This is a genomic window from Consotaella aegiceratis (genome assembly GCF_036541425.1).
In the GTDB taxonomy this organism is placed as follows: domain Bacteria; phylum Pseudomonadota; class Alphaproteobacteria; order Rhizobiales; family Rhizobiaceae; genus Consotaella; species Consotaella aegiceratis.
Genome location: NZ_JAZHFT010000016.1, coordinates 1 through 55,795, shown reverse-complemented (window position 1 = coordinate 55,795; position 55,795 = coordinate 1). Strand labels below are relative to the sequence as shown.

At 63.5% G+C, this 55,795-nt stretch carries 54 protein-coding genes, 2 tRNA genes and 1 pseudogene (1 of these 57 cut by a window edge); 18 read left to right on the top strand and 39 right to left on the bottom strand.

Annotation, left to right across the window (positions count from 1 at the left end; all coding sequences use genetic code 11):
* Positions 1 to 1,007 carry the 5' portion of a SulP family inorganic anion transporter gene (locus SMD10_RS12695; protein ID WP_331686067.1) on the bottom strand. Its footprint begins 478 nt before the window's first position, so the window shows 1,007 of its 1,485 coding nt (coding positions 1-1,007); the start codon lies at positions 1,005 to 1,007; its stop codon lies off the left edge, out of view.
* 308 nt (positions 1,008 to 1,315) lie between these two features.
* Between SMD10_RS12695 and SMD10_RS12690 the strand changes: the two genes are divergently transcribed.
* The 5 genes from SMD10_RS12690 to SMD10_RS12670 all read left to right on the top strand — a co-directional run bounded on the left by SMD10_RS12690 (position 1,316) and on the right by SMD10_RS12670 (position 7,796).
* The gene (locus tag SMD10_RS12690; RefSeq protein ID WP_331686066.1) at positions 1,316 to 2,386 is read left to right on the top strand and encodes a DUF475 domain-containing protein; all 1,071 of its coding nucleotides are present in this window, start codon (positions 1,316 to 1,318) and stop codon (positions 2,384 to 2,386) included.
* 331 nt (positions 2,387 to 2,717) lie between these two features.
* Positions 2,718 to 5,165, top strand: coding sequence for a putative bifunctional diguanylate cyclase/phosphodiesterase (locus tag SMD10_RS12685; protein ID WP_331686065.1), 2,448 nt, complete (start codon positions 2,718 to 2,720; stop codon positions 5,163 to 5,165).
* 102 nt (positions 5,166 to 5,267) lie between these two features.
* Positions 5,268 to 5,837, top strand: coding sequence for a DNA-3-methyladenine glycosylase (locus SMD10_RS12680; RefSeq protein ID WP_331686064.1), 570 nt, complete (start codon positions 5,268 to 5,270; stop codon positions 5,835 to 5,837).
* Positions 5,838 to 6,047: 210 nt separating this feature from the next.
* Positions 6,048 to 6,320 carry a DUF1289 domain-containing protein gene (locus SMD10_RS12675; protein ID WP_331686063.1) on the top strand — a complete coding sequence of 91 codons (273 nt, stop codon included), beginning with the start codon at positions 6,048 to 6,050 and terminating at the stop codon, positions 6,318 to 6,320.
* A 276-nt stretch (positions 6,321 to 6,596) separates the two neighbouring features.
* Complete coding sequence (locus SMD10_RS12670; protein ID WP_331686062.1) at positions 6,597 to 7,796, top strand: MFS transporter; 1,200 nt, start codon at positions 6,597 to 6,599, stop codon at positions 7,794 to 7,796.
* 197 nt (positions 7,797 to 7,993) lie between these two features.
* Here SMD10_RS12670 and SMD10_RS12665 read toward each other — a convergent pair whose 3' ends face one another.
* The 3 genes from SMD10_RS12665 to SMD10_RS12655 form a co-directional block, all read right to left on the bottom strand.
* Positions 7,994 to 8,464: a Dps family protein gene (locus SMD10_RS12665; protein ID WP_331686061.1), complete on the bottom strand. Its 471-nt coding sequence runs from the start codon at positions 8,462 to 8,464 to the stop codon at positions 7,994 to 7,996.
* Between the two features lie 94 nt (positions 8,465 to 8,558).
* Positions 8,559 to 9,128, bottom strand: coding sequence for a hypothetical protein (locus tag SMD10_RS12660; RefSeq protein ID WP_331686060.1), 570 nt, complete (start codon positions 9,126 to 9,128; stop codon positions 8,559 to 8,561).
* Between the two features lie 118 nt (positions 9,129 to 9,246).
* Positions 9,247 to 10,110 (bottom strand): DMT family transporter, encoded by an 864-nt coding sequence (locus tag SMD10_RS12655; RefSeq protein ID WP_331686059.1) that lies wholly within the window; start codon positions 10,108 to 10,110, stop codon positions 9,247 to 9,249.
* 234 nt (positions 10,111 to 10,344) lie between these two features.
* On the opposite strand from SMD10_RS12655, the gene SMD10_RS12650 reads away from it, so the two are divergent.
* A complete protein-coding gene (locus tag SMD10_RS12650; protein WP_331686058.1) occupies positions 10,345 to 11,268 on the top strand; it encodes a sugar kinase in 924 nt (307 codons plus the stop codon).
* 131 nt (positions 11,269 to 11,399) lie between these two features.
* On the opposite strand, the gene rirA is transcribed toward SMD10_RS12650, so the two are convergent.
* From rirA to SMD10_RS12625, 5 genes are all read right to left on the bottom strand, one after another.
* On the bottom strand, positions 11,400 to 11,894 hold the full coding sequence (gene rirA, locus SMD10_RS12645; RefSeq protein WP_331686057.1) for an iron-responsive transcriptional regulator RirA: 495 nt from the start codon (positions 11,892 to 11,894) through the stop codon (positions 11,400 to 11,402).
* A gap of 254 nt (positions 11,895 to 12,148) precedes the next feature.
* Positions 12,149 to 13,234 carry an ABC transporter ATP-binding protein gene (locus SMD10_RS12640; RefSeq protein WP_331686056.1) on the bottom strand — a complete coding sequence of 362 codons (1,086 nt, stop codon included), beginning with the start codon at positions 13,232 to 13,234 and terminating at the stop codon, positions 12,149 to 12,151.
* Entirely contained in the window at positions 13,231 to 14,055 is an 825-nt protein-coding gene (locus SMD10_RS12635) for an ABC transporter permease (RefSeq protein ID WP_331686055.1), read from the bottom strand. Before SMD10_RS12635 ends, SMD10_RS12640 begins: the two co-directional genes overlap by 4 nt.
* Positions 14,052 to 14,963: an ABC transporter permease gene (locus tag SMD10_RS12630; protein WP_331686054.1), complete on the bottom strand. Its 912-nt coding sequence runs from the start codon at positions 14,961 to 14,963 to the stop codon at positions 14,052 to 14,054. Before SMD10_RS12630 ends, SMD10_RS12635 begins: the two co-directional genes overlap by 4 nt.
* Positions 14,964 to 15,049: 86 nt before the next feature.
* Positions 15,050 to 16,165 (bottom strand): ABC transporter substrate-binding protein, encoded by a 1,116-nt coding sequence (locus SMD10_RS12625; protein ID WP_331686053.1) that lies wholly within the window; start codon positions 16,163 to 16,165, stop codon positions 15,050 to 15,052.
* A gap of 215 nt (positions 16,166 to 16,380) precedes the next feature.
* Here SMD10_RS12625 and SMD10_RS12620 point away from each other — a divergent pair, with 215 nt between their 5' ends.
* Complete coding sequence (locus SMD10_RS12620; protein ID WP_331686052.1) at positions 16,381 to 17,280, top strand: CehA/McbA family metallohydrolase; 900 nt, start codon at positions 16,381 to 16,383, stop codon at positions 17,278 to 17,280.
* A 50-nt stretch (positions 17,281 to 17,330) separates the two neighbouring features.
* Here the strand turns inward: SMD10_RS12620 and SMD10_RS12615 are convergent, their stop codons facing one another.
* The 4 genes from SMD10_RS12615 to minC form a co-directional block, all read right to left on the bottom strand.
* The gene (locus tag SMD10_RS12615; RefSeq protein ID WP_331686051.1) at positions 17,331 to 17,786 is read right to left on the bottom strand and encodes a cell wall hydrolase; all 456 of its coding nucleotides are present in this window, start codon (positions 17,784 to 17,786) and stop codon (positions 17,331 to 17,333) included.
* A 128-nt stretch (positions 17,787 to 17,914) separates the two neighbouring features.
* Positions 17,915 to 18,178, bottom strand: coding sequence for a cell division topological specificity factor MinE (minE, locus tag SMD10_RS12610; RefSeq protein ID WP_331686050.1), 264 nt, complete (start codon positions 18,176 to 18,178; stop codon positions 17,915 to 17,917).
* A complete protein-coding gene (minD, locus tag SMD10_RS12605) occupies positions 18,175 to 18,990 on the bottom strand; it encodes a septum site-determining protein MinD (RefSeq protein WP_331686049.1) in 816 nt (271 codons plus the stop codon). Before minD ends, minE begins: the two co-directional genes overlap by 4 nt.
* Positions 18,991 to 19,032: 42 nt before the next feature.
* Complete coding sequence (gene minC, locus SMD10_RS12600) at positions 19,033 to 19,788, bottom strand: septum site-determining protein MinC (protein ID WP_331686048.1); 756 nt, start codon at positions 19,786 to 19,788, stop codon at positions 19,033 to 19,035.
* A 275-nt stretch (positions 19,789 to 20,063) separates the two neighbouring features.
* Here minC and SMD10_RS12595 point away from each other — a divergent pair, with 275 nt between their 5' ends.
* Together SMD10_RS12595 and SMD10_RS12590 are read left to right on the top strand one after the other, a co-directional pair.
* Positions 20,064 to 20,543, top strand: coding sequence for an Hsp20 family protein (locus tag SMD10_RS12595; protein ID WP_331686047.1), 480 nt, complete (start codon positions 20,064 to 20,066; stop codon positions 20,541 to 20,543).
* Between the two features lie 92 nt (positions 20,544 to 20,635).
* Positions 20,636 to 21,160, top strand: a complete 525-nt coding sequence (locus tag SMD10_RS12590; RefSeq protein ID WP_331686046.1) for an Hsp20/alpha crystallin family protein — start codon at positions 20,636 to 20,638, stop codon at positions 21,158 to 21,160.
* A 125-nt stretch (positions 21,161 to 21,285) separates the two neighbouring features.
* Here SMD10_RS12590 and SMD10_RS12585 read toward each other — a convergent pair whose 3' ends face one another.
* The 3 genes from SMD10_RS12585 to SMD10_RS12575 form a co-directional block, all read right to left on the bottom strand.
* Positions 21,286 to 21,546: a hypothetical protein gene (locus SMD10_RS12585; protein ID WP_331686045.1), complete on the bottom strand. Its 261-nt coding sequence runs from the start codon at positions 21,544 to 21,546 to the stop codon at positions 21,286 to 21,288.
* 333 nt (positions 21,547 to 21,879) lie between these two features.
* Positions 21,880 to 23,412, bottom strand: coding sequence for a bifunctional aminoglycoside phosphotransferase/ATP-binding protein (locus tag SMD10_RS12580; RefSeq protein WP_331686044.1), 1,533 nt, complete (start codon positions 23,410 to 23,412; stop codon positions 21,880 to 21,882).
* Positions 23,413 to 23,503: 91 nt separating this feature from the next.
* Complete coding sequence (locus SMD10_RS12575) at positions 23,504 to 24,082, bottom strand: NAD(P)H-dependent oxidoreductase (RefSeq protein ID WP_331686043.1); 579 nt, start codon at positions 24,080 to 24,082, stop codon at positions 23,504 to 23,506.
* A gap of 396 nt (positions 24,083 to 24,478) precedes the next feature.
* On the opposite strand from SMD10_RS12575, the gene SMD10_RS12570 reads away from it, so the two are divergent.
* Entirely contained in the window at positions 24,479 to 25,315 is an 837-nt protein-coding gene (locus SMD10_RS12570; protein WP_331686042.1) for a universal stress protein, read from the top strand.
* An 82-nt stretch (positions 25,316 to 25,397) separates the two neighbouring features.
* On the opposite strand, the gene SMD10_RS12565 is transcribed toward SMD10_RS12570, so the two are convergent.
* Both SMD10_RS12565 and SMD10_RS12560 read right to left on the bottom strand, forming a co-directional pair.
* Positions 25,398 to 27,518 carry a catalase gene (locus SMD10_RS12565; RefSeq protein WP_331686041.1) on the bottom strand — a complete coding sequence of 707 codons (2,121 nt, stop codon included), beginning with the start codon at positions 27,516 to 27,518 and terminating at the stop codon, positions 25,398 to 25,400.
* Between the two features lie 306 nt (positions 27,519 to 27,824).
* The gene (locus tag SMD10_RS12560; protein WP_331686040.1) at positions 27,825 to 27,956 is read right to left on the bottom strand and encodes a hypothetical protein; all 132 of its coding nucleotides are present in this window, start codon (positions 27,954 to 27,956) and stop codon (positions 27,825 to 27,827) included.
* Positions 27,957 to 28,204: 248 nt separating this feature from the next.
* Between SMD10_RS12560 and SMD10_RS12555 the strand changes: the two genes are divergently transcribed.
* The 5 genes from SMD10_RS12555 (at position 28,205) to SMD10_RS12535 (ending at position 33,944) form a co-directional block, all read left to right on the top strand.
* Positions 28,205 to 29,785: a peptide ABC transporter substrate-binding protein gene (locus SMD10_RS12555; protein WP_331686039.1), complete on the top strand. Its 1,581-nt coding sequence runs from the start codon at positions 28,205 to 28,207 to the stop codon at positions 29,783 to 29,785.
* Between the two features lie 269 nt (positions 29,786 to 30,054).
* Positions 30,055 to 30,978, top strand: coding sequence for an ABC transporter permease subunit (locus tag SMD10_RS12550; protein WP_331686038.1), 924 nt, complete (start codon positions 30,055 to 30,057; stop codon positions 30,976 to 30,978).
* The gene (locus tag SMD10_RS12545; protein WP_432757234.1) at positions 30,975 to 31,898 is read left to right on the top strand and encodes an ABC transporter permease; all 924 of its coding nucleotides are present in this window, start codon (positions 30,975 to 30,977) and stop codon (positions 31,896 to 31,898) included. The genes SMD10_RS12550 and SMD10_RS12545 overlap by 4 nt, the downstream gene beginning before the upstream one ends.
* Positions 31,895 to 32,932: an ABC transporter ATP-binding protein gene (locus SMD10_RS12540; protein WP_432757233.1), complete on the top strand. Its 1,038-nt coding sequence runs from the start codon at positions 31,895 to 31,897 to the stop codon at positions 32,930 to 32,932. Before SMD10_RS12545 ends, SMD10_RS12540 begins: the two co-directional genes overlap by 4 nt.
* Positions 32,925 to 33,944 carry an ABC transporter ATP-binding protein gene (locus SMD10_RS12535; RefSeq protein WP_331686036.1) on the top strand — a complete coding sequence of 340 codons (1,020 nt, stop codon included), beginning with the start codon at positions 32,925 to 32,927 and terminating at the stop codon, positions 33,942 to 33,944. Before SMD10_RS12540 ends, SMD10_RS12535 begins: the two co-directional genes overlap by 8 nt.
* Before the next feature lie 633 nt (positions 33,945 to 34,577).
* On the opposite strand, the gene SMD10_RS12530 is transcribed toward SMD10_RS12535, so the two are convergent.
* From SMD10_RS12530 to SMD10_RS12470, 13 genes are all read right to left on the bottom strand, one after another.
* Positions 34,578 to 34,654 (bottom strand) — tRNA-Pro (locus SMD10_RS12530).
* 175 nt (positions 34,655 to 34,829) lie between these two features.
* Positions 34,830 to 35,831 (bottom strand): ABC transporter permease, encoded by a 1,002-nt coding sequence (locus SMD10_RS12525; RefSeq protein ID WP_331686035.1) that lies wholly within the window; start codon positions 35,829 to 35,831, stop codon positions 34,830 to 34,832.
* Positions 35,828 to 36,826, bottom strand: coding sequence for an ABC transporter permease (locus SMD10_RS12520; protein ID WP_331686034.1), 999 nt, complete (start codon positions 36,824 to 36,826; stop codon positions 35,828 to 35,830). Before SMD10_RS12520 ends, SMD10_RS12525 begins: the two co-directional genes overlap by 4 nt.
* Complete coding sequence (locus tag SMD10_RS12515) at positions 36,801 to 38,363, bottom strand: sugar ABC transporter ATP-binding protein (protein WP_331686033.1); 1,563 nt, start codon at positions 38,361 to 38,363, stop codon at positions 36,801 to 36,803. The genes SMD10_RS12520 and SMD10_RS12515 overlap by 26 nt, the downstream gene beginning before the upstream one ends.
* 166 nt (positions 38,364 to 38,529) lie before the next feature.
* On the bottom strand, positions 38,530 to 39,528 hold the full coding sequence (rhaS, locus tag SMD10_RS12510) for a rhamnose ABC transporter substrate-binding protein (RefSeq protein ID WP_331686032.1): 999 nt from the start codon (positions 39,526 to 39,528) through the stop codon (positions 38,530 to 38,532).
* Positions 39,529 to 39,629: 101 nt separating this feature from the next.
* Positions 39,630 to 39,944: an L-rhamnose mutarotase gene (gene rhaM, locus SMD10_RS12505; RefSeq protein ID WP_331686031.1), complete on the bottom strand. Its 315-nt coding sequence runs from the start codon at positions 39,942 to 39,944 to the stop codon at positions 39,630 to 39,632.
* Positions 39,941 to 40,807 carry a rhamnulose-1-phosphate aldolase gene (gene rhaD, locus SMD10_RS12500; RefSeq protein WP_331686030.1) on the bottom strand — a complete coding sequence of 289 codons (867 nt, stop codon included), beginning with the start codon at positions 40,805 to 40,807 and terminating at the stop codon, positions 39,941 to 39,943. The genes rhaM and rhaD overlap by 4 nt, the downstream gene beginning before the upstream one ends.
* Positions 40,808 to 40,809: 2 nt before the next feature.
* Positions 40,810 to 42,081 (bottom strand): L-rhamnose isomerase, encoded by a 1,272-nt coding sequence (locus tag SMD10_RS12495; RefSeq protein ID WP_331686029.1) that lies wholly within the window; start codon positions 42,079 to 42,081, stop codon positions 40,810 to 40,812.
* Between the two features lie 14 nt (positions 42,082 to 42,095).
* Positions 42,096 to 43,544 (bottom strand): rhamnulokinase, encoded by a 1,449-nt coding sequence (rhaB, locus tag SMD10_RS12490; protein WP_331686028.1) that lies wholly within the window; start codon positions 43,542 to 43,544, stop codon positions 42,096 to 42,098.
* Between the two features lie 223 nt (positions 43,545 to 43,767).
* Entirely contained in the window at positions 43,768 to 43,956 is a 189-nt protein-coding gene (locus SMD10_RS12485; protein ID WP_331686027.1) for a Trm112 family protein, read from the bottom strand.
* A 56-nt stretch (positions 43,957 to 44,012) separates the two neighbouring features.
* A complete protein-coding gene (locus SMD10_RS12480; protein WP_331686026.1) occupies positions 44,013 to 44,693 on the bottom strand; it encodes an LON peptidase substrate-binding domain-containing protein in 681 nt (226 codons plus the stop codon).
* A gap of 125 nt (positions 44,694 to 44,818) precedes the next feature.
* Positions 44,819 to 45,832, bottom strand: coding sequence for a thioredoxin (trxA, locus tag SMD10_RS12475; protein ID WP_331686025.1), 1,014 nt, complete (start codon positions 45,830 to 45,832; stop codon positions 44,819 to 44,821).
* Positions 45,832 to 46,356, bottom strand: coding sequence for a prolyl-tRNA synthetase associated domain-containing protein (locus SMD10_RS12470; protein ID WP_331686024.1), 525 nt, complete (start codon positions 46,354 to 46,356; stop codon positions 45,832 to 45,834). The genes trxA and SMD10_RS12470 overlap by 1 nt, the downstream gene beginning before the upstream one ends.
* 210 nt (positions 46,357 to 46,566) lie before the next feature.
* Between SMD10_RS12470 and SMD10_RS12465 the strand changes: the two genes are divergently transcribed.
* Positions 46,567 to 46,641, top strand: a tRNA-Gly gene (locus SMD10_RS12465).
* Positions 46,642 to 47,210: 569 nt separating this feature from the next.
* Here SMD10_RS12465 and SMD10_RS12460 read toward each other — a convergent pair.
* Positions 47,211 to 47,492 carry a hypothetical protein gene (locus SMD10_RS12460; protein ID WP_331686103.1) on the bottom strand — a complete coding sequence of 94 codons (282 nt, stop codon included), beginning with the start codon at positions 47,490 to 47,492 and terminating at the stop codon, positions 47,211 to 47,213.
* Between SMD10_RS12460 and SMD10_RS12455 the strand changes: the two are divergent.
* A pseudogene (locus tag SMD10_RS12455) lies at positions 47,458 to 47,598 on the top strand (IS5/IS1182 family transposase); the annotation flags it as partial. The gene SMD10_RS12460 and the pseudogene SMD10_RS12455 overlap by 35 nt on opposite strands.
* 278 nt (positions 47,599 to 47,876) lie before the next feature.
* Here the strand turns inward: SMD10_RS12455 and SMD10_RS12450 are convergent.
* Positions 47,877 to 48,671 carry an SDR family NAD(P)-dependent oxidoreductase gene (locus tag SMD10_RS12450; RefSeq protein WP_331686023.1) on the bottom strand — a complete coding sequence of 265 codons (795 nt, stop codon included), beginning with the start codon at positions 48,669 to 48,671 and terminating at the stop codon, positions 47,877 to 47,879.
* Positions 48,672 to 48,971: 300 nt separating this feature from the next.
* On the opposite strand from SMD10_RS12450, the gene SMD10_RS12445 reads away from it, so the two are divergent.
* Positions 48,972 to 49,733 (top strand): DeoR/GlpR family DNA-binding transcription regulator, encoded by a 762-nt coding sequence (locus SMD10_RS12445; protein ID WP_331686022.1) that lies wholly within the window; start codon positions 48,972 to 48,974, stop codon positions 49,731 to 49,733.
* Between the two features lie 217 nt (positions 49,734 to 49,950).
* Here the strand turns inward: SMD10_RS12445 and SMD10_RS12440 are convergent, their stop codons facing one another.
* The 6 genes from SMD10_RS12440 to SMD10_RS12415 form a co-directional block, all read right to left on the bottom strand.
* Entirely contained in the window at positions 49,951 to 50,748 is a 798-nt protein-coding gene (locus tag SMD10_RS12440; RefSeq protein ID WP_331686021.1) for a PfkB family carbohydrate kinase, read from the bottom strand.
* A 155-nt stretch (positions 50,749 to 50,903) separates the two neighbouring features.
* Positions 50,904 to 52,340, bottom strand: a complete 1,437-nt coding sequence (locus tag SMD10_RS12435; RefSeq protein WP_331686020.1) for an MmgE/PrpD family protein — start codon at positions 52,338 to 52,340, stop codon at positions 50,904 to 50,906.
* A 188-nt stretch (positions 52,341 to 52,528) separates the two neighbouring features.
* The gene (locus tag SMD10_RS12430; RefSeq protein ID WP_331686019.1) at positions 52,529 to 53,542 is read right to left on the bottom strand and encodes an SIS domain-containing protein; all 1,014 of its coding nucleotides are present in this window, start codon (positions 53,540 to 53,542) and stop codon (positions 52,529 to 52,531) included.
* A gap of 31 nt (positions 53,543 to 53,573) precedes the next feature.
* Positions 53,574 to 54,209 carry a lyase family protein gene (locus tag SMD10_RS12425; RefSeq protein ID WP_331686018.1) on the bottom strand — a complete coding sequence of 212 codons (636 nt, stop codon included), beginning with the start codon at positions 54,207 to 54,209 and terminating at the stop codon, positions 53,574 to 53,576.
* A gap of 347 nt (positions 54,210 to 54,556) precedes the next feature.
* Positions 54,557 to 54,865 (bottom strand): hypothetical protein, encoded by a 309-nt coding sequence (locus SMD10_RS12420; protein WP_331686017.1) that lies wholly within the window; start codon positions 54,863 to 54,865, stop codon positions 54,557 to 54,559.
* Entirely contained in the window at positions 54,865 to 55,548 is a 684-nt protein-coding gene (locus SMD10_RS12415) for an RHS repeat-associated core domain-containing protein (RefSeq protein WP_331686016.1), read from the bottom strand. The genes SMD10_RS12420 and SMD10_RS12415 overlap by 1 nt, the downstream gene beginning before the upstream one ends.
* Positions 55,549 to 55,795: the final 247 nt, after the last annotated feature.

The window sequence follows — 55,795 nt, the reverse complement described above, 5'->3', positions numbered from 1 at the left end:
CACGAAAAGGTTCCGATCGAGACCATGATCATCACCGCGACCAGCGCTGGCATCGGAATGATCGCCACCCAGTCGCCGAGGACGACGATTAAAAAGAGCAGGAAAATGCCCGCGCAGAAGGTCGACAGGCGGCCGCGGCCGCCCGACTTCACGTTGATCATCGACTGGCCGATCATCGCGCACCCCGCCATGCCGCCGAGAAAGCCGGTGGCGAAATTGGCGATGCCCTGCCCGACGCACTCGCGGTTCTTGTTGCTGCCGGTATCGGTCAGATCATCGATCAAGGAGGCCGTCATCAGCGATTCCAGAAGGCCGACGACGGCGATGCCGGCGGAATAGGGCAGGATGATCATGAAGGTCGTCACATTCAGCGGCACGTCGGGCAGCAGGAACACCGGCAGGCTGTCCGGCAACTCGCCCATGTCCCCGACCGTGCGCAAATCGACGGGAAAGACGAGCGAAAGCGCCGTCAGCACCAGAATGGCGATCAGCGGCGACGGCACGGCGGTGGTCAGCCGCGGCACGAGATAGATGATCGCCAGTCCCATCGCCACGAAGACGTAAGTCATCCAGGGCACGCCGATCAGTTCCGGCAGCTGGGCGAGGAAGATCAGGATCGCCAGCGCATTGACGAAGCCGGTCATCACCGAACGCGAAACGAAGCGCATCGCTTCACCGAGCCGCAGCATACCGGCCAGGACCTGGATCAGGCCGGCCAGGATGGTGGCGGCAAAGAGGTATTGCAGCCCATGATCGCGCACCAGCGTCACCATCAGAACGGCGGTCGCGGCGGTCGCGGCCGAGATCATTCCGGGCCGGCCGCCGAAGAAGGCTGTCAGCACGGCGATCGAAAACGAGGCATAGAGACCGATCTTGGGATCGACGCCCGCGATGATCGAGAAGGCGATCGCTTCCGGGATCAAGGCCAGGGCCACCACCAACCCCGCCAGGATATCGTTGCGGACGGTGCCGAACCACTCTTCCCTCAGATGCGACGTCAAATTCATGCAGTATCCATTCGATAGCAACGTGATGAGATCCCGACAGGAGCGCCGGGACGGCGACGGACAAACGACAAGGATTGGCCGGAACGAAAACGTCTGAGGCGCCGCTCGCGGCGACGATTCCGGACCCTTGACCTTATTTCCGGTCGTCTATTCGAAATCAACCTCTGCGGAGCGCATCCGGCGCGGAGCCGGATCGTCGCATTCGCCGGCATTTCGTGGCAGCGGGGATTGCACTGGGCGCTGCCGATCATCACATGCCAGTGAAGGCTCCGTCCATCGACGCTTTTTCTCGCAAAAGACGTTCTCGTATGCGCAATTTCCGCTACTTCTACTGGGCAGCCTTTTTTACCGTCGTCGGCTTGGCCATGGCGGCCTGGCTGGGCTTCGAGACCACCGGAACCTGGCGCGGGGCGGCATCCGTCTTCGTCATCTGCGGGGTTCTGGCCATCCTGGAAATCTCGCTGTCCTTCGACAACGCGATCATCAACGCCACTGTGCTGGAAGAGATGACGCCGAAATGGCAGCGCCGGTTTCTGACCTGGGGCATCCTGATCGCCGTCTTCGGCATGCGGATCATTTTCCCGCTCGTCATCGTGGCCGTGGCGGCCCACATCAATCCCTTCGCCGCCCTCCAGTTGGCCATCTACCACCCGGACCAGTACGCCCATATCATGCATGGCTCGCGGATCGCGATCGATGCCTTCGGCGGCACGTTCCTGATGATGGTCGGTCTCGAATACTTCTTCGACGCCAACAAGGAGGTCCACTGGATCGCCGCGCTCGAACGGCGCTTGGTGCGTTGCGCCTCGCTGAAGGGCATCGAGGTCGGTGTCGTGCTGGCACTGGTTCTCCTCTTCTGCCACTTCCTTCCGGAAGGACGGGCTTCAACCTTTGCCTTTTCGGCCATCTATGGACTGCTGACCTTTCTGGCCGTGGAGGCCATCGGGCGGTTGCTCGATGCTTCCCAGAGCCGGATGGACGCCGTCCATCGGGGCGGGCTCGGCGCCTTCCTCTATCTGGAAATGCTCGATGCGAGCTTTTCCTTCGACGGCGTGATCGGCGCTTTTGCGCTGTCGACCAATCTCTTCGTCATCGCGATCGGCCTTGGCATCGGCGCCTTCTACGTGCGCTCGCTGACCATCATGCTCGTGGAAAAGAAGACTCTCGGCGAATACCGCTTTCTCGAGCATGGCGCCTTCTACGCCATCCTGGTCCTGGCGGTAATCATGTACGCCCAGACGATGCTCGAGATTCCCGAGGTCATGACCGGCCTCGTAGGCGCCGTGCTGATCGTTTTGGCACTCTTCTCCTCGATCCGCTACAACCGCCAATGCGCCGCCTGCGGCGACGACCAGCCGGCGAAAATCTCCAACGGCTAGCGCTCGCGCTCGACCGCTCCAGCGGCCGCGTTGCCGGTTGCCAAGTCATGTTCTCTCATTGCTCGCCGGAGCCTGACGAATGCCGATCAAAATAAGCGGTCGGCACTCGGCCTAGTAAGCTGAACGGCATTTTAAAGATTCGGTGCAATCCTCCGCATCGGTTGGCCATGGGTCGCGTGGATCAACCGCCGACAAGGAGTGATGAGCCGACCCGCCGAACTGACCAAAGAGAAGATCTCGCCGACGCTGGCGCGATATTTGGCGGACGATCGCGCAGCAAGGTCTCTGTCATCCGTGAGCGAACAAGAAAACCAGAGAGAGAAGCCCGCTCATGTCCATCCGAATGAAGCTTCTGGCCGGTGGTCTCACCTTGACGCTGGTGGCCGTTGCTCTCGGCGGATTCGCCCATATTCTCAACAGCCGGATCGCCTCCGGTGGATATGCGGCCTATGACGAGACCCTTACGGCGGTCGGCGAGATCAGCACCGCCCAGAATTCTTTGAGAGCGGCGATCGCCCGCTACGACCGCGCGACAGCGCAGGGACAGTCCTCCGAGGTACGACGCCAGGCGGTCGACGAATTGGCGACCAGTCTGCGCGGAACCGTCGAAGCGTTCGCCACAGCAGCGAGAAGCGCACATTCGACGGTGGCGGCCGAACGCATTCAGCGGATCGAGGATTGGCTCCAGCGGCTGCGGAGAGGTCGTGCCGCGCTGAACGGGACGGCGATCGAGAGCGAGCTGGAAGCGATCGACGGCGAGATTTCCACGAGCCTGTCCGTGCTGACGGAAGAGGGCGCACAGCTTCGTCGCCGGCTGGAACTACAGACGGACACGCTGATGGAGCGGGTCCGCATCGGCATCGCCATTGCCGTGCTCATCGGTCTCGGTACCACGCTGGTGCTGTTCCGTGCGGTCGTCCCGCCCCTGCGCCGCGCCATCGACCTCGCCTCGTCGATCGCCAATGGCAATCTGCAGAACGCTGTCGAGCCGAGTGGCGGCGGCGAAGCCGCCGAGCTGATGCGCGCCCTCGACGCCATGCAGAAGAAGATCGCCTCGGACATCGGTCGCATCGAAACGTACATGGCCGAGCAGGAAACCAACTACACTTGCCAGCTTTCGGTCCAGAACGCCCGCTTCGACGCCGCGCTCAACAACATGACGCAAGGGTTGTGCATGTTCGACACGGCGGGTCGGCTGGCGATCGTCAACCGTCGTTTCGCCCAGATGTTCGGCATGCCGCGCCTGGGCGTTCCGCTGCGCGACATCCAGCTGGACGACACCATAAAACAGCTGCTCGAGCCGAGCCCCGAGCCGGTCTTTTCGCACGAGCTGTCCGACGGCCGCATCATTGAGGTCGTCCGCCAGGAGATCGAAGGCGGTGGTTGGGTCGCCACGCTGGAGGACATCACGGAACGTCATCAGGCCGAGGCGCGGCTGGCGCATATGGCGCGCCACGACGTCCTCACCGAATTGCCGAACCGTTTCCGCTATCGAGAGCAGCTCGAAGAGGCCCTGGCGCCCCTCGAGCAGCGCTCCAAGATCGCCGTCCTCAGTCTCGACCTCGACCGCTTCAAGGCGGTCAACGATACGATGGGCCATCCCGCCGGCGACGCGCTTCTTCTGCAGGTCGCGCAACGCATCCGGCGCTGCCTCCGCAAGACCGATCTGCTGGCCCGGATCGGCGGCGACGAGTTCGCCATCATCCAGCGCGCCCAACGCCAGCCCGACACCGCCCGGCAACTCGCCGGGCGTCTCGTCGACGCGCTCGCGCAGCCGTTCGAACTCGACGGCCACGAAGTGACGATCGGCATCAGCATCGGCATCGGCACCGGGCGCGGCATCACCCAGCCCGATCCCTCGCGTGCGGCCGACGTGCTGACCAAGAACTGCGACGTCGCGCTCTACCAGGCCAAAAAGGAGGGCGGCAACGCCTGCCGCTTCTTCGAGGCGGAACTCGACGAAAAGGTGCAGGAGCGCCGGCGCATGGAACTCGACCTGCGCAACGCCCTCAATCGCGGCGAGTTCGAGCTGTTCTACCAGCCCTTCATCGACGTGGCGCGCGGAGATATCTCCGGATTCGAGGCGTTGCTGCGCTGGCGCCATCCGGAAAAGGGCTACGTCTCGCCCGCCGATTTCGTGCCGATCGCCGAGGAGGTGGGGCTGATCGATACCATCGGCGCATGGGTCATCAAGACCGCAACCACGCAGGCGGCCACCTGGCCGAACGACATCAAGGTCGCGATCAACCTGTCCCCCCTGCAATTCCGCAAGAAGACGCTAGTCGACAACGTAGCGGCGGCCCTCGAAGCGGCCGGCCTGGCACCCGAACGGCTGGAGATCGAGGTGACCGAGTCGCTGTTCCTGCAGGACACCAATGCGGTGCGCACGGCACTGGAGGGCTTCCGGGCCCTGGGCATCCAGATCGCCATGGACGATTTCGGCACCGGCTATTCGTCGCTCAGCTATCTTCGCCGCTTCCCCCTGGACAAGATCAAGATCGACCAGGCCTTCGTTCGCGACCTGGAGGATCCCGGCAACCTCGCCATCGTGCGGGCGGTCATGGGCTTGAGCTGCGCCATGAACATGGCGGTCATCGCCGAAGGCGTGGAGACCGCGGAGCAGCTGGAAATCCTGCGCAGCGAAGGCTGCACCGAGGTCCAAGGCTACTATTTCAGCCCACCCCGCCCGGCCTCTGAACTTCCGAATGTTCTGTTTGAGGTCGCGGCGCGGCTTCAGGACACCGCGACGGAGAGTCGGCCGGCATCGCTGCGCGCCTAGGTCGCCGCGACCGAGGATGGGTTGGCGGGATCGGGTCGCCGTGCTGCTCGATCGATGCTATCGGGCAGGACTTCGTACAATTTCCGGTCCCGGGCTCCCTACGTGCAACCCCTTTCCATCGGCTTTTTCGATCGTCCCGCTGCCGAGGTCGCGCATGACCTGATCGGCACGATCCTGACCGTCGATGGTGTCGGCGGCCGGATTACCGAAACGGAGGCCTACGATCAGGACGACCCGGCCTCGCACAGCTTCATCGGGCCGACGGCCCGCAACGGGGTCATGTTCGGCCCCGCCGGCCGGGCCTACGTCTATCGCTCCTATGGCATCCATTGGTGCCTCAACGCCGTCTGCGAGCCCGAGGGGGTCGGCAGCGCCGTTCTGATCCGGGCGCTGGAGCCTCTGTACGGGCTCGACCGAATGCAGCAGCGCCGCGGGCTCGATGACGCGCGCAAGCTCTGCACCGGCCCGGGCCGGCTATGCCAGGCATTGGGCATCGATCTCGGCTTCAACGGGCTGCCGCTCGACGAGCCGCCCTTCCAACTGGCCGGCGACGGTCATCTCGGGGAGGTCGTCATCGGCCAACGCATCGGCATCACGCGCGGCGTGGAGACCACCTGGCGCTACGGCCTTGCCGGATCGCGCTATCTCAGCCGGCCCTTTGCCCGGCCCTGACGCTTACAGCAGAGTCATCACAGGAGTGCCGACTCGATCGCCGCCCGGTCAGGCACGTTGGCGAACGGCCGTTACACATCGGCACATTCGCCGGATTGCCGCGTTGCGGCTTGAAACTTGCTCGAGCGATCCGAAATGGTTGGATTGGCGACCGGCTCCCTACTCGGCGGCGGTTGCCGACGACCGTAACCGTGTGTTTGGAGACCCGCCTTGGTAAAGACATGGGCCAATGCCCCCTCGCCTTGCATCGATGTGTGCAAATACAAGCGCAAGGGGCGCTGCGTCGGTTGCGGCATGACCAAGGATGAGAAGAGGGCCTTCAGCCATCTCTCCGACAAAGCCGACAAGAAGGCCTTCTTCCAGATGCTGCTGGAGCGGTGGAGCGAACAAGGCGGCTACGCTTTCTTCGCGACCGCCTATCGGCGCAAATGCGAGAAAAAGGGCGTTCCCTGCCCCCTGGATAAGCTGGAAGAGCCCGCCTAGGACCGCACATCCGAGTTCGGATGCGGGCCAAGCGCGAGCGCATAAAATCCAGCGGACACGCGGATCGGAACATGCCAGCGGATGCGCGGCGCCAAACCCGCCCAAGCCGGCCGGATGGCATTGCGCGCCATACGGTTGCCGACAGCGCGTTGGCCCCGCGCCGGACGCTCGAAACGAGCTTGCCGACCTCGCATTAAGTTGATATCAACTTATCTGGTTGGTGGCCGACGCTGAGCGGAGATGGCCTGCCGTGACTATTTGGCTGGAGGGACCATCGTGGCAGACCGATCTTATCGTTGGGTCATCGTAGCGGCCGGCGCCTTCATGAGCTGCGTGGCAATGGGCGCGCTCTTCTCCCTGCCGGTGCTTCTCACTCCGATGGCGGAAGCCACCGGCTGGTCGCGCACCGGAATCTCCGGCGCCATGACCATCGGCTTCCTGGCCATGGCGGTGACGTCGATGCTGTGGGGAGCGCTATCGGATCGTTTTGGCGCGCGGCCCGTCGTGCTCAGCGGCGCCTGCCTTTTCGCATCGAGCCTCTGGCTTGCTGGCCATGCGCCGACGCTTCTTTCGTTTCAGCTGCTCTTCGGGCTTCTGGCCGGTGGCGCCGTCGCCGCCTTCTTCGCCCCGATGATGGCAACGGTGATGGGGTGGTTCACGACCCGGCGAAGCCTGGCCGTCTCTCTGGTTTCAGCCGGCATTGGCCTAGCGCCCGTGACGATGTCGCCTCTCGCTGCACGACTGGTGGAAACCTACGATTGGCGCTCGACGCTGTCGATCCTGGCCGCGATCGTGGCAGCGACCACCGTTCCCTGTTCGCTTCTGCTGCGCTCTCCACCACAGCACGCGGCCACACCCGCCGCCGGCCAAACCTTGCCATCCGACGGCATGACGGTTCGCGAAGCTCTGGCCTCGCTTCCCTTCGTCGTCCTGATCCTGGCCAATTTCTTCTGCTGCGCCACCCATTCCGGACCGATCTTCCACACGGTCAGCTACGCCGAAATCTGCGGCATCCCACCCCTGATGGCGGTATCCATCTATTCGGTCGAGGGACTGGCGGGCATGGGCGGGCGTATCGGCTTCGGCCTTATGGGCGACCGGTTCGGCGCCAAGCGCATTCTCGTGCTGGGGCTTCTCGCCCAGGCTTTCGGCGCGCTCGGCTATTTCTTCGCCCGCGACCTCTCCCAGTTCTATGCGGCGGCAGCCGTCTTCGGATTTATCTACGCCGGCATCATGCCGCTCTACGCGGTGCTGATACGCGAAACCTTTCCGATGCGGATCATGGGCACGATGATGGGAGGCACGGCCATGGCCGGAAGTCTCGGCATGGCCACCGGCCCGGTCCTCGGCGGTTGGCTCTTCGACACCACCGGAGGCTACGGCGCCCTCTACCTGGCGAGCTTCGGTCTCGGCCTCGGCTCCGTCCTGATCGCGATGGCCTTCGGGCCGCTGCCGCGGCGGCAGGTCACAATCTGAGGAACGGGTCCTGAAGGCTTCGAGCTTTCCGGATCCGCATCAGTGCGGCAAAAGAGAGAAAAGCGCTACAGGCGGCCGAGCCGGAACGCATGTCGCCCTGAACTCAATACCACATATACGCCGACGGCAGAGATCATCGATCCCTGCCGTCGGTCAAATCAAGCTGGCTGCGCCGGCACCGGCCGGCCCGAGAGTGATCAGGCCAGATGGCTGCGCAGAATCCAGGCGAACTTGTCGTGGTCCTGGATGCGGCCCGTTGCCATGTCGTTGGTGCCCCAGTCGCCATGACGGTCCGAGACCTCGGCCAACGCCGTGAAAGTCGCCGACAGCGTCTCCTGATCGGCGATCAGCATCTCGAGCATCTCGCGATCGGTTGCATGACCGTCGTGCTCCTCGATCGAGCTGCGCTCGAGGAACTTGGAATAGCGGCCTTCGGCATGCGCATCGAGCGCCTTGATACGCTCGGCAACCGTATCCTGCGCCTCGAAATGATCCTCGTAGATCTTCTGGAACAGCTCATGCAGCGGCCCGAAGGCCATGCCGGTGACGTTCCAGTGGAAACTCTGAGCCTTGGTCGTCGCCACGGCGACATCCGCCAACGCCTGAGTCAGCCCTTCGACCAGTTCTTCCTTGGCCGTCGGATCAATCTTCGCTGCAATCAGTCCCATATGGCTCTCCTATCCTACCGAACGCTCGATCTTTGAGCTTAGAATAATTCCAAACTAGTACGTGCGACGGCCGGCTTCAATAGCCGTGGAACGGTTAACTGCCCAAACCGCGCACCAGCCCGGCCGAGAGAAATCGCATCCACCGCCGGCCTTCTGATTTTACGCGCCAGCCGATCAACGCTCCAGCACCGACTTCGTCGTTCGAGCGCCACGCGGCCAGCAGTCGCAACAGCCAGGATTCGTCGTCGGAAACCGTCTCGGCACCCGGTCGATAGAAATTCATCCGGCGGCGGGCATGGCATTCCAGTCCACGAAAGAACGCAACGGCGAAACGATCGAGCGAAGCTTCCGGTTCGCCAGCCAGAAGAAAGCAGGCGCGCTCAAGATCCGGCTTCGGCGCCAGACGGCTCTTCATGACCATCCAGCGCAGTCGGTTGAGTTCGTCACGTTCCTCGTCCGTCAGCGAATGAACGTCGGTCCGCCGGGACACCTGACCCAGCGCAGCCGCGGTCTGACACGGGAAAGCGACGACCGTGCCGTCGGCCTGCCAAGCTTCCACTCGCTGAACCTGTGTCGCCATATCAAGTCCTGCCCGCATTCCCGTCCGGCATTTAAACCGGATCATCATGGTCAACATTGTTAGCAGTTTGGCTGCGATCTGCAAGTCCGCCACCGGTAGACCGGTGCGACAATTTGTCATTACCGCAGCCGCGCAGCGCTGCCGTTGATTCAGATCATGCGGGCGTCGACACGGTCTTCCCCGGTCGCTGGAACGCCGGAGCTCAGCCGAGCCGCCGCTCCCGCCACCAGATGTAGAGACCACTGGCGACCAGCAGCCCGGTTCCCGCGATCAGCGAGGGGCGCAGCGGATCGCCGAACAGCACGACCGTATAAAGCGTGGCGAACAGCACCTGGCTGTAGAGGAAGGGCGACAGCACCGAGGCCGGTGCCTGGGCGAAGCCCCGCACCAGGCAGGCATGCCCGAGCGCGCCGAAGGTGCCGAGCGCGACCATCTGGCCCAGCATGGGCAGCGACGGCGTCTCCCACACCAGGGGCACCACGAGCGTCAACACGACGGCGCCGGCGGCCGTCGTGTTGAACAGCGTCGAATCGGCTTCTTCCGTCCCGGAAAGCTTGCGCGTCATCATGAAGTAGCCGGCCAACGCCAAGGCCGCCACGAGAGGCAGCAGCAGATAAGGATTGGTCTCGCCGAAGCCCGGCTGAACGATCATCAGAACGCCGACGAAACCGGCGATCACCGCGACGATACGATGCAGTCCGATCCGTTCGCCGAGAAAGAACACCGACAGAACTGTCACCAGCACCGGCGCGAAAAACTGGATCGCCGTGGCGTCGGCCAGCGAGATATGCGGCATGGCCGTATAGATCAGCACGGTGACCACGATGAGCAGGCCGCCACGCGTTAGCTGCAGCACCGGGCGCCGGGTCCGCAGGAAATTCGTGCCGCTCGTTCGCAGCAGAATGGCCGTCATCACCACGGTGTGGAAGAAATAGCGCGCCCAGACGACCTGCAGGACGGGAAGTTCGCCCGTCAACGCCTTGCCAAATCCGTCCATCGACGCGATCAGGAGCCCTGCCGCCAGAATGAAGGCGATCCCTTTGATGACGCTCGAATTTGAAATCACGGCAAGACAGTCCGGCTCTGCCGGCAGGCCGCCGCGAGCAGTGGTCAGAAGGTTACGACGACGCCATGGACCGTACATCGCATCCGGCGACGAGATGTCTCTGCTCCAAGGTCACCCCAACTCGTATACTAGAAGACCTCGACCGTCACGCCCCGATTATGATAAGGGCCGCGCCATGTGTCGCGGTCGCGTGCTGAAAGGGCGGGCGCAGCCGCGATCAACCGGAGAAACTGAATGAGCGACCAGAACCGCACCGCAAGTGCCGAGCACCGCATCGTAGCGATCGGCGAGTGCATGGTGGAGCTTTCGTCGGCGCCAGGCGGGCTTCTGCGCAAGGGCTTTGCCGGCGACACTTTCAACACCGCCTGGTATCTCGGTCGCGCGCTTCCCGCCGACTGGCGCATGTCCTATTTCACCGCCGTGGGCGACGACCCGACCTCGGACGAGATGCTGCGCTTCATGGACGCAGCCGGAATCGAGACCCAATTCGTCCGGCGCATTCCAGGGCGCATGCCGGGGCTCTATCTGATCACCCTCGACAACGGCGAGCGCAGCTTCTCCTATTGGCGCGATACCAGCGCCGCCAAGACCCTGGCCGACGACGAGCAGGCGCTCGACGCGGTGCTGGCCGCCGGCGACGCCTTCTATTTCTCCGGCATCACGCTCGCCATTCTGGCCGAGGATGCCCGCCAGCGCCTGGTCTCGCGGCTCGACGAAGTTCGCCGCTCCGGCAAGATGGTGGCCTTCGATCCCAATCTCAGGCCACGTCTGTGGCCGGACACCGCGACGATGTGCCGGGCCGTCGAAATCGCGGCCGCGGCTAGTAGCCTGTGTCTGCCCAGCTTTTCGGACGAGGCGGTGGCCTTCGGCGATGCCTCGCCGGACGCCACGGCCGACCGCTATCGCGCGCTCGGCGTTGCCGAAGTGGTGGTCAAGGACGGCGCCGAACCGGCCTGCATCGTCACCGACGACGGACGTCAGAGCGTCCCCGCCCAAAAGGTGGCCGATCTGGTCGACACTACGGCCGCCGGCGATTCCTTCAACGCCGCCTATATCGCCGCCCGGTTGGCCGGCAAGACGCCCGCCGAGGCGGCGGCGGCCGGTCACACCCTGGCCGGTAAGGTCGTCGGCCATTACGGCGCGCTCGTCGAACTGTAAGCGAACGCTCGCCGTCCCTCGGCTCGACCTGACCGATTCCGGTTTGGGGATGAAATAAAAGGGCGCCCGCAATCGCAGCAGGCGCCCTTTTTTCGTTTCCGTCGATCCGAGCCGGCGCTTGCCGGCATCGATTATCCGGCGGCCAGCATGGCGCCGCGAACCGCAGCGGCCGCGCCGGGAACGTCCGGACCTTCCAGCCCCAAACGGGCGCGCACCGATCCGCGCTCTTTCACCAGATTCTGGATGGTGTAGCTGTCGAGCGCAGACAGGAAGGCGTTGAGCGCGTGGCGCAGCGCGGAGTTGAGCGCGCAACTGTCGATCAGCGGGCAATCGATCGCACCGGTCTCGAAGCACTCGGCGAGCGCGAAATTCTCTTCCGTAACCTCGACCACCTCCTTCAAGGTGATGTCGGTCGCAGCGCGTCCCAGGCGAATGCCGCCATTGCGGCCGCGAACGGTTTCCACGAATCCCGCCTCAACCAAAGGCTGCAAAATCTTGAACAGGAAAAGCTCGGAAACGGAATAGGCGCTGGCGATCTCGCCCACCCGGCTGAGCCTCCCCTCGCCGTTGGCCGCGCAGTACATCAGGATGCGAATCGCATAATTCGTTTGGCGGGTCAGGCGCATAGCATTGCCTCCTCATGACGCGGGCTTAGCCGTAGGAAGCATAGATTTAGAAAGATTCCAAGGATTTTTAAGAGCCCGTCGCTCAGGTTTGAAGGGCGCCCTCCAAATGACCAGAGAGCACTTTATGGTCGAAGTACCGGATCGGCCGCATCTCGAACCTTGATCGCGGCGAGCGTTCGGCGCCGCGCGATAAAAGGGATTCCGACACGGTCACGTCAAGCCGGGAACATCTCGCGCATGCCCGCCGAGGCCTATTATTCGGCGGCTTCGGCCTCGACCGCGGGCTCGCCGCCATCGAGCACCCGCAAGTCGGCCGGAGCGAAATGCACGGTCGTCCGGGCACCGCGCGGCGGCGGCGGGGACGCGGGGCTGTTGAACGTATCGAACAGCAGCGTGTTGTCGCCGATGCGCAGCCGAATGCGCACCACCGAGCCCAGAAAATTGACCTCCGCGATGGTGCCCGACAGCTGGTTGGTTGCCTCCGGACGCGGCGAGAGGCTGATCGATTCGGGCCGCAGTGCGACCGTCAGCGAGCCCGCCGCCTCCACGGCAGCAGGTCTCGGCAATTCGATCTCCTGGCCGTCGAAGACGGCCCTCCCCTCGCCCGCGCTCCTGCCCTCCAGCGTGCTCAGCGTGCCGACGAACGAAGCGACGAAACGGGATCGTGGATGGTTGTAGATCTCGAACGGCGTGCCGACCTGCTCCGCCCGGCCGTCGCTCATCACCACGATCCGGTCCGACATCGATAGCGCCTCTTCCTGATCGTGCGTCACGAAGATCGTGGTGATGCCGAGTTCACGCTGCAGCGCGCGGATTTCCTCGCGCAACGACACGCGGATCTTGGCGTCGAGCGCTGACAGCGGTTCGTCGAGAAGCAGCACGCGCGGACTGGGCGCCAGCGCGCGGGCCAAGGCCACCCGCTGCTGTTGTCCGCCTGAGAGCTGATAAGGGTAGCGGCCGCCCAGGTGCGGCAGGCCGATCAAAACCAGCATTTCCTCGACGCGGCGCGCGACCTCCCGCTTGGCCTGGCCGCCGACCCTCAAGCCGAAGGCGACGTTCTCGGCCACCGAAAGGTTGGGAAACAGCGCGTAGGACTGGAACACCATGCCGATGGCGCGACGGTTCGCGGGCCGGTCGGTGACATCCTCGCCGTCGATGACGATCCGACCCGCCGAGGGCGTTTCAAACCCGGCGACCATGCGCAGCATGGTGGTCTTGCCGCATCCCGAAGGGCCGAGCAGCGAGATGAGCTCGCCCCGATCGACCGCAAGGTCGAAATCGCAGACCACCACATGCGGACCGAAGCTTTTCGACACGCCGGAAATCGTCAGATAGCTCATCGTGCTGCCCGCCTCGGAAAGGGTATCAGGGTCCGCATGGCGCGCCGACCGCCGGGCTTGCGACCGGCGAAGACCTGCATCAATCCCATGCAAAGCCAGGTGAAGGCGAACGCCATCGTCGCCAGAGCCGAGGGCTCGTAGGCCCGATCCTGGCCGATCTGTGAGAGATACGGTCCGAAAGTCGGACGGTTCAGCAAGCTCGCCAGCACGAACTCGCCCATGACGATGGCGAAGGTCAGAAAGGCGCCGGACAGGATGGACGCGTGAACATTGGGAAAGATCACTCGCGTCAGGATCGCCCTGCGACTGGCGCCGAGGCTTTCGCCGGCTTCCGTCAGCGTGCGCAGATCGATCGCCGCCATGCCGGTGTCGACAGCGCGAAACATGTAGGGCAGCGACAGGGCGACGTAGCCGAGCACCAGCAGGACGTTGGTTCCCGACACGCTCGCCGTCAGCGGCAGCAGCGACGACGAGTTGTAGAACCGCATGTAGCCGAACACGAGGACGATCGGCGGGATCACCAGCGGCAGCAGGGTCACGAACTCGACCACCGGCCGCAACCGCGGGAACTTCAGCCGCACCCAATAGGCCGTCGGCACCACCAGAAGCGCGCCGAGGGCGATCGTGGCAAGCGCGACGACCACCGAGAACATGACGCTGGAGACGAAGCGCGGATCGTTGAAGACGACGCGATAGGCCTCGAAGCTCCAGACACCGCGCAGCATCGATAGAGAGAACTGGAAGGTGGCGACGAGCGGCAGCAGGAAATACAACGCTCCGAGAACCACGATGACGGCAGGCGCGATGCGCGAGGGCTTCATCGTTGCCACCGCTCGGCCCGGGCGCGCAGCACCAGATAGAGGACGTTGGACAGCCCGGTGACCACGATCATCCCGAAGGCCAGCGCATAGCCGAGATTGGGATCGTAGAGAACGTTGCCCCGAATCTGCGCGAACAACAGGATCGGCACGATGTTCAGCTGCGAACCGGTCAGGGCATAGGCCGTCGCGATGGTGCCGAAGGCGTTGGCGAAGAGCAGCAGAAAGCAGCCGAGGATCGACGGCGCCAGGACCGGCAGCGCCACCAGCCGCCAATAGTGCCATCGCGACGCACCCAAGATCTGCGCCGCCTCGCGCCATTCGGCCTTCAGCCCGTCGATGGCCGGCGTGATAATCAAAACCATCAGTGGCAGCTGGAAATAGAGATAGGTGAGCGTCAGCCCCCAGAATGACAACAGGTTGAAGCCCAGGGCGTAGATGTTGATGCCGAAGGTATGGCGCAGGAACAGCGTCACCATCCCGAGACGGCCGAGCGTCGCGATGAAGGCGAAGGCGAGCGGAATGCCGGCGAAATTGGATGCCACACCAGAGAAGGTAACGATCGATGGCCGGATCCAGCGCGGCAACCCGCCATGGACGATGGCATAGGCGAGCAGGAACCCTGTGATCGTGCCCATCAGTGCAGAGACCAGGCTGACCTCGATCGACAGGCGATAGGCCGCCGCGATCTGCGGCGATGCCAGGGCGGCGATGTTGGCCAGCGTATAGGTGCCATCCGCGGTCTGGAACGCGCCGACGACCAGATAGAGCGTCGGCCCGATCAGAAAGAGCAGCGCGAAGGCGAAGAACGGCACGACCCCGACCCACGCCCATCCCAGCCGGCGCGAGAGCGCGCCTCCCTGGTTGGCGAGGATTCGGGTGTCGTCGAGCGCTGTGGCGGTCGAGGCCATGGCACCTCGTTTCGAGCGGATGGAGGTCGTGGGCAGATGATCGGCGCCGGTCCGGTCCCGGCGCTGGCCCTGCCGGAGGGCGGTGATTATTCGACGCCGCCGATGACGCCGGTCCACTGCTCCGCGATCGCCACCTTGGCCGCATCCTGGTCCTCGATGCTCGGGAAGACTGCCTTTTCATAGGCCTTCGCCGGCGGAAGCTTGTCGAGCAGGTCCTGCGGAATGCTGTCGGCCTTGGCCATCGCGTTGAAGCGGATCGGATGGCAGTAGCCCTTCAGCCATTCGATCTGGCCCTCGTCGGAATAGAGGTATTCCATCCAGAGCTTGGCGGCGTTCGGATGCGGCGCATAGGCGCTGATCGCCTGCACGTAGACGCCGGCGACGACGCCGTCTTCCGGTACCACGATCTCGACCGGCGGATTGCCGTTCAGCGTGTCGCGCATGGACAGGAGCAGATAGTCCCAGTTCAGCAGCACCGGCGTGGTGCCCTGCGCGAAGGTCGAGGCGTCGCCCGTCACCGGGACGAAATTGCCCGCATCGTTCAGCGTCCTGAAGAACTCGAGGCCCTTGGCGGCGGCCTCTTCGCCGGTCTTGGCGCCGCCGGCTACACCTGCGGCATAGATCGACATGATGGCGCTGTTGCCGGTGCGCGGGTCGCCCGGAAGGGCCACGGCGTTCACGTAGTCGGACTTCTGCAGATCCTCGAAGCTCTGCGGCGTCGCGTCCACCAGATCGAGATTCGCGCCGATTCCGAGCACGCCGTAATAGTCGCCGTACCAGGCACCATCCGGGTCCTTGACCTCATCCGGAATGTCGTCCCAGGTGGCAACCTTGTAGGGCATCAGCAGGCCATCCTTGGCGGCGGCGGGACCGAAGGACAGGCCGACGTCGATGACGTCGGGCGCCTGCGGGCCGGTGTTGCCCTTGTTCGCCTTGATCGCCTCGATCTCGTCGCCCGAGCCGGCATTGGGATTGAGCTCGTTGACCGTGAGGCCGTACTTGGCCTTGAAGCCCTCGATCACGCCCTCGTAGTTGCACCAGTCGTGCGGCAGCGCGATCGTGGTCAGCTGACCCTCTTCCTTGGCCGCGGCCACCAGATCGTCCATCGACGGATTGGCATCGGATGCCTGGGCGGCGGCCAGACTGGTCGATAGCGACAGCGTCACCGCCAGCGCGGTGATGCGGGTGAGCGTGGTTTTCATCGTAGACCCTTTCATGCCCCTCGCAGGGACGAACCGACAGAAACGAAAGCCAAGGCGTCCGTTGGGAACCGAAGGGTCGGGTATCACCGCTCGATGACACTTGCGTGTCGCCACTCGGGATGGCGCTGCCGGGCGCCGGTTGCAGAATTCTGCCGGCTGTCATCCGGGCGCAATCGAGCGGTCGTAAGCGAGGCTAAAATCTAAAAGGGTACCCGATGACCGGACTCGAAGCCTTCACCGCGCCAGGCCGATTTCTGCGCGGCAACATCCACACGCATTCGGACCGATCGGATGGCGCGCTGCCGCCGGAAACCGTATGCCGCCGCTACGAAAACGCCGGCTACGACTTTCTCTGCCTCTCGGATCACTTCCTGGAGCGGTTCGGCTTCCCGGTCACCGACACGACGTCTTTCCGCACGAACCGGTTGACCACTCTGCCGGGCGCCGAGCTGCATGCGCCCCAGAACAGCCACGGCGACATCTGGCATCTGGTCGCCGTCGGCCTGCCGATGGACTTCGCTGCGACCGGTGCCGACGAGGATGCGGTGGGTCTGGCGCGCCGTGCCGTCGAGGCCGGCGCCTTTCTCGCCATCGCGCACCCTCAATGGTCGTCGCTGACCGTCGAGGACGGCCGCTCCATGGCCGGCATCGCCCATGCGGTGGAGATCTACAACACCGGCTGCGAGGTGGAGTGCGGACGAGGCGACGGCAACGCGCTGCTGGACCAGTTGCTCAACGAGGGCTACCGCCTCTCCGGCTATGCCGCCGACGACGCACACTTCAAGATCCCGGATCATTTCGGCGGCTGGATGATGCTGAAGGCCGAGGCCAACGAACCGGACCTGATCCTCGACGCGATGAAGGCCGGCCGCTACTACGCGTCGCAGGGACCGGAAATCCACGACATCGCCCTGGACGACGGCCAAGCGATCATCCGGTCCACGCCTGCCTGCGTCTATTCGCTCGTCGGACGAGGCTGTCGCGCCGAATGCGTCGCCGGAGAGCAGATGACGCGCGGAGAATTGCCGCTCGAAGCCTTTCGCGGCGACTGGCTGCGCATCGTTGTCGCCGACGCGGCCGGCAACCGCGCCTGGTCCAACCCGATCTGGCTCTAAGCGCGAATCTTAAGCATAGACGACGGGGATGCGCCGTCGCGCCGCCGGCCTCAGCGCAGCTTCACGTAGAAGGCGTTACCGCCGGCGACCGCCATGTAGAACATGTTCTCGTAGGGAAATTTGAGGCCGGCGGTGTGGAAGAACTCGGACGACCCGACCTGGGCGTGGCGCGCGCCCTTCAGAACCCGGTCGGCATTCCGGTAGGCGCGCTCCTTGCCCACCTCCATCGACCGGGTCAGCACCCCGGGTGCGAACTGATTCTTTTGTCCCACCACCGCGCAGACGGAATTGGGAAAATCGGGCGAATCGACGCGGTTCATCACCACCGTGCCGACGGCGATCATGCCCTCGTCGCTCGACCGGTTCGACTCGAAATACATGACACGGGCCATGCAGTCGCGCGAGGAAAGGCGCGAGCCGACGCGCAGCGACGCGCAGCCGGCCAAGCCAGCTAATACGACAAGAGCAAGAATGAGGGCATTCCGGCGAAAGGAATGCAGAGCCATGATCGCCTCCGAAGTCCAAACGGACCGGAGGGGATCATGGCGCCTATGGTTTACGGATTCCTGAACGCCGTCCGCCGATTGTCATGACCGGCGCCAACGGCATCCTCGTTTTCGTTGCGGCCATCCGGTCAGTGATCGGCGACCGCCGCCATGCCGGGGATCTCGATATCGACGGCCAACGTCGAGACCACGTCGCCCCGGTCCATCTTGACCTGCACCTTATCGCGGTCGACCGGCACGTGCTTGGCGATGACACCGAGGATCTCCTCGCGCAGGATCGCCACCAGATCGGTCTGGCCGATGACGGCGCGCTCGTGCGCCAAGAGCACCTGAAGCCGCTCGCGGGCAGCCGGCGCCGTGGTTCTGCGGTTGAAGAAGCTGAACATCGTCATGCGGCCCTCCGCTGGAAGAGTTTGCCGAACAGGCCCCTTCTTTCTTCCGGGATGGTCATCGGCAGCGTCTCGCCCATCAGCCGCCGTGCCGCGTCGCTGTAGGCGCGCGCCGGGGCGCTCGACGTGTCGTTGATGGTGACCGGTGTGCCCAGATTGGAGGCGCGCAGCACGTCGACGCTCTCGGGAATGATGCCGAGCAGCGGGATCGACAGGATCTCGAGCACGTCGTCGACCTTCAGCATGTCGCCGCGGTCGGCGCGCTGCGGATCGTAACGGGTGAGCAGCAGATGCTTTTCGATGCGCTCGCCGCGTTCGGCGCGCGCCGTCTTGGCGTCCAGAAGGCCGATCATGCGGTCGGAATCGCGTACCGACGACACCTCCGGATTGGTCACAACCACGGCAACGTCGGCATGACGCATGGCAAGCGTCGCGCCGCGCTCGATGCCCGCCGGGCTGTCGCAGATGATCCAGTCGAACTTGCTGCGCATCTCGTTGATGACACGCTCGACACCTTCCGGCGTCAGATTGTCCTTGTCGCGGGTCTGGGAAGCCGGCAGCAGCGACAGCGTATCGACACGCTTGTCGCGGATCAGCGCCTGCGCCAGCTTGGCATCGCCTTGCACCACGTTGATGAGGTCGTAGACCACGCGCCGCTCGGCTCCCATGACGAGGTCGAGGTTGCGCAGACCGACGTCAAAATCGACCACGCACACGTTCTGCCCTGTCTGCGCCAGCGCGGCACCCAAGGCGGCCGTCGAAGTGGTCTTGCCGACCCCTCCCTTGCCCGATGTGACGACCAGTACTTTTGCCATTACTCGTTATTCCTTCCAGGTGCGTGTTTCAGACCGTGGTGTTCAGTTCAAAGGCGCCGTCTTGATGACGTCGCCTTCCAGCCAGACCTGCACGGCCTGGCCGCGAAGATGCTGGCCCATGTCGTCAGCGGTCTTGTAAAGGCCGTCGATGGCGATCAGTTCGGCTTCGAGCTTGCGGCAGAAGATGCGCGCGTCGGGATGCCCCGCCGAGCCCGCCATGACGCGCCCACGCAGCGCGCCGTAGATGTGAATCGAGCCTCCGGCGATGATCTCGGCGCCCGAGGCGACCGAACCAAGTACCGTCACATCGCCCTCGGGAAACATGATTGACTGGCCGGAGCGCACCGGTTCCTCGACGATCAGCGACGGCGTCGCGCCGGGCATGCGCCGCTCCACCTGAACCGGCTCCTGCTGCGATTCGGCGGACTTTTTTGCCGCCGGAACGGCAGCGGCGACCGGCGTTTCCGGCACCTCGATGTCGCCCGCCGGACGGCCGCCGCGCATTTCCGGGGGCATGCCGGGGCCGAGCAGCGAGGACTTGGCGCCTTCGATTCCCATGATCCGGACGCCGCGCGTCTTCAGATCCTCGATCAGCCCCGCCAGATCGTCGCGGGTGAGCTTCAGTCCGGTGACGTCGAGGACGATCGGACGGCTCAGGAAGAACCCCGTCGAACGCCGCGCCAGATCGTCGAGCTGGTCGAGCCACGGACCGAACGGCAGCTCGGGCGACAGGACCAGGGCAAGGAACGACCGGCCGCGCAGGCGCACCGCGTTGGGGGAGGCTGAGGCTTCTGTCATATTTGCCAATCGCTGATTGCCGACCAACCCGTGTTGGTTCGGTTAACTGCGCATTAACTAACTCCTCCGGGCTTGCCCGACGCTGGAGTGAGGCCTCTACAGGCATGCCGCGGCACGCCTCGCTCCACCCCGTTGCGAACCTGTGACAGCTCTTGAATCGACAGGTCCCGGCGCCCATATTTTTGGTGCTCCGGTTGCCCTTGCGGACCGGATGTCAAAGGGCGCCCGCTCTTTGGCGCCCTTCGTATCCATGTTGCTCATTGGAGGATGTGGTTATGAGGACCAACCTTGATTTTTCTCCCCTGTTCCGATCGAGCGTCGGCTTCGATCGTGTGTTCGATCTTCTCGAAAACACCGCCGGCGCACAGCCGATCGATTCCTGGCCACCCTACGACATCGAAAAGACCGGCGAGGATGCCTATCGCATCGTGCTCGCCGTGGCCGGGTTCACGACGGATGATCTCGATCTCACCTACCAGCCCAATCTCCTGATCGTCGCCGGTCGCAAACCGGGCAGCGAAGAGCCGGGCCAGTATCTCCACCGCAGTATCGCCGGCCGCTCCTTCGAACGTCGCTTCAGCCTGGCCGATCATGTGAAGATCGTGAACGCCTCGCTGGCCGACGGTCTCCTGACCATCGACCTGGTGCGCGAAGTGCCCGAGGCGATGAAGCCACGGCAGATCGCGATCAGTGCCGAGACCCCGGCGATCGCCGGAGAACGGCAGGCCGACGGCGTCCAGAGCGACGCTGCCTGATCGCCGCAGCGGCGAACATCGAGACAGATGTGGGCGCTGGCATCCGGCCGGCGCCCGATGATCACGCTCATTCAGAATCGAGGAGGTTGACCATGAACGTACGCGATCTCATTCCGTGGACACGCAGCGACAAGCTGACGCCGCAGCCGCCCTATGGCACGCTGAACGAAAGCCCGTTCCTTGCGCTTCACCGCGAGATGAACCGGCTGTTCGACGACGCCTTCCGGAATTTCGGCAATCCGCTTGCGCTCGACCGCCCCGCCTTCGCGCAAGGCTGGCCGAGCGTCGAAGTCTCCGAGACCGACAAGGAAGTCAAGGTGACGGCCGAGATGCCGGGGCTGGACGAGAAGGATGTCGAAGTGCTGCTCGACGACGGCGTCCTGACGCTGCGCGGCGAGAAGAAGTCGGAAATCGAGGACAAGGAGCGCCAATTCTCCGAGCGCTATTTCGGGCATTTCGAGCGCCGGATCCCGCTCGGCGACGATGTCGAGGAAGAGACCGTCCAGGCCTCCTTCAAGAACGGCGTGCTGACGGTCGTTCTGCCGAAGACCGAAAAGGCGCGCGCCCGCACCAAGCGGATCCCGATCAACGGCCAGAGCGAGCTGCATTCGCGTTGAATCGCGGTGTCGCTCCAGAGTCTTTTTTCCGCATGAACGACATGGTGCCGGGCGTTAGCCACGCCCGGCACCAAATGTTCAGACCGGAGGCGGGCGCCGATTGGCGATCCGCTCCCGGCGAATGCCTACTGAATCCTCGGCAGCGAGGTCCAATGAATCTCGCCGCTGTTCACGAAGCGGTCCGGCAACCGGCGCGAAGCCCAGTTGGAATGCCGCATCCAGACGGCGACATCGAACCCCATCCGGCCGACCCGCTGCGCATCGCCGACGGCCGAGCGCAAGGCGGCCAGACGCGACGGAAACCGCCCTGCCCGCTCGCCGCGCATCGACACCGTCCATTCGGCGCCCCACGGCTCGACGACATAGTCAACATGCCTCGTATACATCTCTGTCCTCCCCCGATCGATTTGCAAGACGTCGCAGTGGAGGTCCTTGCATCCTCTTGGCCGGCCACGGCTCCCAACCGATACCAGCCGCAAATGCCGCGAAATCCGCGGATGAACGCAAGTGGCAGAGGCCGATCAGCCCCTGCGATCGAAGGATTGGACGTTGCGCCTCATCCATCCTCTAGGCGAAGCGACCAGCTGAATTCTCACGCCGGCCAGATCGAATATCTTGTCAACCGAATATAGCAACCGCGCTGCATCGAGGGAATGGCAAAACTGTTCTTTAGCGCATCAATTTTTGTTCTAACGCACCGCAATATAACACGAATCGTTCTAAACGCCCGACTTGCGCCCAACCGTCCGAAGCGCTGCAGCGCACACCGAACCGATCTCGCCGGAGGCGTCCACGTGCGGCCACTCGACCACCCCCAGCCGGCGGACCTGGCCTTCGACGATCGCGCCCGTGGCGTCGGAAATATCGTTGCCTCGATCGGCGACCCGCTGCTTCATGACATCGAGGGATGCCTGCAGCCACAGCCCGCAGAAGGGCCGGTGTTCGCGCTCGGCCGCCTGGGCGATCCGCCGCCTGTCCGCAGGCCGCTCGAAGACGGCATCGGCGATCGCCGCCATGCCGGACCGCACCACCTGCCCGGCGCCGAGGGCAAGCCGCGCATAGACCTTGCGCGAGACCTCCGGAAGATAGGCTTCGGCCGGCAGATGCGTCTGCGGCGACACGCCGAACAGACGCTTGCGCAGGCGGTCGCTGGACAGAACTCGCGCGCCGGGCGGCGGGCCGACATCGGGAGCGAGGGCAGCGGCCACCGTCGACTTGCCGGAGCCGGAAAGCCCCCCGACCGCCAGCAACACGGGTTCGCGCGGCTCCAACAGTCTTTTGGCGAGATCGAAATAGGAGCGCGCCTCGGCGGCGAGCCGGTCGGCGTCGGCGTCCTTCGCGTCCCGACATTGCGCCGCCGTGACGTGGGCGCGAACCGCGGCGCGCGTTGCCATGAAGAAGGACAGCAACGCCAACCCGTCTTCCTCGTCGGCGTCGTCGAGGTAGCGGTTGAACACGAGGTTGGCGAGCCCACGCATATCGCGATGCCACAGATCCATCAGGAGGAAGGCGAGGTCGTAGAGGACGTCCGTCGTCGCCAGCTCCGGATTGAATTCGAGGCAGTCGAACAAGGTGGGCTCGCCCCGGAACAGGCAGATGTTGCGCAAATGCAGGTCGCCATGGCAGTGGCGCACATGGCCCGCCGCGGCACGCTCGTCCAACAATCCGGCGTGCTGGTCGAGCATCGCGCGAAAAAAAGCGTTGAAGTGCTCGACCTCGTCCTCGTCGAACACGTCCGTCAAGTTTAGCCCGCGCTCGTTCACGTCGAGCACGGCCGCCATCCGGCCGGCCCCGTCACGGTCCGAATCGACCGCCGCAAGGTCGTGAAAGGTGGCGATCCGGGCGGCCAGCCTTGTCATGAGGTCCGGCGTCAACTCGCCGTGCACGACCATGGCGTCGAACAGCTGATCCGCCTCGAAGCGTTCCATCTCGACCACGGCGTCGACGAGGTCCCCGTCACCATCGAGCATCAGGCCGCCGTCGGGTCGGCGGGTAACGCGATGCACGTCGCGATAGAGCTCCGGGGCGGTCCGCCGGTTCAGTCGCAGTTCGTCCCGGCAGGCCTCCAGACGGCGCTGCGGTGTCGAGAAATCGGCGTAGGGCAGCGTGACGGCCCGCTTCAGCTTGATCGCCCGATCGTCGGTCAGCAGGACGACGGAGATATGGGTCCTGACGATTTCCGGCTTGCTCGGGCCGAATCCTTCGTCGGAGGCGAGAAACGCGATGATCTCGTCCTCGTCGGTGATCGCCATCGTTCCCTCCCCGGTGCTCCTGGCGTATCGTCCTCGCTCGGCGCAGTCGAAGTCGATCGCCTCGTCAATAAGGTCGTTTCCCCACCGGACCTCAGCGCGCGGTCCTGCCCAGCCTCCGCATACTCTCGAGACGCCGCGCGACGCCCCGTGTGCCGAGTTTTTCGATGTTGCCGATCAGCGTATGCCGGACCGGCCTGAAGCCGCACAGGCCAAGGACGCTCTTGTCGAGCACGCCGATCCCATGGGCGCCATAGAACAGCCGATAGATCAGCGGCGGCGTGCGCATGGTCGCCACGATGCGCGCCGAACGCCCACTCAGCAGTTTCCGGGGCGGTCCCTTCTCGATGATCTGAAAGCCGAAGCCCGGCCGCAACACCTGTTCGAGAAAGGCCTTCAGCAGGGCCGGCAGAGTCCCGTGCCAGATCGGGAAGACCAGCACCATGTGCTGACACCAGCGGATCTCGTCCTGGGCGAACCGCAGAATGTCGGGGGCCTGACCATACTCGAATTCGGCGGCGGAGCGCAGGATCGCAAAATTCAGGGTCGTCACGTCGAGTTGCGTGACTTCGTGTCCGGCGGCCCGCGCCCCCTCGCAGTAGGCGGCAGCGAGTGCCCGACAGAGCCGCGCCTCGTTCTCGTCGGGATGCCCCTGGATCACCAAGATACGCATGGTACAGTCTCAAAAACGCCAGAAACCCTTTGTTGCGTGCCCGCATAAGTTGGTCATTGCGCTCGATCAAGGCACCTTCACAGCGGCGAGCTGCATACTACAAGTCCTTGGTTTGTCGAAATTTTGCGGGAGATTTCGTCGCAGCCGCGGCACGATCGCCGGTAGAAGACCGCAATCCAAAGGCCGATGAACGCCCGGTCGCGCCATTCTGTCACGAGTGGTTCGGCTAGGCACCTTCAGCGGATTGTCGCATGGTCGATCTTGCGTTCCGACCGAGCTTGATCGACGCTCTGACGTTCCATATGAACCGGTCGGCACTCATCGCGGATCGCTTCTCCCGTGCCGTGGATGGGGGAAGAGGTGCCCCGTCACGGCACGTCTGGAAGGAGGAAGACAATGCGTTTCAAGTCAGTTCTAAGCGTCGTGGGAGTTCATCATTCCCGCAATGACGTCGAAGTCGCGAAGCGGCTCTGCCAAGAGGTCGATGCGCATCTGTCGGTTCTCGTGGTGTCGGTCGCTTCGCCGCCGCCGATCGGCGAATACGCCGCGATCATTTCCGAGGACTGGCTCTACGATCGCCGGTCCGAGATGACGACGCTGCGTGAGCGGGTTGCCGAAATCAGGGAAACCTTGTCGGACGGCTCGGTCTCCTTCGATGTCGACGGCATCTATCCCGAAGCCGTCAGCACCTCCCATTCGGTTGCCCAGCGCGCCCGCTTCGCCGATCTGGTGATCCTCGGCCCCGCCTTTGCCACCGACGACGCATTGCGCACCAATGTGCTCGACGGCGCTCTGTTCGAGGCCACTCGCCCGGTCCTGATCGTGCCGGAGAACGGCCGTGCGACCCTGAAGCCCAAGTCGATCATGGTGGCCTGGGCACCCGGCCTCGAGGCGGCTCGCGCCATCCGCGAAAGCATCGAGCTTCTCTATGATGCAAACGAGGTCCACATCACGATGGTCGATCCGGACGCCAGCAGCCGCGAAGTCGGCGGCGAGCCGGGCACCGATGTGGCAACCTATCTCGCCCGGCACGGCGTAAAAGTCGAACTGGATCGCCTTCCCAACGCCGGCCGCTCGGTGTCCGACATCCTCAACCAGCATGCCACCGACGTCGCTGCCGATCTCGTCGTCATGGGCGCCTACGGCCACTCGCGCCTGCGCGAGCGCCTGTTCGGCGGCGTCACCCGGTCGATGATCGAGGAGCCCCAGACGCCCATCATGCTGGCGCGCTGACGGCGCTCCAAGAGAGGCGCTTAAGTTCAAGACCGCGGAGAGCCCCGCTCCCCGCGGTTTTTCGTCGCCCGGTAAAGGTCGATCAGAGCACCGTGACCTGGGGCTCGCGCTCCCACACCCGCAGCTTGCCGAGCATCGACACGAAGCTCGCGGCGTCGGCGTCCTTGGCCAGAGCCACGCAGCCGTCGTCCATGTCGGAGGCGATCCCCGCCTTTTCGAACAAGGGCATGGCCTCTTCCGAATAGCCGATGAACTTGCAATGGGCGAAGGCATCGCTCACGAAATCCTTCGCCGGCGGCATTTTGCCGAGAAGGCTCGCGCCTTCGTCCGACGTCAGCACGGCAACGGCATCGTAGAGAACGGACGGACCACCATCGATCTTCTGCTTGGCCTCGATCCAGGTGCCGTCCGAGGCCTCCACGCCGCCGACCATCGGCGCGACGAACTCGATGAGCCCGCCCTCCTTTTCCACCGCCGTCTTCAAGGCCGACACCAGACCGGCGTCGACGCCGTCTGTGACGAGGACGCCGAGCTTGCGCCCCTTGAAACTATCCGGTCCGTTCAGAATGATCGAGAGCTTGGGCGACTCCTCGAGCTCCATGTTCGTCGGCATCGCCGCGTCGGCCGGCGCCGGAACGTCCTTCAGCCGGAGATTTTTGGCCACCGTCTTGGCCAGGTCTTCGTCGACGTTGAGGAGATGCGCGACGACACGGGACCGGATATCCATTCGCTCGCACTTCGACAGTTCGAATGTGAAGGCGGCGGCGATATGGTTTCGCTCGGTCTCGGTCTGCGACAGGTAGAACTGCCGCGCCTGGCTGTAGTGATCGGCAAAAGTCTCCGAACGAACGCGCTCTTTGGGCCCCGACATCTCTTCCGGATAGGTCGGGAATCCGGCCTCCGGAGATTCGCGCGGGCCGCCCTCATCTCCCCACGAGTTCGGCTCGTAGTTGGCCCGCGTCGTCGGGTTGTGCATGGCCATATGGCCGTCCTGCTGGAAATGATGCACGGGCACGCGCGGCGCATTGACCGGCAGGTGGGTGAAGTTGGTCGAACCGAGCCGCGAGAGCTGCGTATCGAGATAGGAGAAGTTGCGTCCCTGCAGCAACGGGTCGTTGGTGAAGTCGATGCCGGGCACCAGATTGCCGGTATGGAAGGCGACCTGCTCGGTTTCGGCGAAGAAGTTGTCGACGCAGCGGTCGAGCACCATCCTGCCGACGATTTTGACCGGCACCTCTTCCTCGGGGATGATCTTGGTGGGATCGAGGATGTCGAAGTCGAACCTGTCGGCAAAATCGTCGTCGAAAAGCTGCAGTCCCAGTTCCCACTCCGGATAGTCGCCCATCTTGATGGCGTCCCAGAGATCGCGGCGGTGGAAGTCCGGATCGGCGCCGTTCAGCTTCAGCGCTTCGTTCCATACGACGGACTGCAGACCGAGCTTCGGCTTCCAATGGAACTTGACGAAGGTTGACTTGCCCTTGGCGTTGATCATCCGGAAGGTGTGGACGCCGAAACCCTCCATGAACCGGAAAGAGCGCGGGATCGTCCGGTCGGACATGATCCACAGCGCCATGTTGATCGATTCCGGCGTCAGCGAGATGAAATCCCAGAAATTGTCGTGCGCCGTCTGTGCCTGCGGGAAGCCGCGATCAGGCTCCTGCTTGGCGGCATGGATGAGATCGGGGAATTTGATCGCATCCTGGATGAAGAACACCGGGATGTTGTTGCCGACGATGTCCCAGTTGCCCTCCTTGGTATAGAATTTGACCGCGAAGCCGCGGACGTCGCGGGCCAGATCGGCCGATCCCTTGTTGCCGGCCACGGTGGAAAAGCGCACGAAGACCTCGGTCTTCTCGCCGGCGCGCTGGAAGAGATCGGCACGCGTGAGGTCGGCAAGCGACTCGTAGGTTTCAAAATATCCGTGAACGCCGAAGCCGCGCGCATGGACCACGCGTTCCGGGATGCGCTCGTGATCGAAGTGAAAGATCTTCTCGCGGAAAATCTGATCCTCGAGCAGGGTCGGCCCGCGCCGTCCCGCCTTCAGAGAATTCTGGTCGTCGCGAACCAGCACGCCCTGTGCCGTCGTCATGACCGGCGCCTTGCCCTGGGCAACCTGATGGGTCTCACCACCGGTGCCGCGCAAGATCTTCTGCTCGCCCAGCTCTTTAGCCGCGAGCCCCGTCTGTCCCTTCTGCTTGGCCATCTCTTTCGCCCTCTCAATTTTGCGTGTGGGACGGGCGGCATTGCGAGCCGCTCCGTAAGCGCAAAACAGAACGGTTCCAAGCTGCGTTCCGGGCCGGGAGGGGGTTTTGTCTGAAGCCAGCTAGCGATCAGAAGGGATGATGGAAGACAGTTTAAGCAGGACTTGGCGCAAGCGATCGCAAGCGGTCATCGACCGGCGGGATCACCAGCCGATTTCAGCGCTGAAACGGGGCGGAAAAGCAAGCCCAATGAGGCCGGCCGCTCATCCAGGCGACCAGCCCATGGGTTCCATCGGACTGGGAGGTCTCTACAACTCGTCGTGGTCGCGATGAGCGACTTCGTAAAGCTCGTCGACAGACTCGACACAGGCCTGTTCGACGGCCTCGGCTTCAGTGATCAGATGCTCCTCCAGAGCATCCACGATCTCTACTGCGGACATGATCATCCCCAAAGTTTCGTCTCTGTCATCCAGACGCGACAAGGCGGCGACCGGTTCCAGTCGAATTCGCGAAAGATGATAATGACGGAAGCCCTCGACAAGGGCGATGCGCCAAATCGCCACGCCCGGAGTCACACCATAAGGCGGTATCCACACATGGTTGCGATCGGCTATGGACAATGACCGTACGATCGTATGTGTAGAAAACGATCGCCGAAACGCGCAGCCAAACAAGGAGGTTATCGGAGATGGGCTTTAAATCGATAAGCGTTGCGGTAGCGCTAACGTCGTTACTGTGGGCTGGGACAGCGGGGGCGGTTCAGCTCAATCTGCACAATGGCGGTGACGTCACGTCACTCGATCCTCAGAGGATATCGGGCGATTGGGAAAACCGCGTCGCCGGCGACATCTACGAAGGGTTGATGACCGAGGACGTCAACGCCGAGCCAATCCTGGGCGCCGCCGAAAGCTACGAAGTCTCCGATGACGGCCTCGTCTACACCTTCAAGCTGCGCGACGACGAAAAGTGGTCCGATGGCGAGCCCGTCACCGCGGACGACTTCGTTTTCGCCTTCAAGCGGCTGATGGACCCGAAGAACGCTGCGGAATACGCCTATCTCCAGTACACCATCAAGAATGCCGAGGCGATCAACACCGGCCAGATCGACGATCTCGACCAGCTCGGCGTCAAGGCGACCGACGACAAGACGCTGGAGATCACCCTGGAGCGCCCGACGCCCTATTTCCTCGGCGCACTCACCCACTACACCGCCTATCCGCTGCCCAAGCACCTCATCGATAAGGTCGGCGACCAGTGGGTGCAGATCGGCAACATCGTCACCAACGGCCCCTACAAGCCGACCGAATGGATTCCCGGCAGCCATGTGCTGACCGAGAAGAACGACCAATGGCACGATGCCGACAGCCTCAAGATCGACGGCGTGAAGTTCTTCACGCTGGAGGACAATTCGGCGGCGCTGAAGCGTTATCTCGCCGGCGAGTTCGACATCCTGACGCAATTTCCGACCGACCAGTACGAATGGCTGCAGGAAAACCGTCCCGGCGAAGCGCATGTCGCGCCGTTCGCCGGTCTCTATTACTACGTGATGAACTCCTCGAAACCGCCCTTCGACGACGTGCGGGTGCGCCAGGCGCTGTCGATGGCGATCAACCGCGAGGTGATCGGTCCGCAGATCCTCGGCACAGGGGAACTGCCGGCCTATGGCTGGGTGCCGCCCGGCATGGCCAACTATGAAGGCGAGGACGTCAAGGTCGACTGGGCCGACCTGCCCTACAACGAGAAGGTCGAGAAGGCGAAGGAACTGCTGAGCGAGGCCGGCTACGGCCCCGACAAGCCGCTCAACGTGACCCTGCGCTACAACACCAACGACAACCACAAGCGGATCGCCGTGGCGATCGCCGCCATGTGGAAGCCGCTGGGCGTCAGCGTCGAACTCTACAACACCGAGGTCAAGGTCCATTACGCCGACCTGCGCCAGGGCGATTTCGAGGTGGCGCGCGCCGGCTGGCTGGCCGACTACAACGATCCCGACAACTTTCTGAACCTGCTGAAGTCGGGCATCGAGATGAACTACGGCCAGTGGTCGAATCCAGACTTCGACAAGCTGCTCGACGAGGCCAATGCCGACACCGACATGGCGGAGCGCGCCAAGCTTCTGAAGCAGGCCGAGAAGATCGCGATGGACGATTCCGCCGCCATTCCGATCTACTTCTACGCTTCGCGCAACGTCGTTTCGCCGAAGATCACCGGCTTTGAGGACAATGCATTCGACATCCATCGCACGCGCTGGATGACCAAGGCCGAATAAACTCTGGAGCAGTTTCGACGGGGCGGCCCTGCTGCCTCGTCGTTTCTGTTTAAGAGGCGCATCGCGTATCGCGTCCTCTGCGTCAGATCAATTTCCTTGTGGGATCGAGGCCGTATCAGGCCGCGAAACGGCGACCGCCCGGCGGCCTCGACCGTCGGTTCCGGCGAAGCCTATCGGCGCATTCTCAGCGCCGATGGACGCACGAGCCGTCGGAGGAAGCGTCGGTCCGCGTTTCGTCCGCCTTGATCCACGCCAGGAGAGGTGTCCCTATGCTTTCCTACGCCTCGCGTCGTCTGCTGACGACGCTGCCGGTCATATTGATCGCGATCACGGCGGCCTTCTTCATATTGCGGCTCGCTCCGGGCGGGCCGTTCGACCAGGAACGGGCCCTGCCGCCGGAGGTTCTGGCAAATCTGCGCGCCTACTACCACCTGGATGATCCGCTGGTCTTCCAGTACCTGCGCTATCTGGCGCGGCTGGCGCATTTCGACCTCGGGCCGTCCTTCGTCACCAAGGACTTCACGGTGGCGCAGCAGATTTCCATCGGCCTGCCCTACACCATGACGCTGGGCACCTGCGCCTTCGTTCTGGCCGTGACCGTGGGCATCACCGCCGGCATCCTCGGCGCTCTCTACCAGAACCGGGCGGGCGATTATCTGATCGCCGCCGTGGCGATGACCGGCCTCGTGGTGCCGAACTTCCTGACCGCTCCCATTCTGCAGCTCGTCTTCGGTGTCAATCTCGCCTGGCTGCCGGTCGGCGGCTGGGGCGACGGCTCGCTTCCCTACCTGATCATGCCGGTCACCGTTCTGTCGCTGTCGCACATCGCCCGCATCTCGCGACTGATGCGCGGCTCGATGATCGAGACGATGAATGCCAATTTCATCAAGACCGCCAAGGCCAAGGGCATCGGCCGCCGGCGCACGGTACTGCGCCATGCCCTGCGCCCGGCGCTCACTCCGGTGATCTCCTATCTCGGCCCGGCGGCCGGATATCTTCTCACCGGATCGATCGTCGTGGAATCGATCTTCGGCATTCCCGGCGTCGGCCGCTATTTCGTCGGCGCGGCGCTCAACCGCGACTACGGCATGGTGCTCGGCACGGTGATTTTCTACATGTCGCTGATCCTCGTGCTGAACCTCATCGTGGATCTCACCTACGCCTGGCTCGATCCGAAAGTGAGGACGCGATGACCCTCTACGTGGATAAACGCGAGGCGCTGGAAGAACGCTTCCTCGTTCCCGATACCGACATGCCTGTGGGCAAGCCCCGCTCGCTGATGCGCGACGCCATGCGTCGTCTGCGCGCCAACAAGGCTGCTGTCGGAGCGTTGATCGTCCTCACCCTGATCATCCTCCTGGCCATCTTCGGCCCCTATTTCATTCCCTTCGACTACGAGACGCCGGACTGGGGCGCCATCCGCGTCCCGCCCTCGCTGGAATCCGGCCACTATTTCGGCACCGACCAGAACGGCCGCGATCTGCTCGCCCGCGTCTTCTACGGCACTCGCGTTTCGCTGACGGTGGCGATCATCGCCACGTCCGTCTCGGTGACCGTGGGCGTCCTCTATGGCGCGCTGGCAGGCTTCATCGGCGGACGCGTCGACCAGGCGATGATGCGCTTCGTCGACGTCATGTACGCCTTGCCCTACCTGCTCTTCGTCATCCTCCTCATGGTGATGTTCGGCCGCAACGTCTTCCTTCTGTTCGCCGCCATCGGCCTGCTCGAATGGTTGACCATGGCGCGCATCGTGCGCGGCCAGACCCTGTCGCTGAGAGAACGCGAATTCGTCGAGGCGGCGCGGGCCTCGGGCGTGGCCACCTTGCCCATCATCCTGCGCCATATCGTGCCGAACCTTGTCGGTCCGGTGGTGATCTACGCCACCCTGACCATTCCGGAGATCGTCATCACCGAAAGCTTCCTGTCCTATCTGGGCTTCGGCGTTCAAGAGCCGCTGACCTCGCTCGGAACGCTCATCTCGGAAGGCGCCGGCGTCATGCAGGTCATGCCCTGGCTGCTGTTCTTCCCCGGTGCCGTGCTTGTCTCGCTGCTCCTGTCCTTCGCCTTCATCGGCGACGGCCTGCGCGACGCCTTTGACCCGAAGGATCGGTGACGATGGATACCATCCAAGCTCCCCTCCTCTCGCTCGACGGCTATACCGTCGCCTTCGATACGCCCGACGGGACCGTGCAGGCGGTGAGCGGTCTCGACCTGGAAATCCACGTGGGCGAGACCGTTGCGGTGGTCGGCGAATCCGGGTCCGGGAAGAGCCAGACCTTCAACGGCGTCTTCGGCCTGCTCGCCGGCAATGCCAGGACCGCCGGCGCGGCCAAGTTCTCCGATGCCGGCGACCTGCTCGCCAAGACGCCGGAGCAGCTCGACAAGGTCCGTGGCCGCGACATGGCCATGGTGTTCCAGGATCCGATGACCGCCCTCAATCCGGCGATGAAGATCAAACGGCAACTGGCCGAGACCCTGGAGATCCACCGCGGCATGAGCCGCCGCGAGGCCGAGCGTGAGGCGCTCGTGATGCTCAAGAAGGTTGGCATTCCCGATGCCGAGCGGCGCATCAACCAGTATCCGCATGAGCTGTCCGGCGGCATGCGCCAGCGCGTGGTCATCGCCATGGCGCTGCTCTGCCGCCCGAAGCTGATCGTCGCCGACGAGCCGACGACCGCGCTGGACGTGACGATCCAGGCCCAGATCCTGGACCTGTTTCGCGATCTCACCATCGATTCCGGCACGGCGCTGGTGCTGATCACGCATGATCTCGGCGTCGTGGCCGGCATCGCCGACCGCGTCGCCGTCATGTATGCCGGGCGGATCGTCGAGGAAGGCGTGGTCGATGCCGTCTTCGAGCGGCCGGCGATGCCCTACACCGCCGCCCTGATGCGCTCCATTCCCCGCGTCGACCGGGAGGCCGAGGCCGTCGAACCGATCCCCGGGCGTCCGCCGAACCTGATCCATCCGCCGTCGGGCTGCGCCTTCCATCCGCGTTGCCGCTTCGCCGAGGAGAAATGCGTGCGCGAGCGTCCGCCCCTCGATACCGTCGAAGCGGGACGCCGAGCCGCCTGCTGGTTCCCGTTTATCGATGCACAGGCCGGTACGGCAGCCGAAGCAACCGCTCGGGAGGCGCCCCATGGCTGATGCCCTGCTATCGGTCGAAAACCTGTCCACAGTCTTCGAACTGCGGGCTCGAAACCCGTTTGCCGCGACACCCAAGCTCAAGGCGGTGAGCGACGTCTCCTTCGACCTCAAGGAAGGCGAGACGCTCGGCATCGTCGGCGAATCCGGCTGCGGCAAGTCGACCCTCGGCCGTTCCATTCTGCGGCTGATCGAGCCGACGGCCGGCCGCGTGGTCTGGCAGGGCCGCGATCTCACGCATCTCTCCGACGAGGAAATGCGCAAGGCGCGCCGCGACCTGTCGATCATCTTCCAGGATCCGATCGCATCGCTCGATCCGCGCATGACGGTCGCCGACATCATCGCCGAACCCCTGCGCGTCGCCGAGCCGAAGCTCGACCGCAAGGCGCGCCGCGAACGGGTGACCAAGGCGATGGAGGAAGTCGGCCTGGCGCCGGAGATGATCAACCGCTATCCGCACGAGTTCTCGGGCGGCCAAGCCCAGCGCATCGGCATTGCGCGTGCGATCATCACCGAGCCGAAACTGATCGTCTGCGATGAGCCCGTTTCCGCGCTCGACGTCTCGATCCAGGCACAGATCGTCAATCTCTTGAAGGGTCTGAGAGATCGGCTGGGCCTGACGCTGATCTTCATCAGCCACGACCTGTCGGTGGTGCGCCTGGTCTCCGATCGCATCCTGGTGCTCTATCTCGGACGCGTCGTGGAACTCGGGCCGCGGGCCGAGGTGTTCGCCCGGCCCGCGCATCCCTATACGCGCGCGTTGCTCTCGGCGGCTCCGATTCCGGATCCCAAAGTGGCACGGCAACGCGAGCGGATCGTGCTGCAGGGCGATCCACCCTCGCCCATCAATCCACCCTCGGGATGTGCCTTTCACACCCGATGCCCGATCGCCCGGCCGGTCTGCTCGGAAACGCCGCCGCCGCTGGCGCCGGTGGAAGAGGGCCACGTCTCGGCGTGCCTGTTCGCCGACGAGGTGGTGGCCGAAGCCGACAATCTGGCCGCTGCCGCAGACTAGGCGCAGATCTCCAGGTCGGCGACCACGAGATGTCGCGTTGGGATGTCCGCGCCTTCTCGGCTGCCGATAGGCCGCGATGGGTGGGCGGGCAGCGGACAAGGGCAGGCCGATAGGTAACGCGTCGTTCGCCGAACCAGCGAATGGGTCGTGCCAAGTGGGGCAGTCGGGTCACGGAATCGCCGCTGCCGACCGATCGTTTCGAATCGACGCATTCTTTTAGCGCGGTCGAAAAAGTTCGATGGCAGAAGGAGCCGTGACAACACAGGAGCCTTCTGATGCGAGAAAAATGGGGAAAGTGGCGGACACCGGGACGGATGGTTTTCCTGGTGTGTCTGATCGCGTCACTGCCCGCCGCCGTGACGCTGGGATACGCCCTGGCGCCAAAGGAAGACCTAGCGGCCGCCGCTTCGGCGCGAACGGCCGAGCGTGACGCTCGAGACTGGGACACCCTGGTCCAGCGGACTCAGAACAGGCTGAGTAACCGATAGTCGCTTTGATGCGGATGAAACCCGGCGCGCAGCCACGGCGCCGCGCGCTTCATGCCGGAACGGCATGATCGCCGCAGGCCGAAAGAAAAACGCCGCGGACGCCCCAGAAACGGACGACAAAGCATCTGGATTTTCTTGAAAATGCTGGTCGGAGTGGCAGGATTTGAACCTGCGACCCCCTCGTCCCGAACGAGGTGCGCTACCAGACTGCGCTACACTCCGTGACCGGCGGGTGGGGATATAACCGACCCATCGCCGGCCCGCAAGCGCCAGAAGCCATCGGAAGCGGTCGAATTGTCACGTCGCATCATCTTTCTGGTTGACTGCCTGGAATCCAGCCCCGTTTCGCCAGCCTCCCCATCGGAGACCGGCGAAACGGGCCATGTGGATAGCCGTCTCAGTGCCGAAGCGCCCGCAGCTTGCCGAAGACGATGGGCGCGGCGATGGCGCCGATCAGCAGGCAGCCCATGATGATCGTCACGATGATGCCGGGAATGTTGAGGAGCCCCAGGCCGAAGGTCAGCATCCCGACGATGAAGACCGAGATCACGATCCCCGGAATGGTGCCGCTGCCGCCCATGATCGAGACGCCGCCGAGCACCACCATGGCGACGGCCTCCAGTTCCCAGCCGAGCGCCATGTTCGGCCGCGTCGAGCCGATGCGCGAGGTGAACAGCACTGCCGCCAGCCCCGCCATCGCTCCGTTCAGGACAAAGAACCAGAAGCGGTAGGTATCAACCTTGACGCCGCTGTAGAGCGCCGCCTGCGGGTTGTTGCCATAGGCGAACAGCGAGCGGCCGATCACCGTGCCGTGCAAGAGCACGGTAAAGAGCACGGCGAGCACCAGGAAGATGATGAACTCATACGGGATCAGGTCGAACATGTACCCCTGCCCGAGCACCCAGAAATCGCTCGGATAGGAGGTGTAGGCGCCGTCGCCGAGCACGATGGTGGAGATGCCGCGAAACAGCGACATGGTGCCAATCGTCACCACGATGGCCGGCACCTCGAAGCGCGTGATGATCGCGCCGTTGAAGGCGCCGGCCAGCGCGCCCACGGCAATCCCTGCCGCCACCAACTCGGGAGTTCCCCAGCCGAGCGACGCCAGGAAGCCCATGGCGGTCGACGCCAGCACGATGATCGAGGCGACCGACAGATCGATGTCGCGTCCGATGATGATCAACGCCATGGACAGCGCGATGATCGCCTTTTCGGAGAAGTTCTGCGTCGAATCCATCAGGTTGTAGATGTCGAGGAAGTAGGGCGACGAGAACGCGTTGATGACGCAGATCCCGGCCAGAATCGCCAGGAGCACGAGCTCCCAGCGCCCGACGAATCGAAGCGAACGCTTCGGCTTGGTTCCCACCGGCATGTCCTCCCGATGCTCCACCGCGCTCATGACGCCACCTCCGCCGCGGCCGAAGCCTGCACCTGCTTGAGAATCAGTTTGCCCTTGCGGCCTTCACCGCGCGAATTGAGGATCACCGCCGCCAGGATCACGGTGCCCGAGATCGCCATCTGCCAGAACGGCGAGACGTCGATGATCGGCAGGGCGTTGAAGATGATGACGAGGAACAGCGCCCCGAGCACGGTGCCGGGTACCGTGCCTTTCCCGCCCGCCATCGAGACGCCGCCGATGACGCAGGCCGCCACCGTCTGCAGTTCGAAGCCGAGCGCGACTTCCGTATAGGCCACGGCATAGCGGGCGACCCAGAGGTAACCGCAGAGCCCCGCGATCGTACCGATGACCGTGTAGACCAGCATCTGGTTGTGGGTGTTGTCGATGCCGACATATTGCGCGGCCACCGGATTGCCGCCCAGCGCATAGAGCTCGCGGCCCTTCTTCATGTGGTTGAGGAAGATGGCCATTGCAGCGATCACAAGCACGGCGATCCACACGATGATCGTGATGCCCCAGAGCCGACCGGTGGGAAAGCCGATGAATTGCGGCGCCATCTCGTGGGCGTTGACCCACTGGCCGCCGCTGACCAGGAAGACGGCGCCGCGATAGACGCTCATCGTGCCGAGCGTCATGACGATCGGCGGGATGCCGACATAGGCGATCATCGCTCCGTTGAGCGCGCCCAGCAGCATGCCGAGGCCGATGGCCACCGCCAGCGTCTGATAGACCGGCATCTCGGGAAACGCCTTGGACAGGAGCGCGGTGACCATGCCGGTCAGCGCGATGTTCGAGGCCACCGACAGGTCGATCCCCCGCGTCATGATCGCCAGCATCTGAGCCAGCGCGACCATCGCCAGGATGCCGCTGTCGGTGATGATGGTGTCCACGCTGGCGGGGCTGAGGAAGACCGGCGCCCGAAGCGTGATGAGCGCGACGATGGCGGCGATGATCACCGCCAGCAGGAATTCACGCTGCTGAATGAGCCGCTGCATGGGGCACCTCCGATGCCGGCGTTGCAAGGGTGAGGCCCGTGGCCGTGGCCACGATGGACTCGGCGTCGAACCGGGCTCGCGGCACTTCGCGAACGATGCGGCCGTGCGCCATCACGAGGATGCGGTCGGCCATGCCCATCAGTTCCGGCAGTTCGGAGCTGACCATGACGACCGAGAGCCCCTCCTCCACCAGTTCTCCGATGAAGGCGTGGACGGCGGCCTTGGAGCCGACGTCGATGCCCTTGGTCGGCTCATCGAGGATGATGATGCCCGGCCGCGTGGCCAGCCACTTGCCGATCACCACCTTCTGCTGGTTGCCGCCCGACAGTTCGCGGACCGCCTGCGCGATGCCCGAGCACTTGATCGACAGGCGCTCGGCAAAGCGATGGCTCATCTCCGTCTCTGCCGCACCGTTGAGGAACGGACCCCGGGCCAGTTTTCGCACCGACGGCAGAGTGATGTTGTCGCTGATCGACATCGGCAGGATGGCGCCGCTCTGCTGCCGGTCCTCTGGCACATAGACCACGCCCTGCTCGATGACGCGGCGGGGCGAGGTGTGCGCCATCGGCCGGCCGTGCAGCTGGATGCTGCCGCGCGTCACCGTCTTCAGGCCGAAGATCGCCTCCATCAGCTCGGTCCGCCCCGAGCCGACCAGGCCGTAGAAGCCGAGGATTTCGCCCTTGCGCAGGGTAAAGGAGATGTCGGCGAACTCGGTTTCGTTGCCGAGGCCGGCGACCTCCAGCACCGGGTCGCCGATCATCACGTCGGGCTTGGGGAAAACCTGGGTGATGGATCGACCGGCCATCATACGGACCAGTTCCTCCTCGGTCACCTCGCTGATACGCCCCTGGCCGACGAAGCAGCCATCGCGAAACACCGTGTAGCGATCGGCGATGCGGAAGATCTCGTCGAACTTGTGCGAGATGAAGAGGATCGCCTTGCCGTCCGCCTTGAGCCGCTCGACGATGGCGTAAAGCTCCTGAATCTCCTGCATCGACAGGGCCGCGGTCGGCTCGTCCATGATGATGACCCGGGAATCGTGGGACAGCGCCCGGGCGATCTCGACCAGGTGCTTTTGCGCCACGCTCAAAGCCTTGAGCGGCGTATCGGCGGAAATGTCCGATTCCAGGCTCTTCAGGATCTCGTCGGCGCGCCGGTTCATCGAGGTCCAGTCGAGAAACCGGGCGCGACGATGCAGCAGATGCCCCATGAAGATGTTTTCGGCGACGGTCAACTCGTCGAACATCACCGTTTCCTGGTGCACGGCGGTGATGCCGTTGGCCCAGGCGTCCTGCGTGCCGTGCAGCGTCACCGGCTGTCCGCTGACCACGATGCGGCCCGCATCCGGCCGGTAGATGCCCGTCATGATCTTGACGGCGGTTGACTTGCCGGCACCGTTTTCGCCGACCAGCGCCATGACCTCGCCGGCTCGCAGATCGAGGTCCACGCCGTCGAGCGCCCTGACCCCGCCGAAGTGCTTCTTGACGCCTTCCAGCGACAGGATCGGCGGCGATGCCTCTGTCCTATCATCCATCATACAGCCCTCCCGTCCCTCGCGCGCCGGACGGCCGAGCGCTTCATCGGCCGGCAGTCGGATCTCGCGTATCCGGACGTTGCATGTTCGAGAGAAAGGGCCGGGAGGGCTCAGTTTGGAGGCGAGAGGCAACACCTCCGCGCCCGGCACTCCCGACCAGTTCGGCCGTTCAGAAGAACTTGGCGTATTCGTCGACGTTCGACTTGTCGTAGACGAAGGGCTCGGCCATCGGGGTTTCGCCGCTCTCGCCGATCGTCAGCGTGCCCATGCGGCCGACCGGCACCTCGGTGCCCGGCTCGCCCGTCGCCTCTTTCTTGGCGATCTCGTAGGCCGCGTAGACGGCCGTGTAGCCGAGATCGACGGGATTCCAGATGGCGAAGGTGTCGACCGCGCCGGAATGGACATGACCCGCCATTTCAGACGGGAGTCCCAGCCCGGTGACGTAGAGCTTGCCGACCAGGCCTTCGTCGGTGACGGCCTTGGCCGAAGCGGTGATGCCGACCGTCGTCGGGGCGATGATCGCCTTGAGGTCGGGATGCTTGCGGATCAGGCCGATTGCCTCGCGGTAGCTCTTGTCCGACTGGTCGTCGCCATAGACGACGTCGACCAGCTTGAGGCCCTTGAACTCGTCCTCTTGCTCGAGCTGCTGCTTCATGGCGGCGATCCAGGCGTTTTGGTTGGTCGCCTGGGCGGTGGCCGAAAGGATCGCGATCTCGCCCTCGCCGCCGATGGTCTTCGAGGCCATCTCGAGCTGTTTGCGGGCGATCAGGTCGGTGCTGGACGGTGCGATGTGGATGACACGACCATCCGCCGAAATGCCGGAATCGAAAGAGACGACCGGCGTCCCACGACGCATCGCCCGGCTGGTGATCGGCACCAACGCATCGGGATCGTTGGCCGAGACGACGATGGCATCGACGTTCTGGGCGATCAGGGAGTTGATGATGTCGATCTGGCCTTCGGCGGTCGGGGTCGTCGGTCCGGTATAGATCAGTTCGACGTTGCCGAGTTCCTTCGCGGCTTCCTCGCCGCCGTCACGGGCGGCCTCGAAGAAGCCGTTGCCGAGATTCTTCACCACCATGGCGATGCGCATGTCCTGGGCCGAAGCCGCGCTCGCCAGCATCGATGCGACGGCCAGAGCCGACGCGAAAAGCCATTTCCTACCCATGGATTCTCCTCCTCTTGGGCTGATCAAGTCATGCGGGCCAGATCCTCCCGGTCCGCATCCTCACCGACTGCGACAGCACTTTGAAACCTTCGCCATCGCGACTAAGGCAGATAGAAAACCTCCTTCAGTTCTTCCGAAACCGGACTGTTGTCGGGATTGGCGGCCATCACGTCCGTCATGAAGGCCCACCATTTCTGGCAGACCTCCGTGGACGCGACGGCATCCCAGCGCTCCTGGGATTCGATTTCGACGCTGGCGAACAAGAGATTGCGCTTGGCGTCGAGAAAGATCGCGTAGTGATGCGCGCCATGCTCCTTCAGGACCTGGACCAACTCGGGCCAGATCTCGTCGTGACGGCGCTTGTATTCGTCATGGCGGTCGGGAAAGACCTGCATGACGAACGCTTTGCGGATCATGAGGCTCGGCCTTTCGGTTCCGCCAGCTTCCAGTCCTCCAACGCCATCGCCTCGGGCAGCGGATCGACGCCGAAGCGCTCGGCCAGCGCCATGAGATTCTTGGTGGTGATGGTCTGGCGCATTCCGCCCATGGATAGCACCTTGACCAGGACCTCGGACGCCTTTTCGGCCGTGTCGATCAGACCGAAGGCTTCGTCCAGCGTCTCACCGACACCGAAGACGCCGTGAAACGGCCAGAGCGCCAGCGTATGATGCTCCATCAGCTTCGCGGTGGCGTTGCCGATGCGCTCCGTGCCCGGAACGTCCCATTCCATGGTCCCGATGCCGCGCGGGAAAACGACCAAACATTCGGTGCTGACCTCCCACAGCGCCCGGGTCACGTTGGCGGGCGATAGATCCAGCACGTAGCTCAGCGCCAGCAGGTTGGTGGCATGGCAGTGCATGACCACGCGGTCGACGCCATCGGTAACGCGCTGCCGGGTGCGATGCGACTTGAAATGCGCGGCCAACTCCGAGGTCGGTCCGCCGCCGTCCTTGTAGCCCCACAAGACCTGCACCGAGCCGCCGTCCGGCATGACCCTGACGACGCCCAGATTGTTCTCCGGGTCGAGCTGCACGTTGCGGAAATACTTGCCGGTACCGGTGACGATGAAATACTGGCCGGCCAGTTCCGGGATCGGCTCGCGGATCTGCACGACACGGCCTTCCTGGTCCCAATGCGGCAGGTAGAGGCGCACGTCCTCTTCGGTCAGCCGCATCGAAACGTTGCCGCCGTTGCGTTCGTCCCAGCCCTTGAGCCACATGTCGCTCGTGGCCTTGACCATGGCGGTCACGAACCAGGACTCTTCGGTGTGCATTACCATTTTCAGGCAGCCTTTCGCTCACTCAGCACATCACGTTCATATCGCCTGACGGCATCGAGCCAAGCCAAGCCTACGGGGGCACCGCGGCTGAGACAGTAGAAGTCCCAGACTGCGGTCCAGGGCAGCGACTTCGCCTCTTCCATGAGGGCGAGCCGCGCCGTGAAATCGCCTTCTGCCTCGGCCGCCTTCAGCCGCGCCGTCGGCTCGATCAGCGCCTTGAGCAGGGCCCGGCGCATATTGCGCGTGCCGATGACCCAGGCTGCGACGCGATTGATCGAGGCGTCGAAGAAATCGAGGCCGATCGCCACGCGATCGAGCACCCCGCCGCGAACGATCTCGTTGGCGATCGCCTGCAGTTCGTCGTCCAGAAGCACGACGTGATCGCTGTCCCAGCGGACCGGCCGCGACACATGCAGCAGCAGTTCGCCGACGAACTGCAGCGTGGCGGAAATCTTGTCGGAGATGACCTCGGTCGGGTGGAAATGACCGGCATCCAGGCAGAGCATCGTCTTCCGCGTCGCCGCGTAGCCGAGATAGAATTCGTGGCTGCCCACGGTGTAGCTTTCGGCGCCGATGCCGAAGAGCTTGGATTCCACCGCATCCTTGTGCACGTCGCTCGGCAGAGGTTCGGCGATCACCGCGTCCAAGGCTTCGGCCAGCCGCTCGCGCGGCGCGAAGCGATCGGCCGGCAGGTCCTTCATGCCGTCCGGCACCCAGATGTTCATCACCGACGGCGTGCCGAGCGCCTCGCCGAAGGATGCGCTGATCTTGCGGCTGGCCTGGCAGTGGGCGATCCAGAAGTCGCGCACGGCCTTGTCGGGATGGCTCAGCGTCAGGCCGTCGGCGCTCAGAGGATGCGAGAAGCAGGTCGGGTTGAAGTCCAGACCGACATTGCCCGCTCGTGCCCAATCGACCCAGGCGGCGAAATGCTTCGGCTCGATCGCATCGCGCCCGACCGGACCATCGCTTTCCAGATAGATGGCATGGAGATTGAGCCGCTTCGCGCCGGGGATCTGCGCCATGGCGAGATCGAGATCCGCGCGCAGTTCGGCCGGCGTATGGGCCGCGCCCGGATAGTTTCCGGTCGCCTGGATTCCTCCGGTCAGCGGCCCGTCCGGGTTTTCGAAACCGCGCACGTCGTCGCCCTGCCAGCAGTGCATGGAGATCGGAATCGTGTCGAGCCGCGAAAGCGCCGCGTCGACGTCGACGCCCAGATCGGCATACACATCGCGCGCCATGGCATAGGCAGATCGGATCCGATTTTCGTCGCTCATCAGGCCTCTCCTCCTCACATCTTGGTCGTTGCCCGCGGGAAGGCCCGGAAGCGGGCCCACACCGGCTCGGGGACGGGATTCCGAGCGTTATAGTCCGTCAGCGGAAACGAGCGCCGGATCAGCGCCCGAGCCTCGTCGAGAGATTGCAGCTGGCCCAGCGCGATCAGCTGGACGCAGACATTGCCCAGGGCCGAGGTTTCGCCCGGACCGGCCGAGACCGGCAGCTGGCACGCATCGGCGCACAGCTGGCTGAGCAGTTCGTTGCGGCTGCCCCCGCCGACGATCCGGATCCGCGTGAGCGGCCGCCCGCGCAGGGCTTCGAGCTCTTCCTTCACCTGCCGATAGGAGAGCGCCAAGCTGTCGAAGATGCACCGCGCCAAGGCCGCCGGCCCATCCGGCACCGGCTGATCGGTCTCCGCGCAATAGTCCTGGATCGCCTGCGTCATGTTGGCCGGATTGAGGAAGCGGTTGTCCTCGGGGCAGATCACGCTGCGCCACGGCTCGGCGGAGCGAGCCGCCTCCACCAGATCGGCATAGGCGGGTCGGCCGATTTCGTCGCGCACGCGCTGGATCAGCCATAGCCCCATGATGTTCTTGAGAACGCGATAGCGCCGCTCGTACCCACCCTCGTTCGAGACGTTGAAGCCGCGCGCCTGCTCGTCGGCGAAGGGCGTCGTGCTTTCGATTCCCATCAGCGACCAGGTTCCGGAGCTGATATAGGCTTCGTCCTCGTTTTCGAGCGGAGCGGCTGCCACGGCCGAGCCGGTATCGTGCGTCGCCGGCGCAACCACCTTCAGACCGCGCTGCCCGGCCAGCGTCGCGGCGACGTCACCAAGCACGGTGCCGGCCTCCACGCACGGGGGCATCACGTCGCGGCCGAGACCCGCGACCGCGAGAAGCCCGGCATCCCAGTCGCCGGACGCAACGCTCATCATCTGCGTCGTGGTGGCATTGGTGTATTCGTTGGAAAGCACCCCGCAGAGCCGGAAGTGGAGATAGTCCGGCAGCATCAGAAAATGGCGGGCTCGCTCCATCCAGTCGGGATGCTGGCGCGCCGTCGCAGCCAGCTGGTAGAGCGTATTGAACGGCATGAACTGGATACCGGTGCGCCGATAGATCGACGCCGCCGACAACTGCCCGACGATGTCTTCCATCACACCGTCGGTGCGATGATCGCGGTACGAAACGGCGGGGCCGATCCGGTTCCGATCCGCGTCGAGCAGCACGTAGTCGACACCCCAGCTGTCGACGCCGATGCTTGCCACGGATGCCGAGGCGGCCGCCGCGTGCAGGCCGGTCTTCATCGCCTGCTCGATGGCATCCAGATCCCAGCATTGATGGCCACTGGCTTGGTCCTTGATCAACGGCGTGTCGAAGCGATGCATCTCGCTCAGCGACAGGCCACCGTTGCTCAGGCCTCCGACGATGACGCGGCCGTTGCTCGCGCCAAGGTCGACTGCCACGCATTTGACTGCCATTTCCATCCCGACGGTTCGTTTTCGTCTTTGAAGGCATCATGCCATCAACCGAAGCGGCGATCCTTCGACATTCGGACAGGGATGGCATGTCAGAATGCGCGAAATCGAAGATCGGGACAGAGGCCGCCAGCATGGCAAGGCCTCGCGCCGCCAAGCCCGGAGCCTACGGCCTTTCGCCTGTCTCGCGCGGAGCGCTCGGCCGAATCGCTTATTCCAGAGGGCGGGCCTCGGAGGGCAGCATGATCGGAATGCCGTCGCGGATCGGATAGGCGAGCCGCGCGGCCTCCGAGATCAACTCGTTGGTTTCGCGGTCATAGCGCAACGGTGCCTTGGTCAGAGGACAGACGAGCAGCTCGAGCAGCTTGGGATCGGGGCCCTGATCACTGGTGCGCGACATTGGCTTGTCCTCGGTTCCACCGAAGTCCGCTCTCTCCGGACCGCGGTTCGTCGCCATTATTGGATCGTGTGCGCGTCGCCGTCCTCGCCGGATTCGCGCGCCAGCGCGATTTCGGTGATGGCGACGAGCGTCTCGGCCCGCGTCTTCAGGTCCGCCGCTTCGAGAAGCGCCTGCTTTTCCGCAGGGCCGTAGGGCGACATGATGCAGAAGGCGTTGACCAGCGTTTCGTTCGATGCCTTCGCAACGCTGTCCCAGTCGGCTTCCAGCTGGTTCGCCTCGAGATAGCGCCGGAACACCGCGATCAGCCCGTCGCGGTCGACTTCCGCGGCGCCCGCACCGGTATCGAGGTCGCCGACGAAGCTCGCGATGCGGCAGCGGCGGTAGGGCCGTGCCGCCGCGACCTCCTGGAGGACCCGAAACCGCGCCACGCCATGCAGGCTGACGATATAGCGTCCGTCGCCGGTCTCGCTCAACGACGTGATACGCCCCAGGCAGCCGACGCTGCACAGCTCCGGCTCCCCGGACGCCAACAAGGCGCCATCGAGCCGCGGCTGGATCATGCCGATCAGGCGGTCGTCAGCCATGGTATCGTCGATCATCTCCAGATAGCGCGGCTCGAAGACGTTGAGCGGCAATTGGCCGCCCGGCAGAAGCAACGCACCGGACACGGGAAAGACAGACACCTCCCGCGGGAGATCGGCTTCGACGCTATAGGTCTCGTTGCCCGCTTGAACCAATCCGTGTCTCCATTCAAAGCATCTGGCATTTTCGATCGGGACCGCAGAGCCTCGGGCTCGACGCGCCGCGCATCAGGCCTTCGCCGGCCGCGCCCTGCGTCCCCCGATGCAGGGCGCGGCCGACGTTAGGAAAACAACAGCGTCGACAGCCGGCGCCGGGCGTCCCGAGTGGCCGGATCGGCGGCGCCCCAGGCATCGAAGAGCTCCAGCAACTTGCGCCGCGCGCCGTCATCTTCCCAGCTGCGATCGCGCCGGATGACCTCCAGCAGATGGCCCGCCGCTTCGGCCTTCTGGCCGCGCGCCTGGGCGATCAGCGCCAGATCGTAGCGGGCCTGATGATCGTCGGGATTGCCTTCGATCCTGGCCTGCAGCGCCACCGGGTCGCCGAGACCGGATATCTCCTCGGCCAGTTTCAGCTTGGCCTTGACCGCGGCCACGGCCGGGTCCGACGCCTTGGCAGCCGGCACCTGATCGATGATCGCCTTGGCGTGCGGTGCGTCGCCCAAGGCGAGATAGCACTCGGCCAAGCCACCGGCAGCGGCGGCATTGTCCGGATCGTGCTGCAAGACGGCGCCGAAATACTGGGCGGCGCCGGCGGTATCGCCTGCATCGAGCAGCTTCTTCGCCTCCTCCAGCGCCTCGGCGACCGGATCGGCGCCGCCTCCGGCAAGACGGTCAACGAATTGCCGCACCTCCGATTCGGGCAGCGCGCCCATGAAGCCATCCACCGGCTGGCCGCCGGAAAAGGCGAACACCGCGGGAATCGAACGCACGCCCAGCTGACCGGCGACGGACGGATGCTCGTCGATGTTCATCTTGACCAGCTTGACCTTGCCGCCGGCGGCCCGGACGACGCGCTCCAGCACCGGGCCGAGTTGCTTGCACGGACCGCACCAGGGCGCCCAGAAATCCACGAGCACCGGCTGCTTGCGCGATTCCTGAATGACGTCGGCGGCGAAGCTGGCGGTGGTCGTGTCCTTGATCAGGTCGGCCGGCGCCGCCCCGGACGCCGCGTCGAATCCTGTCAGGCCCGCCGACGGAGCAGAGGGTGCCGGCGATTCGCCGGCGCCGTTGGCGGCCGGTCCGGTCGTCTGCGCGCCGTAGCCGCCGAAGGAGGAACCGTAGGGGTTGTCGCTCATCATGCTTGTCCCGTCTCGCTCGTCTCGTCCGCCTCCAGGGGAACGATCAGCGGCTCGTGTCCGGTGGCCGCGAAGAAGGCCAGAAGATCGTCGCGCCGAATCGTCGTGGTCGCCCCGTTGGTCAGGGGATGGCAATTCACCATATCGTGCACGAGGAGACCCTGATCAAGCACGACGGTCACCGCGCCTTCGGTGTCGTTGACGGCGCCGAACGCGGTGACGGAGCCGGGCTCGACGCCGAGCAGCGCGCGCATGGCGTCGGCATCGGCGAAGGACAGCCGGCCTTTGGCGCCGATTCGCCTGTGCAGTCCCTTCAGATCGACTTCCCGCGACTGCTCGGCCACCACCAGGAAGATCCGCCCCTTCTTGTCCTTAAGGAAAAGATTCTTGGTGTGTCCACCCTCGATGTCCCGGTGAAGCGTCTCGCTCTCGGCCACGGTAAAGACCGGGGGATGGTCGACGGTGGTCGTCTCGATGCCGAGGTCGGCGAGAAAGGCGAAAAGATCGTCGCGGGTCTTGGTCATGATGAAACGAACCGTCGGTCGGACACGGCTTTCGTCTTAGGCGGCTGAAGCCTCCGGCATCAAGGGGGCGGCGTTCGAAAGCGGCGCGTTGGCGCGGCTCTTCGGGGGAAGGAAACGCCGATCCATCGGACCTGCGCATTTTCTGTTGCAATCAGCCGGTCTTTACGCCATATAGCGCCCGTCCGCGGCGCTGGCCGCCGCGCGGAGCGGGCGGGTGTAGCTCAGGGGTAGAGCACAACCTTGCCAAGGTTGGGGTCGTGGGTTCGAATCCCATCGCCCGCTCCAAAAACATCCTTATAAATCAATTGCTTGTAACTACGTCGGCCGCCTTCTTGCTGCTTTGAGTCGATGCCGAGCACGGCATTCAATGCAGATTCGAAGCAGTTGGGAGAAAGTCGCTGGATAGCGATGCGCACATTCGGCGCTTTGATTCAAAGCCGGATGGCCAACTAATGTCGGTCGGTCATCTTCGGCAAAAGGAGCAAGGAAAGGTTCCCGTCCGCCCGCCAACGGAGAGCCGCCAGTGTCCCGATCACTCGCTCTTTGTGTTTTTGAGGCATTGCGAGACGGATTTGATCCGTTCGGCTTGTCCAGATCCGGTAGTGCGGACTGGCTTCCAGCCGAAACTACGAATCTGGGGGTCAGGAGTTCGAATTTCTTCGGGCGCGCCATTCTTTCAAGGACTTAGCTGGGCTTCGCAGACTAGACCCGTTGGTTAGTCTGCGGTTTAGTCTGCGCAAATCGCCTTGAGGTGGGTAGCGGCCGGGCCTCGGCGCATGGAAAATCAAGTGGTGAGAAAGCAGCCTATCTGAGGGCTGCTTTGCTGCGTAGGCACTGCATAGGTTTTCAGCAACTCACGCGACGGCGTAGATGTGCGCTCCGTTCCCATGCTCGTTCGCGGCAAGGCGACCAAGAGCGGCGGCGATCTCCAAAGCGAGACGCGATACAGTATGATCGATGACCGCCCCACGCCAGAGATTGGGCGCCTGGGTCATTGCGGACGCATCCGCCGCCAGATGGACGAGAATGACTTGGCGGTTGAGGAATCTACGCTCGCGGCGAAGAGCGATCTGGTCGCGACGGACGGACAGGTGATTGCGATGGGCGATCCAGAAGAACAGAATGGGCCTCTTCATCCGCACGATCGGCCTCGCACGGGCAAGGACTAAGATCGGCATGACCAACCTCGTCTACAACATCAAGCGCCTGATCTTCCTGAAAGAGACGGCGGCGGCAGCATGAGAGGCCGGCAGCCGGAAGAGGTTCCGTATCGCCGTCGTGCGTGCCCGTGTTAGCACTCGACCGGTCCCGACCGGGCTTCACGCACTCAATATCGCCTCACCCCCGGAACTCCCGGCGTTGATAGAACCGACCAACTGGCGCCGTCCGGGATCTTCGCCTTGCGCCGACTCCACGCATGATCACGAGTGGCTGTTATCGATTTTCTGGCGTGATCTTCATTCTCTGGTGTAATTTTCTTTGGATAGATGCGCTGCAGTCGTCGACGCCCAAAAGGCAGATCATTCCATCCACGCGCCACCGCTAACGGTTAGGGCAATGCCGGTCATGAAATCTGCCTGTGGGGAGGCCAGGAAACCAACAACGCCAGCCACGTCCTGTGGCGTCTCAATGCGACCGAGCGGCGTATCCTTGATGTAGAGGGCTTGCACGTCCTTCTCGGAGATGCCACGCAACTCGGCCTCCCAGGCAATCTCGCGAGTCTGCATGGAAGTGCGCACATAGCCTGGGCACACGGCGTTGACAGTGATGCCCTCGCCAGCAAGTTCGGTTGCCATCGCCTGCGTCAGGCCCACCACTGCGAATTTTGACGCAATATAGTGGGCGAGGAACGCGACCTTGCCGGTCTTGCCGGCGACGCTGGCGGTATTGATGATTTTTCCACGGAGACCACTGGAACGACGCTCCTGCGTAAGCATCTGCCGAGCGATGGCTTGGCTACACAGGAACGCGCCCTTCGCATTCACCTCGAAGTTCTGGTCCCACTCGCGCTCGCTGATGTCGACGAAGCGCTGCATACTGCTGACGCCGGCATTGTTGCACCAGATATCGATGCCCCCTGTTTTGGCGACGATTGCCGCAACGGCTGTGTCGATGGAAGAGCGGTCCGTTACATCCAGCTTGATGGCGCGCATGTTGCGCTGGACGGCTGCGGCCTCGGCCTTGGCGGCATCACGGTCGCTGATGGTGACTGACGCACCAAGTGCACTCAGTGTCTCGGCGATAGCGAGGCCGATGCCTTCGCCCGCGCCCGTCACGACGGCGAACTGGCCACCGAGGGGGAGTGAAGCACTCATTCTGGACTCCTTGTCGCTGGAGGAATGGAGAGGAATTCGATCGAGTCAAACAATTTTGTAGCCCAACTCTGACGTTGGTACAACCTAATCGAGGCGCTCAAAGTTCGATTCTAACATATTTCAATCATTTCCTACCACCCCGACCCCGGTTTGGTTGGCTTCGCCCAGAACCGAGCGAGCCGCCTCGCCCTGGTCATGCACTCAGAGCGTCCACGACCGAGGAAGAGCAGGATGGTGGATGTTGTGCCGACTGGCAAAACCAGGCAAGGCTGTCCCCGATAGGCAGCTGACGGACAAGACATGACATTCGCGCGTAGGGAACGGCAGAGGGCGTTACTCGAACATTTGAGCGAACGCGGCACGGGTAGCATCGCCGCGCTCTGTAAGCAGTTCGACGTTTCCGAGATGACCATCCGGCGCGATCTCTCAGAACTCGAGAAGGAAGGCCATTTGGTGCGCACCCACGGTGGCGCAAAGCTGATGGAATCCTCGTTCTTCGAGGTCTCCTTCGCCGACAAGAACACTCACTTTATCCACGAGAAGAAGCGTATCGCGCAGGCGGCAGCGCAGCTGGTCGCCGACGGCGACAGCATCATCATCGATTCCGGCACGACCACGGGCTATTTTGCGCGCGAACTGACCGAGCGGCGCGTCACGGTCGTGACAAATGCGCTCAATGTTGCTGCGGACCTCATCGACAGCCGCCAGATCGACATCCACTTTTCCGGCGGGGCTCTTAGACGCGTGTCAGTCGCGGCGGTGGGCCTTACCGCCGCGCGCTTCTTCGAATCCTATCGCTGCGACCGCTTCTTCATGGGCGTGGAGGGTATCGACGAAGCCGGCACGTTGACCGTTCCGGACGTGCAGGAAGCGCTGGTCAAGCAGAATATGATGCGCGCCGCCCGCGAAATCGTCATCCTTGCCGACCATTCCAAGCTCGGTCGCAATTCGTTAGGCGTCATCGGCTCGCTCGAACAGGTCAGCACGCTGATCACCAGCCGCGAGGCGAACCAGGAAATCGTAACCCGGCTCGAACGCTATACGCGGGTGATTACCGTCTGATCAGGGATTACCGCTGACCGGCGAGTGGAGCCGAGATCGGTGATGCCGACCGACGCCCGATGACTCAGCTCGCGCCATCGCTTGCCAGGGAAGGCCGCGGCGTAGGCAAGTCTTCGCGCTTGCTCAGCGACCATGGCGCCTTCCGAGCATCCCAGCGCTCGTGATCCTTGCTGCTGGCCTTGCCCTCGGCGGTTCGATGGGTTTTGCTCGCCCCGACTCACAAATGTACGGGCGTCTGCGGAAATCCCCCGAAATGCGTGCACGTGAGGGCTGCGGCGTCCCTTCCTGCTTCAAGGCATTGCTGAAGGCTCCCGCCCGAAAGACGCCTGGCGATGAAGCCCGCAGCGAATGTGTCGCCAGCTCCTGTGGTGTCGGAAATCTCGACGGGCAAGATTCCCGTCTCGGCCACGATGACGCCGTCGGTCGCGACACTGCCCATGGCGCCCCGAGTGACAACCGCAAGTGCGGCGCCCTGCGCGAGATATCGCTTCGCAAGGTCAAGGGCGGCATGGGGTTCGGAACCGGCCGAGCCGAAGGCGATCGTCAGTCCCTCACAGCCAGGATTGACGGTGATGTCCTGGGAGACGCTGACGCCTGCGCTCCCGAGCCGGCGCTTCAGGTCTCCGCCGTCGTCCAGCCAGCCGATATGGACATGGCTCATCGAGAGCAAAACCTTGAAATCGGCCTCGGTCGGCCGGTAGACGCGGCAAACGCCGAACTCCTCGAAGGCGATGATGCGGTCGCCGCTTTCGTCGATATCCAAGTTGGTATACGCGGTGACGCCTTCGGTGATCTGGACGTGATCGGTGTTGAGGCCGTTATTCCTAAAGCAGTCAAGCATCCGGCGGCCATTGTCGTCTGTTCCCACGGCACCGAAGTACGCAGTGCGGAGGCCCTGCTTGCGAAGATGGACCGCAACGTTGACAGCGTTGCCTCCGATTGCCGCGAGTCCCACCGGCGGCAGATAACGATCGATGCAGTTATCACCAACCGTCGCGACTTCGAACTCAGGCATTGCGTGTTCCTCAAGATGAATGACGAGATGGGCTTCGCCGGACTCGTGCGCCAGCGTTCGCAGCACAGTCAAACACCGCCACGTCGGCCGGCCAATGGCTTCCGCGGCTTCGTGAGGCGGCCCGCTTCATAAGAAGGGACTCACGTCCATGTCCTCTATGGCCGTTCAACTGAGCGCTGCGCCGCGCCGGCATCCGCAGAATGCGCGGCCGACGGCGAGAACGCATCGACAAGCCCCGAAAAATCGTTGCATGAGCTGCAAGAGAGCAAGAGCTCGAATAGAGGCTTCGACTCGGCCTCGCTCAAAAGATTCGCCGCACATGCCGCGAACTTCGCAAGCAACGCCGAATCATTGAGCGGACTGCCGGCGCTGCCCGGAACTGCGGGGCAATACGTTTCGAACCGCCTGCCATCGCGGAGAACGAGCGCCACGCGGGACGCGACGGAAATGCCGCTTGGCCCTCGCGGCAAAGCGCAATCATGGATGGCCTCGACACGCTCCATCATCTGCAGCACAGTCGGATCCTCTAGCGCTGCATCGGTGAATTGGCTGATCCCCACCCGACCGAAGACCGCCGCCGCTGCCAACGCGTATGGCAGACTGAACTTTGCCTGAGCCGGGGTCTTAGGCCGATCATAGACCAGGATGCCGAAGACTCCCGGGTCGATGTGGCACGCGATGCGCTCGATGTCAGCAGCATCGACATGATTTTCGCGAGCCAGTTCGAGAACACCGCGAATCGCACTATGGGGAGCCGTGCAGCAGGGATAGGCCTTGATGATCATGCCGCCAGCGGAGAACCCGTAGGGCTTGCCGAAGCTGCTGATGGCGGTTTTCAGGCGCGACAGGTCGCCTCCCTGGAGTGCGACATAACCCTTCGGCCCTAACAAGCTGCCGGCTGCAGACTGAAGGCCCGCCGCGGCGCATTCAGCGGCAAAAACGCCGTTGGCAACCGCCTGACCAACCTGCAGCGGCTTGGTGTGACTGCCAAAATTGCTGCGGATGCCGCCCGCGAACGAGGCTGCCATGCCGAGTGCGCTGCGCATGGCTTCGACATCAAGACGAAGGAGACGTCCGGCAGCTGCACAGGCGGCGAAGGTTCCCAGCGTCGCTGTCGAGTGCCAACCGCGCACATAGTGGCTCGGGTTAATCAAACGGGCGATAAACGTCGCCAACTCGGTGCCCGTGAGATAGGCTCGGAGCACGGCCGCACCCGCAATTCCTGGTTCACTGTCGCCGACGATCGCCGCAGCCGTCATCGCCGTGACTGTCAGATGGGCCATAGTGATGTCCGTTTCGTCGTCGTCGAAATCGTGCCAATGAGCAGCATAGGCGTTGATGAGACCGGCCTCGCGCAGCGACACCCGCCGCCGCGTACCCCATATCCGAGCTGATCTGGATGCGCCTGAAGCGTTGCGGCAGAGCGCCGCCAGGACACCGACAGACGGCTCTTCGGCCGCGGCGAAGGCGACCCCGACCAAATCGGCGAAATGGCGGGCAGCCTTTTCCATTTCCGCTTTGCTAAAGTCCGGAGCCGCGCCGCAGACCATCTCGGCGAGAAGGTGTTCATGATCCATATGATGCTGATCCATTGGCCCTGCCTCCAGGCGTCGGGATAGTCGGTCACCTTGCTCGCGTCTGCCCGGCTCGACAGCTTGTGACCGCCGACCCGGCGGCGAGCGATGTCGCCTCGGCGGCTGCGACGTTGGCCATCGGCACTGACGCGCCGTCGAGGATGAGTGTCCGCCGCCACCTGGATCGACGACAGACATGAGAAGTCTCAGTACGAGACGCGCTTGTAATACCGGCGTGTCACCAGCGGATGGTTCCGCATGACTTCCAGATGGGCGCTCACACGTTCCAGAACGGTGGCAAGAACGATCGGAGACACCAGGCCGCGCACCTCGGCAGAAATGCCGGGGAGGGCAAATTCTTTGCTGTCGAGAATCGTGAACTTATCGGTATAGCTGGGCGCGAACTTTTCAACCCGCTCCGCAAGCGGGCGAGAGGCGTCCTCGCCCTTGAACAGCACGACGCTGACACCCTTTTCAACAAGCTCAAGGGTGCCATGGAAGAAATCCGACGAGTGGACCGGGCGGGTGCGGATCCACTGCATTTCTTCGAGAATGCAGGTGGCATAGTACAGTGCGGAAGTCCAGGTATTTCCGCCACCTGTAAAGATGTGATAATCCGATGCGGCGATGCGCGAGGCGAATTCCTCGGCTTTGGGCTCGAATACGCGTTTCACTTCCAAAAGCAGCTCGGGAAGGCGCTTCAGTTCCGCGACGATGCTGGCGTAATGATCAATCTCGTTCCGGAACTTCATGATCGACAGGGCGACCAGGAGCGACTGCAGGTAGAAGGATTCGCAGGACGTGTCGTCTTCGGCGAAATTGACAAACGCCTGATCGCCACCCTTGCCCAGAGGAGTTTCCTCGTGGCCGACGAAGGTGAAGATGGTTGCGCCGATTTCCTTGAGTTTAGCGAGCATCGCCACGCTTTCCTTCGTTGTACCGGAAAGCGAGGGCATGATGACAATCGATTTACTCGTTAGGTTTGCGGAGCCTGCGAGAATAAGCTCGGCCGGGTAATCGATGAAGACCGGAAATTTCGAACGGCGTTGCAGCAACTGATAGGAGGGCTGCATGAGATAGGCGACGCCGCCGGTTCCCAAAAAGAAAAGGTTCTCTGCTCCCGAATCGAGCGCTGACGCAATGGCGTTGTCGATGCGCTCGGCGAGAGCAACGGCACCCGACTGGATGCGCACGAAGCGAGCCTCGTCAAAATTAAGCATGGCAAGTTCTTTCACGTTGCAAGAAAAGAAATCAGGCCGCGAGTGCCTGGATGGCGTCACGAAGACGCTGGTTAGCGAGATCGAGACCACGCCGACGGGTCATGACGAAATCGATGTCTTGGCTACGCTTCTCCGCCAAGGCCGCCAGCATCCGCCGGACCTCGGAAGGCGCGGTGCCACCAAGTGTGGTGCGCGCATGGACGGACCGCACCGGATCGAGGCAGCCGCGGACAAATTCAGGCGTAATCGCCAACGCGCGACCGAGTTCTTGCTCAGCGGACGCGTTGATGGTTTCCTCCGTCAATCCGCTCGCATCGAGCCCGGCGTCGATCGCGCGCTGCACCGCGCCGCCGACGACGTGGTGCGCCTCTCGGAACGACAGGCCGTGTTGACGGACCAGACCGTCGGCAAGATCCGTGGCGGTCGAGAAGTTTTCGTAGCACTTCTGCTCGAGTCGACCCTTTTTAAGCTCGATGCACTCGAAGACCAGCCGAAGAAGCTCCATTCCATCCACGAAGAGACCCAGCGACGGCCATGCGTCATAGATGCCCTCGCGGGTGCAATCCAAGCCAATGGAGTAGTTACTGCCCTTGATGTTCGCCAGGGCGCCGCTCAGCGCCCCGATGCTGCGCCCAGCTGCTCCGCGGAAATACTCCAGCGCGAACATGTTCTTCTTTTGGGGCATGATGCTGGAGGTGCCCGCAATCCTGTCCGGGAAGGATATTGTCGCGAATTCGTGCCAGAAAGCACTTCCGGCATAAATCGATCACTATCCCTGTTTGAGAACGGGGAGCTGCCTTCTATCCCTCAACATCAAGGGAACGAATTATACGATTTCCCAGCGGACGCCGTCAGCCCAGGCGATCTGCCCGTCCAGATGCAGCGGCGCCTCCGCCACCATCCGGTCGCCGTCCCACAGATACGCCGTGCCGACCACAGGCGGGCGGTCCAGCGCCGCCCCGCCCGGCGTCTTCTGCCAAGTCGAGAGTCGGCCAATTTACTAAAATAATCGGATTAGTCTAATAGAGAAATTACCCTAGCTTCCCCAATAATTCTAGGAACCCCTATTAGAAACGATTTTCTTCCTCTGAAAACAGCGACGGATTCTTTATCGAGAAATAATAAAAAACCTTTGATAATCATCCCTGCCTCAATGGGAACATTTTTATCAAAATAAAATCGAAATTCACGAAATTCGCTTTCCATTTTGGCCATAAGGGGAACATATCCTAGTGCAAATTTATTCTTGGGCCCCCCCTCTTCGATAGAGTAGAATCTTGCTTCGATAGCCATGTCGGGAAAAGATGGAATTTCGATCGTCATCAGAAGGGATCCAAAAATATAGGCTTAACATTCGGCAGAATTTCGTTTGGAACAGCAATTGCATCCACTCCTCTATCCACCGTTGCTCGCATTTCGGGCGTCAATAAAGATCGGTTTATTTCTCCCTTGACAACGATGGTCTGGTTTGTCTCGCCAAGGCGTTTTGCCATTTCACCGTATTGGCGCGCTCCAGCCTCTGTTGACGAAAAATATTTACTTTCCAATCCCCCTGGCGACGGAGTGAATTGACCAGTTGCCTGTATCGAACGAGCTTCCTGCGGACTGACAACACGATAGAGTGTGACGTTATCTGCGCCTCCGGCCGCTGCTAACCCCAGCGGATCCACCCACACCGTCGGGTTCTGTACATAAGCCTGGGGCCGATCCCCGCCGGCGAGGCCGATGGGGTCGGGGCTGGTGTAGTGGCCGGTCAGGGGATCGTAGTGCCGGTGGCGGTTGTAGTACAGACCCGTCTCGGCGTCCTCGTACTGGCCCGGAAACCGCCACGGGCAGGCCAGCGCGTCCGGCGCGCGGGCATGGGCGGGCTTCATGGCGAGGGCGCCGCGCACCTCCACCGCCCGCACCGCGCCCCAGACGTGATGGTCCGCCGCCCACACCAGATGCCCGCGCGCGTCGAACATCTCCTTGGGCGTGCCCAGCGGATCGGTGACCACGGCCAGCATCTCGCCGCCGGGCAGCTCTTTCGCCAGAAGCTGGACACCTCGAAGAACCGACGTTTTGGCGGCATTGAAGAGACGTCATTGGTGATGGCGGCCCGATTTGGGCTTGATCGGTGTGGCTTTGCGGCACTTGGCGCTCATCCGCCATTGGAACTTCAGACCGGTGGCGATTTTGCCGTCATGCGGGCGCACCTCGCCCCTGATGCCAGACGAAGCGGGTGAGATTGTAGGCGAGATTGGCCATGCCGAT

Excerpts from the sequence above, each read along its gene's own strand:
- SMD10_RS12690 (WP_331686066.1), top strand. The coding sequence starts at position 1,316 with ATGCGCAATTTCCGCTACTTCTACTGGGCAGCCTTTTTTACCGTCGTC.
- SMD10_RS12685 (WP_331686065.1), top strand. The coding sequence starts at position 2,718 with ATGTCCATCCGAATGAAGCTTCTGGCCGGTGGTCTCACCTTGACGCTG.
- SMD10_RS12665 (WP_331686061.1), bottom strand. The coding sequence starts at position 8,464 with ATGGGACTGATTGCAGCGAAGATTGATCCGACGGCCAAGGAAGAACTG.
- SMD10_RS12650 (WP_331686058.1), top strand. The coding sequence starts at position 10,345 with ATGAGCGACCAGAACCGCACCGCAAGTGCCGAGCACCGCATCGTAGCG.
- rirA (WP_331686057.1), bottom strand. The coding sequence starts at position 11,894 with ATGCGCCTGACCCGCCAAACGAATTATGCGATTCGCATCCTGATGTAC.
- SMD10_RS12640 (WP_331686056.1), bottom strand. The coding sequence starts at position 13,234 with ATGAGCTATCTGACGATTTCCGGCGTGTCGAAAAGCTTCGGTCCGCAT.
- SMD10_RS12635 (WP_331686055.1), bottom strand. The coding sequence starts at position 14,055 with ATGAAGCCCTCGCGCATCGCGCCTGCCGTCATCGTGGTTCTCGGAGCG.
- SMD10_RS12630 (WP_331686054.1), bottom strand. The coding sequence starts at position 14,963 with ATGGCCTCGACCGCCACAGCGCTCGACGACACCCGAATCCTCGCCAAC.
- SMD10_RS12625 (WP_331686053.1), bottom strand. The coding sequence starts at position 16,165 with ATGAAAACCACGCTCACCCGCATCACCGCGCTGGCGGTGACGCTGTCG.
- SMD10_RS12620 (WP_331686052.1), top strand. The coding sequence starts at position 16,381 with ATGACCGGACTCGAAGCCTTCACCGCGCCAGGCCGATTTCTGCGCGGC.
- SMD10_RS12615 (WP_331686051.1), bottom strand. The coding sequence starts at position 17,786 with ATGGCTCTGCATTCCTTTCGCCGGAATGCCCTCATTCTTGCTCTTGTC.
- minE (WP_331686050.1), bottom strand. The coding sequence starts at position 18,178 with ATGACGATGTTCAGCTTCTTCAACCGCAGAACCACGGCGCCGGCTGCC.
- minD (WP_331686049.1), bottom strand. The coding sequence starts at position 18,990 with ATGGCAAAAGTACTGGTCGTCACATCGGGCAAGGGAGGGGTCGGCAAG.
- minC (WP_331686048.1), bottom strand. The coding sequence starts at position 19,788 with ATGACAGAAGCCTCAGCCTCCCCCAACGCGGTGCGCCTGCGCGGCCGG.
- SMD10_RS12595 (WP_331686047.1), top strand. The coding sequence starts at position 20,064 with ATGAGGACCAACCTTGATTTTTCTCCCCTGTTCCGATCGAGCGTCGGC.
- SMD10_RS12590 (WP_331686046.1), top strand. The coding sequence starts at position 20,636 with ATGAACGTACGCGATCTCATTCCGTGGACACGCAGCGACAAGCTGACG.
- SMD10_RS12585 (WP_331686045.1), bottom strand. The coding sequence starts at position 21,546 with ATGTATACGAGGCATGTTGACTATGTCGTCGAGCCGTGGGGCGCCGAA.
- SMD10_RS12580 (WP_331686044.1), bottom strand. The coding sequence starts at position 23,412 with ATGGCGATCACCGACGAGGACGAGATCATCGCGTTTCTCGCCTCCGAC.
- SMD10_RS12575 (WP_331686043.1), bottom strand. The coding sequence starts at position 24,082 with ATGCGTATCTTGGTGATCCAGGGGCATCCCGACGAGAACGAGGCGCGG.
- SMD10_RS12570 (WP_331686042.1), top strand. The coding sequence starts at position 24,479 with ATGCGTTTCAAGTCAGTTCTAAGCGTCGTGGGAGTTCATCATTCCCGC.
- SMD10_RS12565 (WP_331686041.1), bottom strand. The coding sequence starts at position 27,518 with ATGGCCAAGCAGAAGGGACAGACGGGGCTCGCGGCTAAAGAGCTGGGC.
- SMD10_RS12560 (WP_331686040.1), bottom strand. The coding sequence starts at position 27,956 with ATGTCCGCAGTAGAGATCGTGGATGCTCTGGAGGAGCATCTGATCACT.
- SMD10_RS12555 (WP_331686039.1), top strand. The coding sequence starts at position 28,205 with ATGGGCTTTAAATCGATAAGCGTTGCGGTAGCGCTAACGTCGTTACTG.
- SMD10_RS12550 (WP_331686038.1), top strand. The coding sequence starts at position 30,055 with ATGCTTTCCTACGCCTCGCGTCGTCTGCTGACGACGCTGCCGGTCATA.
- SMD10_RS12545 (WP_432757234.1), top strand. The coding sequence starts at position 30,975 with ATGACCCTCTACGTGGATAAACGCGAGGCGCTGGAAGAACGCTTCCTC.
- SMD10_RS12535 (WP_331686036.1), top strand. The coding sequence starts at position 32,925 with ATGGCTGATGCCCTGCTATCGGTCGAAAACCTGTCCACAGTCTTCGAA.
- SMD10_RS12525 (WP_331686035.1), bottom strand. The coding sequence starts at position 35,831 with ATGAGCGCGGTGGAGCATCGGGAGGACATGCCGGTGGGAACCAAGCCG.
- SMD10_RS12520 (WP_331686034.1), bottom strand. The coding sequence starts at position 36,826 with ATGCAGCGGCTCATTCAGCAGCGTGAATTCCTGCTGGCGGTGATCATC.
- SMD10_RS12515 (WP_331686033.1), bottom strand. The coding sequence starts at position 38,363 with ATGATGGATGATAGGACAGAGGCATCGCCGCCGATCCTGTCGCTGGAA.
- rhaS (WP_331686032.1), bottom strand. The coding sequence starts at position 39,528 with ATGGGTAGGAAATGGCTTTTCGCGTCGGCTCTGGCCGTCGCATCGATG.
- rhaM (WP_331686031.1), bottom strand. The coding sequence starts at position 39,944 with ATGATCCGCAAAGCGTTCGTCATGCAGGTCTTTCCCGACCGCCATGAC.
- rhaD (WP_331686030.1), bottom strand. The coding sequence starts at position 40,807 with ATGGTAATGCACACCGAAGAGTCCTGGTTCGTGACCGCCATGGTCAAG.
- SMD10_RS12495 (WP_331686029.1), bottom strand. The coding sequence starts at position 42,081 with ATGAGCGACGAAAATCGGATCCGATCTGCCTATGCCATGGCGCGCGAT.
- SMD10_RS12485 (WP_331686027.1), bottom strand. The coding sequence starts at position 43,956 with ATGTCGCGCACCAGTGATCAGGGCCCCGATCCCAAGCTGCTCGAGCTG.
- trxA (WP_331686025.1), bottom strand. The coding sequence starts at position 45,832 with ATGAGCGACAACCCCTACGGTTCCTCCTTCGGCGGCTACGGCGCGCAG.
- SMD10_RS12470 (WP_331686024.1), bottom strand. The coding sequence starts at position 46,356 with ATGACCAAGACCCGCGACGATCTTTTCGCCTTTCTCGCCGACCTCGGC.
- SMD10_RS12460 (WP_331686103.1), bottom strand. The coding sequence starts at position 47,492 with ATGAAGAGGCCCATTCTGTTCTTCTGGATCGCCCATCGCAATCACCTG.
- SMD10_RS12450 (WP_331686023.1), bottom strand. The coding sequence starts at position 48,671 with ATGAGTGCTTCACTCCCCCTCGGTGGCCAGTTCGCCGTCGTGACGGGC.
- SMD10_RS12445 (WP_331686022.1), top strand. The coding sequence starts at position 48,972 with ATGACATTCGCGCGTAGGGAACGGCAGAGGGCGTTACTCGAACATTTG.
- SMD10_RS12440 (WP_331686021.1), bottom strand. The coding sequence starts at position 50,748 with ATGCCTGAGTTCGAAGTCGCGACGGTTGGTGATAACTGCATCGATCGT.
- SMD10_RS12435 (WP_331686020.1), bottom strand. The coding sequence starts at position 52,340 with ATGGATCAGCATCATATGGATCATGAACACCTTCTCGCCGAGATGGTC.
- SMD10_RS12430 (WP_331686019.1), bottom strand. The coding sequence starts at position 53,542 with ATGCTTAATTTTGACGAGGCTCGCTTCGTGCGCATCCAGTCGGGTGCC.
- SMD10_RS12425 (WP_331686018.1), bottom strand. The coding sequence starts at position 54,209 with ATGTTCGCGCTGGAGTATTTCCGCGGAGCAGCTGGGCGCAGCATCGGG.
- SMD10_RS12420 (WP_331686017.1), bottom strand. The coding sequence starts at position 54,865 with ATGACGATCGAAATTCCATCTTTTCCCGACATGGCTATCGAAGCAAGA.
- SMD10_RS12415 (WP_331686016.1), bottom strand. The coding sequence starts at position 55,548 with ATGCTGGCCGTGGTCACCGATCCGCTGGGCACGCCCAAGGAGATGTTC.